This window comes from Lactobacillus ultunensis DSM 16047 (assembly GCF_001436305.1).
In the GTDB taxonomy this organism is placed as follows: Bacteria; Bacillota; Bacilli; order Lactobacillales; family Lactobacillaceae; genus Lactobacillus; species Lactobacillus ultunensis.
Genome location: NZ_AZFO01000006.1, coordinates 1 through 56,642, shown reverse-complemented (window position 1 = coordinate 56,642; position 56,642 = coordinate 1). Strand labels below are relative to the sequence as shown.

Below are 56,642 nucleotides of genomic sequence, written 5' to 3'. Positions count from 1 at the left end.
CTGAAACCAATCTGAATTCTGAAGCACTGCTTAAGTATAAGGATGTGAATCATCTTTATGTTAAATCAATCAAAAGCATTATTATTGCCAAGTTAACAGAGATCTATAACTTGAAGATACCTTATAACTTTGAGTGCAGAAACAAAATCAGAAAGCTGCCTGATCATATTGATGAATTAGATCTCGTACGTATTATTGGTATTACTTTTGACAACGCGATTGAAGAGAGCAAGGCTCTGCTTGCTAAAGATAAAAAAGCTGAGATTCAATCAATGATTTATCTTGATAATTTAGGTGAATTCGAATACGAAATCAGAAATAAAGTTCAAGATAAAAATATCTCAACTAATCAGATTCAAGAGCGTGGTTTTACAACCAAAAAAGATCATAACGGTTTAGGTTTAGCCAATATAAAGGAAATCGAGAACAAGTATCCTGATATGTCTATTTCTTACATGGTTCAGGATGGCTGGTTTGATTTTTATATGGTGATTGAAACTGAGGACGGTGAAGAAGATGACTAATTTTCCCATTATTGTTTGTGATGATGATCAAGATCTGGCAAATCAACTAGCTCAGAACATTAATGTATCTATTCAAAATCTGGCCGATGACAATCCCAGTTATGGCAAGTTGGATGAAAAAGTAACTTTTGTCGCAAATGATTTTGCTCAGACTGTAGGATATATTGTGGCAAATGACATTAAAAATGGTATTTATTTCTTGGATATTGAATTGAGCAGAGAATCTAAGGCGAAGAACGGTGTAGACTTGGCTGAATTCGTGAAGAAGCAAGATGAGAATGCTCAGATTATCTTTGTAACGGCGTACGATAAGTATGCTCCGTTAACGTATCGCCGTCATATCGGTGCGATTGATTACATTAGCAAGTCTTTATCACAGATGGAGACAATACATCGTTTGGAGGAGACGCTACGTAACGCGTTTGATAACTTGTCCAGTGTTGGTCGTTATGGTAAGCACGATTTCACATACAAGATGGGTCGTCGCGGCTTTAAGGTGAGTGAAAACGAAGTAGTTTTCATCGAGAATAGCATTACCCAACATAAGGTGCATATGGTTACCGAACATGGTGAGACTGAATTCAGAGGCGCGCTTAATCAGATTGAAACTAAAGCACCGTTTTTGATTCGGGTATCGCAATCTTACTTGATTAATCCGGAGAGAGTTAGCTCAATTAATCCCCGTACTCAAACGATTACTTTTGATAATGATATGTCGATTATCTATTCCCGTAGGTATAAGAAGATCGTGCAAGAAAAGATTATAGATAAATTTGAAGATATAAGTATTGATTAAACGAATTACCAAATTGGTCCGAAAAGTGACCGATTTGGTATTTTTTATTTTTCGTTAGGAAAATTTAGGTAAAATCTGAAGTAGATAGATATTTAGATAAGAAATGTTGAGGTGTGAAAAATGAAGAATAAAATTTTAACTAAGAGTCAAGTTAGAAACAGAAGTATTGTCGCCGGTATTTTGGCTCTGTTAATAGGACTGGTATGGGACTATTTTCAATACAAAACATTAAGCTTTGGAACAGTAATTTGGAATATAGTTGAAAGTATAGCTTTTGTTATCTTTATGAATATCTTTATGAATAATTATTATAAGAAAAAAAGTGAAAAACAATAATTAATGTTGGTGATTATTATGTTGGAAAAAGCTAAAAGACACTTTGTTGGTGCTGTGATTTTTTCTGTTATTGCACTAATTGTTGCGATTTTTAGTATTGCTGGCAATTGGGCAGTTTGGAAATTATGTGCTGTTGCTGCTATTTTGTCGATCTGGGTAGGTTATACAGGTATCAGATATTTTAGGATGAAAAAGGATGTCAATCTAAAAACTAAAGTTTAATTAGATTAAGGGATGCCGAGGTGTGAAAAATGAAAAACATAATCAAACGGGGTGAAGCCAAGACTTCGAAGCAATGGATAATCTGCATAACTTGGGTTAGTCTGCTAGTAGCCAGCGAACTATATGATTGTTTTGATCGCTATGTGATCAATGTTGATAGTTTTATTTTGCAAACTGTCGTTACATTGCTATTAACGTATGTCTTTGTGTTTGCTTTCTTTTACATTAAAGGAAAGAAAAATCGAAGCTAAGAAATAAAGAATACCGAATTAGTTAAAAAATACTGATTCGGTATTTTTAATCTCTAAAATTATTATCAAAGAATATTTTATTTCTGTATTGCAATTATAAATTATCGTAATACAATAATTTATAAAAAGAAGATGAAAGAGATAACCTACTTTTTGGGAGATAGAAGAATGAGAAAGTTTATTTTGAATTTGTTAACAGTGCTCGCCTGGATTTATCAAATAGTTTGCGTATTAGGTTTAATTATCTTTGTCCCCGTCTTTGTAATGATGTTTTTTATTAAATCTAATCCAGACTTTCGAGAAGGTTTTATGAGTACATTTAACACTCACGGAGCATCATCCATTGATCAAATAATTTTAGTTATGGAAATTACGTTTTTTTTGTTAATAGTAGTAACAATTACTACGTTCCTGATATGTTGCTATGCGCGTTTGATTATCAAGAACATCAAGCGTGAGATCTACTTCGCAGCCGATAACCTGCAACTATTACGTAAATTATTGATCACCGTTGGTGTTTATACAGTATGTTCAGTGATTGAATATGTACTGCTGCTAACTCATCGCACATGTTTTTCAACTTATACGACTAACGATATGATCTACCCAGGCAGCATTACGAATGGCTTGCTTTTCTTAGCTGTTTTCTACGTAGTCTACTTGGTGTTCAAGTACGGAATGAAAATTCAGGAAGATGCAGACTCCATTATTTAGAAAGAAAGATGTAGATGATTGAGGTAACGTTAGATTTCATGCTTTTGAAGCGCAAAATGTCTTCTAAAGAATTAGCGGAAAAGGTGGGTATCACGCCAGCTAATCTCTCAATTCTGAAAACAGGTAAGGCGCATGGTGTCAGATTTGATACGTTAAGTAAAATTTGTGAAGTTTTAGATTGTCAGCCAGGGGACTTGTTGGTTTACAAAGAAGATAAGAAATAAAAATTTCTCGGGAAATGATCGCTAAATAGAAGAATGGAGGGGCGGATCATGGATGATAAGAAATTTGCACGTGATAATAAAAAGATATTTATTGGTATGGGAGTAGGCATCATTATAGGTATTCTAGCCTCAGTGATTCCAGCTCTGATCAAGACTTCAGGTTCACTTCCATTTCTACGAATTCTAATGTTAGTAATTTTAGGTGCACTGATAGGATCAATAATAGGTGGTACAGTTGTCGCTGTTTTAGTTGCTACTGAGGATAAGGATAAAGCCGCTATGAAGAAAAGGCTTATTTACTTATTCATTGCAGTCGTAATTATATTGATTATTTACGGAACACTAACTTATGTAGGATATTCTAAAATTGCATCAATTGTTAGTTGGTTAGGATTAATTATTGCAGCGATATTTATCCAAAAAATTAAGTAGCTACTTAAGCAAAAATGGGTGATAAAAATGATAACTGGTAAACGTATTTTTAACGTAGTATATGTTTTAAATTTGCTCTTTCAAATTATCTTTGTAGGTTATCGATTATTTCAACATCTCCCTATTGAATCTAATTATTTGATAATAGCGTGTTCTAGTATTGTTGCAACAACATTGATATTTTTGATAGTGAATAAATAGAAATAAAATTTACTCCTTACCAAATAAGTCCAAAAATTGACGGAATTGGACGTTTTCGGTTATTGCCGAGTTGGCTCTGATAATATAAAAATTGAAAGATAGTGTAGGAGTTTGCCTGGAGAATGGTCGCTGGATGGAGGACTAAAAATGTTGTACTTAATTTATATTTTGATTGGCGTGTTAATCATTTTAGCAGCTAATTACGCTATCACTGCATTTCTGGCTATTCATGATTGGTTAGAGAATAGGGAAAAAGACCAGTTGAGTTTCGGGGATGCTTTTAAGAAATATTTTGCGAAGAATAATAATATTCCAACTAAATTTTCGGATTTGTTTAATTAGATAGAAAAGTTGAGGGAAAACTCATGTTAAAAATTGAGCACTTGAACAAAAGCTTTGGCTCAACTCAGGTTTTGTTTGATGTCAGCTTCAACGTACCAAATGGACGTATTTTAGGGCTGGTTGGTAAAAACGGGTCAGGTAAGTCGACGATCTTTCATAGTATTTTGAAATTCGTTGATTATGACGGTCAGATTAGTATTGAAGGTCATTCTTTCAGCACAAAGGATTATGACAATATCGGCTATTTGCCTGAAGAGCGAAGCTTAATGCCTAAATTAACGATTGAAGATCAAGTAGTCTTTTTGGCCAGTCTTAAAGGGATGCCAGCCAAAAAGGTAAAAGAAGAGTTGCCTAATTGGTTATCGCGTTTAGCCGTTAAAGGGATTCCGATGGATAAGATTAAGTCTTTATCTAAAGGTAACCAACAAAAGGTACAAATGATCGCAACTTTAATTCATCAACCAAAATTGATTATTTTAGATGAACCTTTTAGTGGACTAGATCCGGTTAATGTTGATCTAATGAAGCAGTTAATTTTAGAAGAAAAAAGATTGGGTGCTACAATAATCTTTTCTGATCATGATATGCGCAACGTGGAAGAACTATGTGATGATGTTGTAATGATTAATGATGGTCATATTGTCTTAAATGGCCCAGTGAATGATATTAAGAATAGTTTTGGCTTAACTCGTGTTTTTGTCAGAACTGATAAAAGCGTTACTGAATTATCATCCTTGCCAGGTGTAAAAGATGTGATTTTGCAAAATAATGGGACTAAGTTGCTTGTTCTTGAGGATGAAAAATATGGTAAGGATATTTTCGATCAACTTTCAGCCGGTCAATATATTCAAACATTTGACCAGGAACCACCAACTTTAGACGAAATATTCAAGATGAAAGCAGGTGTGCGCTATGAATAAGGTCTGGCTTGTAGCAAAGGAAACCTACCGTAGAGAAGTGAAAACTTGGTCATATTTATTTATGATTTTGGCACCATTCCTCTTCATTTTCTTGTCGTTTATAATCGGCATGGCATCAGCTAATAGTGGTGATGATAACTATATTGGGGTAGTTACTTCTAATCCCGCTTTGAAGCAAGCAATTAAAAAATCAGAAGACTTCGATAACTATAAGACTGAAGCTAAGGCTAAAAAAGCATATAAAGATGAGGATATTGATGGTTATGTCTTAATTGAACAAAAGAATAATCAATTATCTGCAACTTACTATAGCGATGAAAAGATGGACAGTGATCTGAAATCAGAACTATTAACGAACTTAAATGCCGCTCAGCAACAATTGAATTTAAGCAAGGCAAAGCTAACGATGAAACAGAGCCAGGCTTTAGCGACGAGGGCACAGTTTAAGCAAAGGGTTGAGCACGTCGATAAGAAGAGCTTTGATAACGATCCTGTTAAGCAGATTTCCTTCTGGGTTTTGCTTATTATTTTGTATATGCTAGTGATTACTTACACACAAGTAACAGCACAAGATATTGCTACCGAGAAGGGTACCAAGATAATGGAAGTAATCTTTTCGAGCATGCCAGGTGGTGATTATTTTACTGGTAAAATTTTAGGTATTTTTGGTGAAATTATTACCCAGGTACTAATTTATGTTGCTGGATTTGTGGCAGTTTATTGCGCAGCCCCATACATTGATGGCTTTAACGATTTATTTGAAAAGTATAAGCCAATGATTGATCAGGCGATTGGCAATTTAGCCTCTTGGGGACTACTATTTACGATAATCGGCTTAGTATTATTCATTATCTTTGCAGCATTCTGTGGAGCTTTAGTTGCTAAAAGCGAGAATGCCAACAAAGCCGTTACACCGTTGAGTACATTGATGATAATCGGATTTCTATTTTCGATTAATATGCAATCAGGTGGCGATACAATATTTGAAAAAGTCTTCTCATATATTCCATTCTTATCATCATTTGTTATGCCAGCTAGAGTGATTATAGGTGACGCGACTAATTTAGAGGCCGCTATTTCTGCTTTGATTGCTTTAATTACTGCAGTAGTGTCCTTTATCTGGATTAGAAAAATTTATCCAAACTTGATTTTGCAAACAGATGATGTAGGTCCATGGCAGAACTTTAAACGCAGTTTGTTGAATTAAAACTGCATTATAGTCTTTCATTCGATAGAATCGAGGGATAAATATGAACAGAAGAAATTTCGTCTTAAATGACAACATTATAATTGCTAATTCATGGATATTAACCGGCATTGTGGTTATCTTTTTCTTCTTAATGCAAAGTGATCACTCCGCAAATGACCTGCTCAGTTTTAACGGCATCGTTTTCTTGATTGCACTAGTCCTGCCATTGGTGAATGCATTGCTTGTAACTTTTGATTCAAAGGTTAGAAGTTTTTATTTGAAAGAGATGAAAAATTCTTTTGGGATTTGTCAGTTTCTATATCTCATTGCAACTATAGGCATCCTTAATGATTACAACAGTTCTGCATCTGTAGTAAAAACATTGTTGGGCATAGCTGCATGGCTTGTACTGGGAATAGTAGTTTACATTTTTGGTAAGAAGCAAGAACAAAAGAAAGCTGGAAACTAAAATGCTGAAATTAAGTTATTTACCATTACTGATCTTTGTCATTGCTATTATTATGTACATCGTTTACTCCAAGCGCTTAGGTAAAGTGATGTTTCTCAATCCAACTGGATATGTGCTAATGTTAACATTTTTCTTAGTCTATTATTGGGCTGGTGGGATAATTGATATTTCTCAAAATTTCACTTGGATTCAAATCATGGTGTCTCTTTGTATTTGTGCTAATGTTCAAGACTTGTACAAAAGTTTGAAAGACTAGGATGAAGGTATGAAAAATACAATTATTTCTATACTGATGATCATCGCTTTAGTACTGGTGTTTTGTCTATTAGTTGCAATTAAGCAGACGTTTAGACATAAAACTCAAGATGGTTATCTGGTGAAGTTTGAGTATGGAAAGTGGCAGCTAAAAGTATATAGCAGTTTTGGCCAAGCATATTGGCGTTATGTAGTGTTCAACATCTTAGATGTGTTTACATTTTTTGAATAGTAAGAAAGGCTGAAGTTTTTTCAGCCTTTTTCTTCGTCATTTTTGCGGATTCTTAGTCAAATAGGGTAAAATGACTAAGAATAATTAAGAATGACCAAGAACGAAGGTGAATTTTTGAAGGAATTTGACTATCAAACTCTCAATAATCTGCAGCTTACCAATACAATAATCAACAAACTGACTACTATCTATCAGTTACGAGGGGAAACCAGTAGTTTTGAAATTGATTACCATGAAGAACTCAAAAAGCTGGTTGCTGTAGCTAAAATTCAAAGTATGGATGCCTCTAACCGAATCGAAGGTATTTACACGTCAGATTCGAGACTTAATAAGATTATGTCTGATAAGGTGGAGCCACGTGATCGGGATGAACGAGAAATCGCTGGTTATTGTGATGTCTTAAGCTTGATCCATGAAAATTATCGCTACATGCCTGTCACCAAGAACACTATCTTAAGCATGCATAATATGTTGTTCAAGTATGCAGGTGATTCGTGGGGCGGACACTTCAAGGATATTAACAGTAAGATTGTAGCCAAATATGCGGATGGTCATGAAGAAGTTAGGTTCAATCCGCCTGAAGCTTTCTTAGTCCCCGATCTGATCGAAGAACTATGTAAACAATATAATGATGCTTTTGCGCGCGGAGAAATTTCTCCATTGGTTTTATCTGCTGCATTCGTTTTTGACTTTGTTTCGATTCACCCATTTCGTGATGGGAACGGTAGAATGTCACGACTCCTGATGTTACTGACGATGTACCGCTCAGGTTTTGAAGTCGGAAAATATATCAGTTTGGAAAAGATTATCGAAGACAGCAAGTCAAGTTACTATGACGTTTTAGCTGCTAGTTCGGTGGGGTGGAATGATAACCAAGATGATTACGCACCGTTCATTAACTATTATTTGGGTGTAGTGGTGAAGGCTTATCGTGAGCTGATTGAAAGAATTGGAATTGTCCATAATCCTAAAAAGCTGAAAGCAGATAAATTGATTCTCAAAACTCTCCAGCAACAATTGAAACCATTATCTCGTTCTGAATTAGTTGAACTCATCCCCCAATATAGCCAAACTACGATTCAACGTAATCTTAAGAAGTTAAAAGATAAAGGTAAAATTGAGTCTATTGGCAAAGGTAAAAATATTAAATATATTCTTCGTCAATAATAATTATTCTTCGTCAAAACAGCCAAAATGACTAAGAATAAATTAAACTGACAAAGAAAAAGATGTCACAAATGAAGATTTGTGGCATCTTTTTTGCATATAAATGAATTTTATTGAACAATAATAAATAAAAATGACATTTTTTGAAGAAAAATGATTGATTTTGAAGAAGAAAGCGAATACAATAATTAGCGAGGTGAAAAACAATGCTGACACAAGAACGCCAAAGCTTAATTGAAGACTACGTTAATCAGCACGAATTGTGCCGCGTTAGCGAGTTATGCGACTTAACCGATACATCTGAATCAACCATTCGTCGTGACTTAATTCAGATGGAGAAGAGCGGCATCCTTAAGCGTGTGCATGGCGGTGCTCAATCAGTAAAACATTTCTCTCGTGATGTTTCCCAGAACGTCCGCTTTAGTATGAATCACGATGTGAAGATCGCAATTGCTAAATATGCGGTGCAGAACTTCGTTCACCAAGGCGACAATATTTTTATCGATGCCGGAACAACGACCTATGAAATGGTTCCATTTTTAGCCGATATTCCGCACGTGAAGATTATTACCAACGGTGTTGAAACTGCATTGTGCAGCCTGAATCACGGAATAAAAACTTTCCTTATCGGTGGCGAGGTCAAAGATGACACGCATGCCGTAATTGGTCAGACTGCTTTGGCACAGATTAAAGCGATGAATTTTTCAGCTAGTTTCGTTGGAGCTAACGGGATTGAAAAGAATGGCAACTTAACTACGCCAGATCCCGAAGAAGCTGCAGTCAAGGCAGCTGAGATTAAGCAAGCTAGACACGCTTACGTGCTAGCTGATCACACCAAGATCGGTGAACGCAACTTTGCCGTTTTTGGCAATACGCAAGACGTTGTTGTGGTAACAGACAAGATTAATTCAAGTCAAAAAGCGGCATTACCTGCCGATATCAATCTAGAGGAGGCAAAATAATGATTTATACGGTAACTGTTAACCCAGCTCTTGACTACGTTCTTCAATTAGAAAAGGTCAACCGCGGTGAAGTTAACAGAACTAACAATGATTCATTTTTAGCAGGAGGTAAAGGAATTAACGTTTCTCAAATCCTTAACCAATTAGATGTTGACAACACTGCCTGGGGCTTTGTTGGTGGCTTCACTGGTAAGGAATTGGTTCGTCAATTGAACCAAAAGAGAATCGTCAGCGATTTCGTTACTATCTCAGATAACACTCGTGTGAACGTTAAGATTCACGCAGAAAAGGAAACTGAAATCAATGCAGCTGGCCCTGCTATTACAGACCAAGAAATCACTGCATTCAAGGACCGTTTGAACGACTTGAAGAAGGGTGACATCGTTGTAATGAGCGGTTCACTTACTCCAAGTTTACCAACTGATTTCTATCAATCACTTCTTCCTACTATTAAGGAAGCAGGTGCAGAATTTGTAGTTGATACTACTGGTCAAGCCCTTCTTGATACTTTGGAATACAAGCCATTGGTTATCAAACCTAACCACCACGAATTGGCAGACCTCTTCGGTGTAACCTTTGATTCAAGCGATGTAATGCTTGAATACGCACAAAAGTTGCTTGATAAGGGTGCTCAAAACGTAATGGTTTCAATGGCTGGTGAAGGTGGCTTCTTACTTACTCAAGACCACGTTTACCATGCTAAGGGTGCCGTTGGTACTGCTGTTAACTCAGTTGGTGCCGGTGACTCAATGATCGCTGGTTTCGTTGGTACTTACTACAAGACCCAAGATCCAAAGGAAGGATTCAGAATTGGTATGGCCTGTGGTGCTGCTACTGCCTTCACTAAGGATATTGCGGTTAAGAGCCAAATCGATGCAGTATTACCACAAATTAAGGTTGAACAAATTTCTTAATTTTATGAGGGGAAAAAGATATGAGAATTAAGGACATTTTAAGCCCTGAATCCATGATTATGGACCTCAAGGCGAAGAACAAAGAAGATGCCATTAAAGAAATGGCTGACCTTGAAGTTGCAACCGATATCGTTAATGACGAAGATGCATTTATCAAGTCCATCTGGGACCGTGAAAATGAATCCACTACTGGTATCGGTGGCGGAATTGCGATGCCTCACGCACGTAACAAGTCCATCAACAAGGCCCGTGTGTTATTTGCTAAGAGTAAAGACGGTATTGACTACAACTCACTTGATGGTCAACCAGTTCACTTATTCTTCATGATTACTGCACCAGCTGGTGCTGATAATACTCACCTTCAAGCTTTAGCTAAACTTTCAGGTTTATTAATTGACCCAGACTTAGTTGAAAAGTTAAAGGCTACTAAGACTCCTGAAGAAGTTATCGATCTTTTCGAAAAGGCCGAAGCTAAGAAGGATGAAGAAGACAAGAAGGCAGCTGAAGCTAAGAAGGCTAAGGAAGCTGCTAAGGCACAAGGCAACGCTGAAGAAGACAACAAGCCTTTGATCGTTGGTGTTACTGCATGTATCAACGGTATTGCCCACACTTACATGGCTCAAGAAGCTTTGATTAAGGAAGGTAAGAAGCGCGGCATCGAAGTAAGAATCGAAACCAACGGTTCAGAAGGTGTTAAGGATAAGTTAACTCCTGATGAAATCAAGCGTGCTAAAGGTGTCATCATTGCTTCTGATAAGAAAGTTGACATGCCACGTTTTGACGGCAAGCCTTTAGTCAACCGTCCAGTTGTTGATGGTATCAACAAGCCAGGCGAATTGATTGATGACATTATGGATAACAAGGCTGACGTTTACCACGCAAGTGCTGCTGATAAGTCAGAAGAAGCTTCAAGCACAGAAAAGCCAGGCGTATGGGCAAGCATCTACAAGAACTTAATGAACGGTATTAGTCATATGCTTCCATTCGTTATTGGTGGTGGTATCCTGATGGCTATTTCCTTCATCGTAGAAAACTACGGTGGTGGTGCTAAATCTCCAGCATTTATCTTCTTGAACAACGCTGGTAACTTGGCCTTTGCCTTCATGGTTCCAGTACTTGCTGCTTACATTGCTGAATCAATCGGTGATTTGCCAGCCTTGATGCCAGGTTTCGTTGGTGGTTACATGGCTTCAATCGTTAACGGTCAATTCCAAGTTAACGTTCAAGCTCACGCAACTTCACCAGCCGGCTTCTTAGGTGGTATTGCTGCAGGTTTCATTGCAGGTTACTTAATGGTTGGTTTGAAGAAAGCATTTGCTAACTTGCCTCACTCAGTTGAAGGTATGAAGCCAATGCTGTTCTACCCAATTTTGGGATTGCTCTTCATTGCAGCAATTATGTTCTACATCATTAACCCAATCTTCAGTGGAATCAACTTCGCAATTACTCACTTCCTGAATGGTATGGGTACTGGTAACTTAGTACTTCTTACTACTATCTTGGCAGGTATGATGTCTATCGATATGGGTGGTCCTTTCAACAAAGCCGCTTATGTCTTCGCTTCAGGTGCTTTTGCTAACGATCCACACTCAGCTACAGCTGCTATCTTAATGGCTGCCGTAATGGTTGGTGGTATGGTTCCTCCATTTGCTACTGCTATTGGTACTGCATTCTTTAAGAATAAGTACACTATGGAAGAATGTCGTGCAGGTATTTCTAACTGGGTATTAGGCTTCTCATTCATTACTGAAGGTGCAATTCCATTTGCAGCTGCTGACCCAGGTCACGTAATTCCTTCATGTATCATTGGTTCAGCTGTCGGTGGTGCTTTAGTTGGTTTGTGGCACGTTGGTGTCCCAGCTCCTCACGGTGGTCTTTGGGTATCACCACTTGCCGGTAACATCGGTGGTCCAAGCCACATCTTGTTCTACTTCTTAGCAACTGTGATTGGCTCAATTGTTGCAGCCTTGATCATGAGTTTCTGGAAGAAGAACGTTAAGGAAGACCCTAACGAATAAAAAATAATAATATTAAATAATTTAAGTTATTGTTTGTTTTTTAACAAATTGTGTAAAAAACGTATTATAATAAAGACATCTTGATGATCTCTACTTAAATCAAGATACTCTGTTATGTTTTGCGCTACCTTCGGGTAGCGTTTTTTTATGCGATAATAAAGTTTATAATTAAAGAAAACGAACATGATAGGTGGAGAGAAAATTGAACGATCAGATTATTCGAATCACGAGAGCTTTAAATCATCCAATTCGAATCCAAATACTTTATTATTTAAATGATCATCATCAAAGCAGCGTCAATAATTTAGTAAAACAATTTGATGTGAGTCAGCCTGCAATTTCGCGTCATTTGAGAATCTTAGAAGAAGCTAAATTAGTAAAAAGTGAGCGAGTTAAGCAAGAAAAATATTATAGTTTAGCCGATAGTCACATTATCAAGATACTAGATGTTTTGAAGCAACACGTTGAAGAAGGATTTTAGTTTGACAAGCTTATAAAAATATGTTTATATAATGATGTAATTCTAGAAAAAAGCATTTAAACAAAGTTCAGCAAGATTTGTTAATTTAAATATTTCTTATACTTTTTAAGTAGGATTGATAGCATCGGGTCTAAGTGACTTCGATGCTATTTGTCTTGTCTAAGTATTGTTGACATAATAATTAAACTGACATATCCTAACTTTAAGTCAGAAGATAGTTGCTGAATTTTCTGATTTAAATGCTTTTTTGTTATGGAGGAAAAATTATATGCCAAAATCTAGAATTACTAAATCGGCTATTTTTGTCGGAGTGATTGGATTGCTTATGCTGTTAGTTTCTGCATGTTCTAATCATCAGAAAGCTGATAATGATAAGCTTTCCATCGTGACAACAACTAATGTATATGCAGATATTGCTAAGAATATTGTAGGTAAATATGGGACAGCGACTGCTATTATCAAAAATAGTGCTACTGATCCGCATGACTTTGAACCTACGACTAATGATGCTAAGAAATTAGCTACCGCCAAGATTATTGTGGCTAATGGCTTAGGATACGATAGCTGGATGAATAAACTGGCTAGTTCTGTTAATAAAAAGCCCGTTTTAGTTGGCGAAGATTTAATGGGATTAAAAAAGGGCGATAATCCACATATTTGGTACAATTTAGATATGCCAACTAAGTATGTTGATTATTTAGTTAAACGTTTGTCGAAGCTTGATCATAAGCATGCAGCTTATTTTAAAGAAAATGGTCAAAAATATTTAGCTAAGGTTAATCAAATTAAGAAATTAGCAAAATCTACTGCTAAGAGCGACAAGCCTGTATTTGTAAGTGAACCTGTTTTTGATTATGCATTGGCAACTGCAGGTTATCAGATTGGTGATCGTGACTTTGAAAAGGCAATTGAAAATGGTACCGACCCTAGTCCTAAGACCATCAATAAGATGAATGATGAAATTAAGGCCAAGAAGATTGCTTTCTTCGTTAATAATACGCAAGCAAGTAGTTCAACTGTGAAGAGTTTTGTAAAGCTAGCTAAAGAGAACAATATTCCAGTATTAAATGTGCGCGAAACTATTCCTAACCACACTACTTACTTAAGTTGGATGAGAGAAAATTATCAAAATTTAGCTAACATTGATAAATAGCAGATAAATACTAATTTAGTAAGCAAAGGGGATGCTAAATTGATTTTAGATGTAAATCATCTTTCAATGAAATTTGATACTAAAACAGTTTTTCAAGACATAAGCTTTAAATTGGAAGAAGGTTCAACAACTGCTCTTCTTGGCCCAAATGGGACTGGGAAAACCACGTTGATTAGAATTCTAATGGGGATGCTGACGCCAACAACAGGAAGCTATCAGTTCGCTTCAGACGTCAAGCTGGGTTATGTGCCACAGTTCAGAAATATTGATTCAGAGTATCCACTTTCAATTCGTGCTTTTATTGAATTAAATGCGCCGCTTTTTAAAACTAAAAAGGTAAAAGATCAGGTTAACCATCAACTAAGTGAAACTCATTTGACGGAAATTCAAAATACGCGGATGGGCGAAGCTTCAGGTGGGCAAAAGCAACGTGCTTATTTAGCTCAAGCTTTGCTTGATCAGCCCAATATGATTATTTTGGATGAAGCAACGGCTAGTTTGGATCCTGTTGCTAAAGAAGAACTAATGGGCTTGATTGAGCACCTGAATAAAGAACATAAAATTACTGTCCTATTTGTTACACATGATATTCCATTAGCTAAGAAGTACATGAATAATTATCTGTACTTGAATAAGGGAACGATCAGACAGGGCAAGATGAAGGACTTTAAGGAGGATTTTGAATAATGTTTCAATATGAATTTATGCGTTATGCCTTCTTAGCAAGTACTTTTATTGCAATTACCTGTGGTGTCGTTGGTGTTTATGTTGTAGCGCGGAGCTATGCATTTTTGGCTCACACCTTGTCAGAAATTGGCTTTGCCGGTGCTGCCTTTGCGGTATTTATCGGTATAGCGCCGTTATGGGGGATGCTACTGTTCACTTTGCTTGGTTCAATTGGCGTTGGTGAGTTATCCATTCATAGTGATCAGAAGGAATCGTCGATTAGTGCTATTTCCGCTTTGTTTATTGGTTTAGGTGTATTATTCCTAGCAATTTCAGGCTCGAATAGTCGTTATGCCACTAATATTCTTTTCGGCAGTATCATCGGTGTTGACAAGCAGGGCGTAGTTCAACTAGTCGTTTTATCAGTCATTGTTTTATTGATGATTTTGCTAGTACAGAGAAATTTGAACTTTGATTCATTCGACCATATCGGTGCTGTTGCGCATGGCGTACATGCAGGATTCGTGGGTATCATCTTTTTGATTGCTTTAGCTATGTCAGTTGCAATTGGTGCTCAGATTGTCGGTTCTCTGTTGGTCTTCATTTTGCTGACATTGCCGTCCTCGACCGCCCGTTATATTGGAAGAACGATTCCAGCAATGATCGGTTGGTCAATTGCCTTTGCCTTAATCGGTGTTTGGGCAGGGCTGTATCTTGGTTTTATTACCAACTGGCCAGTAACTTTCTTCATTGCCACAATCGAAGTAGCAATCTATTTAGTTGCTTATGCTTTTCATGTGATTAAACACCGTTAAAATTAGAGCAAAAAAATTACCAGGCAGATTTGCCTGGTATTTTTAATGCCTTAAATTATTCGAAAATTTCTTCGATATCAATGTCTACTACATAAGCATTTGGTGCGCCACCTTCAGTAGCGATCTTCTTTTGGTAGTCATCATTTTCATGAATATGAGCAGTACCCTTAATGCGGACATTGGTGTGAGTAGGAACGTCTGCAACAACCACAGCTGCCTTAGAACCATTCTTAAGGTTCTCATAAGCATGAGCCTTGGTCTTTTCAAGATATTGCAAGTGACCATTATCAAGCACCTTCATTGATTGCTTAGGGCCGATTTGTGGTTCACCGTTGGCATCAACTGTAGCAAGGTATGCTAGGTGAGTCTTGAAGAATTCGATTTGTTTGTCAGTAAGTTTAGTTGAATCTAATTTTTTCATATGAGTTTCTCCTATATTAATTTGTTGTCTTAAGTATAAAAATAATTTTGACTAAAATAATTGATTTAGATCAAGAAAAGCTAAATTATTTTTTATTTAAGCTATATTTTAGAAATTAATATACAAAAAGTCTATGAAAATGCTTTTAGTGAAAAAAAGAAACCACTCTATTCCGCGGAGTGGTTTCAAAATGATGTGAGAAATTTTACTTTCCATTAATTGTTATATAGTTTGTTAGCCAAACTTGCAAGCAAAAGTTTTAGAATTTCTAATAAATCTGTAAAAATGGTTATCTAATTTTTCTTTTTAATCAAGAAATGATTAAATATTTAATAGATATTTTTTTATGGAGAGATTAGATGTGGATTAAATTTGCAATTGCTTTGGTGCCGATTATTTGGCTAATTATTTCGCTAGGTGTAATGCGCATGCCCGCAGCACGTGCTTGTGTGGTTGGACTAATTTTAACCATTATACTAGCGATTTTCAGCTTTAAATTGCCAGTAATCGATACTATGACTGGAGCTTTAGAAGGAATAATCATGGGAATCTGGCCGATCATGTTTGTGATCGTGGCCGCTCTTTTTGCGTACAATGTAACGAATGAATCCGGTGGGATGAAAACTATTCAGGATATGTTAGCGACAATTTCAACGGATAAGCGAATCATTGTATTGATTATTGCTTGGGGCTTCGGTGGCTTTTTGGAGTCAATTGCAGGTTTTGGTACAGCAGTAGCGATTTCTGCAGGTATTTTGATTGCCTTTGGTTTGAAGCCGATTCAAGCATCCGTAATTAGTTTGATCGCTAATACGACAGCAACGGCTTATGGCGCAATCGGTCTGCCAATTTTGACATTAGCTGAAGTTACGAATTTAGATCAGGTTGCTTTGTCTTTCTTGGTATCAGTGCAGTTGTGCATTTTGGTAATCCTTGTGCCATTTATTTTGGTAATCTTAACCGGTGGCGGAGTTAAGGCTATTAAAGGTGTGGGTTTAATCACATTTATGTCTGGCTTGGCAATGGCGATTCCCCAGGTAATAGCTGCGAGATTTGTTGGTGCAGAATTGCCTGCTATTGCTGGATCTATCTGCTCCATTGCTGTTACGATTTGGCTTACTAGATGGCATGAAGACGAAGAAGAATCCGATGTAGAACGGCCAGCAAATAAGGATTTGCTTAAGGCTTGTTCAACTTTCATTTTGATCTTTATTTTTGTTATCTTGGCTTCTTCATTGGTGCCAGCCGTTAACAATTTATTGAATAAGGCAACAATGAATTTGGTTGTTTACAGTGGTAAAAATCCTAATACGCTCTCAATTAATTTTCTTTCATCTCCTGGTACTTTGATTTTAATTGCTGCTTTAATCGGTGGGGCAATTCAAGTTAGCTTCAAGAAGATGATGCAGATTCTGGTTGAGTCCATTAAGGGCGTAGGTAAGACGACTGTTACAGTTTGTGCCATTGTTGGTTTGGCTAAGGTAATGGTTTATGCTGGTATGACAGAAGCGCTGGCTGCCGCACTGGTTAGTTTGCTCGGCCCAGTATATCCATTATTTGCGCCATTAATTGGTGCTTTGGGTACATTCTTAACTGGTTCGGCTACATCTGCGAACGTTTTATTTGGTAATTTGCAGCTGTCTGCTGCTACGAGTTTGGGCGTGAACAAGTATTGGGTTGTGGCATCAAACATGACTGGTGCGACGGCAGGGATGCTTTCGCCACAGAATATTGCAGTTGCAACTGGTGCGATTAGTCGTGAAGGCGATGAAGGTGAGATTTTGAAAGAAACTGTCAAATGGGGCAGTTTGTACCTGGTAATTTGTTGTGTGTTCTTGTATGGAACAGGATTGATTACTGGAATGATTTAGAAAAACAGAGTAAATGAAAAAACTGATATATTCATTTCTGGTGAATATATCAGCTTTTTTGTTTAATGATCACTATAATGATCTTTACACGAATAGATTATGATACTTTTTCCGTCATAATCATAAATAATTCTATCTTTAGAATCAATTCTACGAGACCATAATCCGGATAAATCATTCTTTAAAAATTCAGGTTTACCCATACCTTCAAATGGGTGACGTTTGATATCTTTAATTAGTTTATTAATTCGTTTTACTTTCTTATTTTGTCCTTGATTTTTCCAAGCGATACTTGTTCACGACCACGCTTTATCTTATCCATTAAATACTCGTTTGATTGAATTGATAAAGTTTCCATCAATGAGTCGTATTCATTTTTGCTTAAAACAACCACATTATTTTTATGATTCTTATTGATAACAATTAATGGTTCACTATTATCATTTACTTGTCTGAAGTAGGTCTTTAGATTTTTTCTAAAATTACTATAATTTACTGCATCCATATAAAGTGACACCTTCTTGTTACCTTTTGTACAAATAATTGTGCTATGATTTCTGATTGTTTCTATTAATTTCTATTTCTCAATCAAACTCTCAAATTCATCCAATCTCTTTTCAAAAGTCTTGAATGCATCTTCCAAGTAGTCTGGCTTTGTCATATCAACGCCAGCATGTTTCATAATCTCAGTTGGGTAGTCGCTTGAGCCAGCCTTCAAGAAGCCAAGATATGCATCCCTCTCAGCCTGACTGCCATGCACAACCTTGTTAGCCAAAGCAGTCGCAGCCGCAAAGCCAGTCGCATATTGATAAACATAGAAGTTGTAGTAGAAGTGTGGAATCCGTGACCATTCCAGCGCAATATCGCCGCCTGGTTCAACGCTGTCACCATAGTAATGTTGGTTGAGCTGACCATACACATCATCCAAGGTCTCAGCAGTCAATGGTTCACCCTTAGCATCAGCTTCATGAATAAATTGTTCAAATACGGCGAATTGGGTTTGACGGAATAGAGTACCCTTAAATGAATCTAGGTAGTAATTCAAAATGAAGGCCCGCGTCTTAGGATCAGTAATATGGTCTAGGAAGTATTCTGTCAAAATATTTTCATTCGTAGTAGAAGCAATTTCTGCCACAAAGATTGGATAGTCACCATAGACATAAGGTTGCGTATTACGAATGTACCAAGAGTGAACAGAGTGGCCAGTCTCATGAACCAAAGTATACAGTGAATCAACGTTGTCTTCCCAGTTAAGCAATTCGTATGGGTCAGTGTCATAGGCACCACCAGAGTAGGCACCAGTGACCTTGTTCTTAGATTCAACTACATCGATCACGCGGTTGTTAAAAATATAGTCGACATGTTTCAAATAGTCTTCACCTAGTGGAGCTAATGCCTTCTTAGCAACTTCTTTTGCTTCTTCAAAGTTGTAGGAAAGGGAAGGTTTGCCAGTCAAAGGTACATACATGTCCCACATTTGTAAATCTTTCAAACCTAAAATTTTCTTGCGCAATGCAACATAACGGTGCAATAAATCAAGGTGAGAGTCGACCTCTTTAATCAATGTATCATAGACTTGCGTAGGTACGTTATTTTCAGCTAAAGCGGCTTCTCTAGCAGAATTGTACTTGTGAACTTGAGCGTTATAGTTATGTTTTTTTACAACGCCGGAAAGAGTAGAAGCAAGTGAGTTTTGGAACTGACCATAAGTGGCATAAAGTGTGTCAAATGCACCTTTTCTGACGTCGCGGTTCTGTGATTGGATAAGCAAGGAGTAAAGACCGTCAGATAGTTGTTCCATGTTGCCATCTTCGTCTTGGACATAGCCGTATTCCATGTCGGAGTTGGTTAAAACATTAAAGGTGTTTTCTGAGACGCTCAATGCATCCCCAGCATCAGCAATTAATTTTTCTTGTTCTGCTGGCAAGGTATGCGGACGCTTGTTGGTGATCGTTTCAAGGTAGTGAGCATAGTCCTTCAGGCGTGGTTCGTCTTGCTTGAATTGTTCAAATTTGGCGGCAGGGATGCTCAAGATTTCTGGACTGATAAAACTAGTTACTGCTTCAAATTGATTAGCCAGTGTTTGTACGCGACTGACGTAACCCAAGTAATGAGAATCGGACGTATCAACATCGCTGGACATAGTAGCGTAGGCATAGATATTTTCAACTTCACGCTTAACGGCCAGAATTTTAGTTAATCCTTCATATAAGTCTTTACCAGATTTAACTAAAGTCCCCTTTAATTGTTCCAGCTTAGCGACCTTTTCTTTGGCATCGGCATAAGCTTTTTCCCAGTCTTCATCTGTCTTAAAAACACGGGTTAAATCCCATTTCAAGTCTTCAGGAACTTCATTTCGTGTTGGAATAGCCATAATTTTTCCTCCATTATTAGTTTTCATTTGATTCCACAATTATTCGATGTAGAATTGTACACAAAAAATAAGTTATTATTAATTATCGGTAATTTTATTTTATCTAGAGTTTAAAAGTGATACAAATAAACTTGTATTAATTTTGAAGGGAAACGATATAAAGATATGGAGCCAAATTCCAAACGCAGAGAAGAATATCGAGCCAAGCACTCCTCGCTCAATCTTCATCATAATCGAGCTTTAGCGGCGGATAAATCTTCATATAAGCCTGGTAATATGTTTGCTCGGTTTATAGGTTTGATTGCATTGGTCGCAGTCTGCTTCGGCGTGGCCTGGGCTGCACACATGTACTTTACAATTCATAGTGCAGTTGATGGCAGAAATGGAGGTGGTCTTGCTACTTCCGCTAAAATTACGAATAGACAACCAATTTCAGTTTTGATTCTTGGGGTAGACCAAGGAATCGAAGGCCGACATGATCGAGGCAACTCAGATACCTTGATTTTAGCAACGGCTAATCCACAAAAAAATACAGCAACTATGACTTCAATTCCACGTGATACGCTGGCTGATATTAAAGGCGATCCTGGTGATAAATACTTTATGTTCCGGGTGAACTCAGCTTACGAAATCGGCGGTAGCAAGTCGAGTGTCAAAACCGTTTCGAGTTTATTAAATGTTCCAATTAACTACTATGTTGAAGTTAATATGAAGGCTTTGCGCAGCTTAGTTAATGCGGTAGGTGGCGTTGATGTTAATGTGCCATTTGACTTTTCATACGACTGGTGTGACTTCCACAAGGGTAAGCAACACTTGAATGGTCGGCATGCGGTAGCCTATGTACGAATGAGAAAAGAGGACCCACGAGGTGACTACGGTCGTCAATTGCGTCAGCGTCAAGTGATCGAAGCGATTGCGCACAAGGCGATGTCAGTTAACACCATCAGTAACTACCGTAAGTTAGTTGATATTTTTAATAAATACGTCAAAACCAATTTAACTTTCAACGATATGCTTAGTTTGGCACTTAACTATCGTGGCTGCATGAGTAATTTAAACAGTGGCTTTCTTCAAGGACACGATGCTTGGATTGATGGTGCTTCAATTCAGGTTGCTTCAACTAAGGAACTGCAAAAGACTTCTAATAAGATTAGAAAGAATTTGAATTTACCAGTTGAAACTTTAGATAATGAAGAAACACGTCAAAATGAACTGAACGATCAGAACAACCATGTTAAATGGGATGATCCAAATGCGTTCACTACTTATCAGATTTACGAACAGAACGCAGATAAGCCAGCAGGTGGATCTAATTCTGGTTATGGTGAAAACAGTAGCTCGTCAACAAGTTCGAGTTCAAGTTCTTCATCAAGCAGCAGTAGTAGCACCTGGAAATTCCATTGGTAAAAAGAAGGTAGGATAATGCTTCACTATTCACCAGAATATATTGATGATGTGTTAGTACGATTTGCATATCACTCTAATGCTATTGAAGGAAATTCTCTTACGAGAGGACAAACCGAATCTGTTATTTTGAATGATACGGTTACTTCAGTTGGCTATAAGGGCGTAAAATTACGAGATGTGTATGAGGCTAGCAACCAAAAGGACGCATTTTATGCCATGCTTGATATGGCAGCCAATAATATGGAATTGAATGTCACTAATATATTAAAGCTTCAGTTTGAGCTAACCAAAAATACGATTGGTACTGCAGGTAAGTTTAAGCAAAATGAAAATATGATTTTAGGGGCGGATTTTCCAACTTCTTCTGTTGCGCAGACTCCAATTGATGTTAGTCAATGGGCTGCTAATACTAACTACCAATTAGAAAATAGTGCTAATGATGATGAATTTATCGAAAATTTAATGGCGGCACATATTGCTTTTGAACGTATTCATCCTTTTGAAGATGGTAATGGGCGAACTGGTCGAGAGTTGATTAATTTTGAATTAGCTAAGCGAGAGTTGCCATTCTTAGTAATAGCTAAAGAAGATAAGGCGCAGTATATTGCTTATGAAGCGGATCAGGATGCAAAGCATCTAGCTGAATACGCCAAGAAGAGAATGGCTGAAGAAAAACAACGCTATGAAGTTTTTGAAAAAAATTATCGGGCACAAAAAGATTTTGAGAAAAAACATCAAGATTAAACAAAATAGCATCCCTAACCAAGTTGGTGGGGATGCTGTTTTTTGTCATCTAGCCTTGTTGTAAAATAAAAATAGAGGTGAAAAAAGATGATAGGAACAATCGCTAACACATTGGCATTACTAGTCGGAACAGCTATTGGCTGTTTGCTCAAAAAAGGACTGAACAAACGCTTTGAAGATGTATTATTCATTGCCATGGGTCTCGCAGCTTTAGGCATTGGTTGGGAAAACGTCACCAACAATATGCCGAAGAGTCATTATCCGGTTTTGTTTATCGTTAGCTTGGCTTTAGGAGGCATTACCGGAACTGCTTTAAATATTACTGGGCACTTCGATCATTTAGTTGATAAGGCAGGTAAATCTAATCTCGGTAAAGGCTTGGCTACCGAGATTCTGCTTTGCTGTATTGGTGCCTTATCCATCGTTGGTCCAGTTATGGCGGCAGTGAAGGGCGACTACACTATGCTTTATACCAACGCCATGATGGACTTCGTTACTTCAATGGTCTTTGGTGCTAGTTTCGGCTGGGGGATGCTGCTAGTTGCACCGGTGCTGTTTTGCTGGCAAGGCAGCATCTATCTAGTCGCTAAGTTCTTATCTGCTAGTTTCTTTACTGGTCCACTAGTAGCAGAGATTTCCATCGTCGGTGGGTTCTTAATTGCCTGCTCAGGTCTGGCATTATTGAAAATTCGTGATGTTAAAACTTTGAACTTCTTACCTTCTTTGTTAGTTCCGATCATCTTTTTTATCATTAAAGATCTGACTGGCTGGTTCTAGTGGGATTGATTTTTCTAAAGATCTTACCAGCCATTTGGTGGTCATGGATCAAGTTCTGTTCAACGCCCATTAATTTAAAACCAGCATGTTCAGCAACTCGGCTACTCTTGCCATTTTCGATGGCCACGATTAAGTCAACGTATTGCAAATTCAACTCATTAAAGGCATATTTGCATAATTCCAGTACGCTGCGCGTAACGATGCCGTGTCCTTGATATTTGCTGGAAAGCCAGTAGCCGATCTCGCCTTTTTTATTTTTGACTAATTTATGAAGATCAATCATCCCAGCAGGTTCACCATTGACTAAAATAGTGAGTACGATCATTCTTTGCTGGATCATGTCTTCTTGGATAGTTTTAATAAACTTAGCTTCATCATCTGCAGACTGCATCTTGTAAGCCCAAGGAAGCCATTTACCCAAATCTTCACGATCATCTGCAATGGCGTGATAAAGTTCAACTGCCTGCCAAGCTTGTGGCATGGCTAGGTTAATATCTAAGTCGTCAATTTTGAAATGAATGAGTGAAAAATAATAGTGTACTTTATCCATAAAAGAGTGCCTTTCTAATTAAATTGTTACAAAAATTATACTTAATCATCCATCTGTTGCAAAGCCTACTAATTTTTGATAAGTTCAATAGCAGTTACCAAGTTTCAATGTAAGAAGGGAAAAATTATGCAGAAAAAAGAGAGTATATTTCCAGTTGTTTATGGCGTGATTTCCGCCATTATTTCTTTTATTGCCGTGATGTTTATTTGTCTACGCAGTTTTAGTCTGAACTTGCAGCTTTCAATCATCCTTGCTGGTGTTTTTGCGATTTTTTTCTTCGGCTTGTCTTACTTTAGAGGGCATGCATCAGTTGAAATTAAGAGAATAGTTTACAAATATAAGCTGACTGATCAAGAAGTGGCCAAGATTACGGGAATGAAGGCAAGCGATTTTCCAATCTACCATAATCATTTGGAATTGATTTTGCCTAAACGTTACTGGCCACGTGTACTTGATGCGCTGCAAAATTATGAAAAAAAGCGCGAATCAGCTGAGGAATAAGAGGGAAAATGAGTTTATTAACTGTAAAAGACTTAAGTCAGAGTTTTATTGATAAAACTTTATACGAAGATGCTAGCTTCGTGTTGAATAAGGAAGACCATATGGGAGTTACTGGTCAAAACGGGGTAGGTAAATCTACTTTGATTAAAATTTTGACCGGCGAAATTATTCCTGATGAAGGCCAAGTTAAGTGGCAAAACAAAGTTGATGTGGGTTATCTGGATCAGTATGCCAAGTTGGCTCCTGGTGTAACCATTCGTGGCTTTTTGCGTACTGCCTTTGATGATCTTTATCAAAAAGAAAAGGAATTGAACGACCTTTACGCAAAATATGCGGAAAATGGTGACGATGCCTTATTGGAAAAAGCCGGCAAGGTTCAGACTTACCTAGAAGAAAATAACTTCTATGATATTGATACCGAGATTGAACAAGTTGCCGCTGGTTTGGGTTTAGCTGATCTGGGCTACGATCACGATGTTTCTAAACTATCAGGTGGTCAACGCTCCAAGATTATTTTGGGTAAATTGCTTTTACAAAACCCTGATGTTTTGGTACTGGACGAACCGACTAACTATCTTGATGTATCGCACATTGATTGGTTAGTAGACTACCTGAATAACTTCTCAGGCGCCTTTATTGTAGTTAGTCACGACTATGACTTTTTAGGTCGGATTACTAACTGTATTATCGATATCGACTTCGGTACGATTACCCGTTATACGGGAACGTTGAAGCAAGCGTTACGGCAAAAAGCGGCTAACCGTGAGACTTACCTCAAGGCCTATGCCAACCAACAGCGTAAGATTGCGAAGACTGAAGCTTACATTCGCAAGAACAAGGCCGGTACGCGTGCTAAGAGTGCGAAGTCACGTGAGAAACAATTGGCTAGAATGGACGTTTTAACTCCACCTAAAAACAATCGTCGTGCTAAATTCGAATTTCCATATGTGGCTACTGCTTCTAACTTGCTATTACAGACGCAGGATTTGGTGATCGGCTATGATCACGCTTTGGTTAAGTCGGCCTTTAATTTCTCCGTTGGCGGGGATGAAAAGGTAGCGATTACCGGTTTTAACGGTATCGGTAAAACCACTTTGCTTAAAACGCTCTTAGGTCAGCTTAAGCCAATTTACGGTTCATATGAGTTGTCCGTAACGGCAAAATTAGCTTACTTCAAGCAGGACTTGGCTTGGCCCAACAGCAATATGACGCCGTTACAATATCTGCAAGAAGAATTTGAGCGAAAGAAGCCGCGTGAATTGCGCCAGGCTTTAGCTAGAATGGGCTTGACCGCGCAACAAGCAATGAGTCCGCTGAAGGAACTCTCTGGTGGGGAACAGGAAAAAGTGAAATTGGCGAAGATGCAATTCGAACCAGCTAACTTGCTTTTCTTGGATGAACCTACTAACCACTTGGATAACGATACGAAGGATGCTTTAAGAAAAGCAATCGTGAACTTCCCAGGTGGGGTAATCGTTGTCAGCCACGAGCGAGATTTCTTCCGTGGCGATTGGGTCGATAAAACCATTGATATTGAAACAATGAATTGAGGCTAACATTATGTCCAATAAGCAAACCGCCCAATTTTATCAAGAAGTTTTGGATATTTGTTTAACTGCAGGTCGTCTTATGATTGAAGGCGGCAGTGAAATGTATCGAGTTGAAGATACGATGCTCCGAATCGCGCGTAACGCTGGGATTGATGATCCGCGTGTTTTTGCGACGCCAACTTGTGTCTTTATGAGTTTGGATGGCGGAGATCTGTCGCAGATGAAGCAGATTCGTGATCGGAATATCAATTTGGAGTTGGTAGATCGAGTTAATGAGTTATCGCGTGAATTTGCGGCTAAAAAGATTGATCTGCCTGAACTACGCGAACGCATTATTAAAGTTGCTAATGCTCCATCCTTTCCTATGTGGCTACAAGTAGTTGGTGCGGGCGTTTTGAGTGCCACCTTAATGGTGCTGTTCATGGATAACTATGATTGGGTTGATTTTCCGGGGGCAGCTTTTGTTGGGGCTGTTGGCTTTTGGGCATACTGCGAGTTTAAAGAATACACTAAAGTCCGCTTTTTATCAGAATTAGTTGCCGCCATGGTGATGGGACTTTTAGCAGTATTTTTAAATTATCTTGATCCCAAAATGATCATTGACCATATTTTGGTAGGGGCCTTGATGACTTTGGTACCAGGACTTGCATTGACCAACGCCTTGCGTGATTTGTTCATGGGTGATTTGTTATCAGGCATCGTTAGAATGTGTGAGGCTACGCTAAGTGCTTTGGCATTAGGCGGTGGCGTCGCCCTAGTTTTGAAGTTCATGGGGGCCTAAAAATGCCATTTTGGTTAGAAATTATCATTAACGTTGCCTTTTCGTATATCGCTTCAGTTGGTTTTGCATTGACGATTAACGTGCCGCACCGAGCTTTAAATTTGTCTGGAGTTAGCGGTATGGTTGGCTGGATGACTTATTGGTTTTGCTTTAGAGCAGGGATGGGACGGATGGTTTCCAACCTGCTGGGGGCATTTTTCATTGGTATTTTGGGTCTGTTCTTTGCACGAATAAAGAAATGTCCGGTAACTGTTTTTAACATTCCAGCGTTGGTACCGTTGGTGCCGGGGATGCCCGCTTATCAGGCTGTTCGCGCACTAGTTGTTGGCAATTATACTCAAGGACAAGAGCTGATTTTACGAGTAGCCATCGTCACTGGTGCCATTGGACTGGGGTTCTTGCTTTCAACAATGTGCACGGAAGCTTTTTACAAATTAAAATATCGCCATTTGCGCAAGCTGAGACTTTACATGCGACGAAAAAAATAGTACAGTACTTAATTGACGAGTCGATTAATGAACGCGAGATGCGTATATTTATGAGATAGAGGACATCCGCCTTAAGTGGCAGGCACGGGAAGTGCTGATGTTGGGCACACTGATGTGAACAGTTTGCATGCCCACATATGCTTTTGCATGTGCCTTGATTAAGAAAGACCAAGCTTTGAATAGAGCTTGGTCTTTTTTTGTATTATTTGATATATAAAGCTTGGCGGCCTTGTTGATCATAACTTTCTTCAAGGTGATGCCAATTGACTGCTTGATTTTTTCTGCCGTAAGGATTGTTTACATAGACAATCCCTTTTTTCTTACTATAGCCGGTGATTACGCAAGCGTGTGAAGATGGCGTTACTCTGACTTTGCCGCTGTTGGTTTCCCATGTCTGCATATTGTTTACGCGACTAAAAGTGGTGGTAGTGATGATCATGACGGGATGACCATCAGAGACTCGCTTAAGCAAGTCCAAAAAAATGCTGCCTGAGATGTTTTGAATATGGTTGGTATATTTCCGTGCGACATTGTAAAGCGGCGCGCTGTAGACGCACCAGCCGGCATTAGCGACAGACATATGCCCGACAAAGCCCTGATTAGGATTGCCACGATATTTGCCATTATCGGTAAAAGAATCAACGTGTTGAATATTTTCGGCTAATTCATTTTTGCTGACTTTGATGCCATAGTAATTCATGAGCATGGACAAACTAGTTACCTCACAGCCGTTTGGTAAATCCGGCAATTGATTTTCCAGGGGTACATTTAGTTTTTGCTCATCTTTCATGGTCATCCAATCAATTTGTTCATCGATTTCGTTTTTGTTTAAAAGGTAAATTGACCCTATAATAAAAATTATTGCTAATGGAATGGGCCAAAATAAATATTTTAAATTAAATTTTCTCGTTTTCATAATGCTTATTCTAACAAAAGCAGGTAGAAAAATAACAATATATTATTCTCAAAAAAAGTGACAAAAAATTTTTTTGTAGTATGTTTGTATGTAGATTAACAAAAAGGATTGTTTATTTTGAAGATTAATTTAAAGGATTTAAACGATAAAATTGAGAATCAAGATTACATTCAAGATCTTGAAACAGTGAAATACGCCGATATCAGTAAATCTAAGAGCAAAATTAAACCATATGCAGAAAAGATGGTGAAGGAAGTTGTAGCAGCTTTCAAGCATAATTCTTTGGTGCAAACCCAACTGGCTGTAACTGGTCAACGTCCAGCTACTTTTGCCTTAGAGACTAATATTATCAACTTGCCTTATGCCAATTATAAGAAGATTGCCAATTTTTTCGAAGAAGGGCAAGAATATGACTTGAACGTTTATTTTGAAACGCGTTCAGAATATGTTAATGTATCAGGTTTTAGAATTGATCAATTAGCTACAGAAGATGAGATTGAAAAAGATAGTGCTGCAATCGTCGATAAGCTGGTTGATGCTATTATTGAAAAGCTAACTACGATTCGCGAATACAAGAAACCTGAAAAGAAAGCTGCGAAGACTACAAAGAAGCCTGCTACTAAGAAAAAGAAAACGACAAGTAAAAAGAAGTAGTTAAGTAAAAAATAAAGCCTGCTGAAAAAATTTCAGCAGACTTTTTCTTTTGAACTATTTAATTTCTTTAAATTTAGTAAGTGAATGATTGTTGGTGTAGAAGAAGAAGTCTTCAAACACAGCACTCTTGATAACGCCTTTTTCAAGGACAGGATTAATTGTGTCAGACGTATCAGGATATTTAGCTGGGAAGGCCTAAGTTCAAGTAGGCTTTGTTCGTGCTGTAGTAAAGATAGTGCTTAGCGTCATCGATCCAGCCAGTATCTTTATACATAGCTTCAATATGCTTTTCTTCAATAGTAACCAACTTACTGAAGAGGTTATCAATCCACTTCTTTAATTTGGACTTTTCTTCTTTACCAAGCTTTTGGAAGCCTAGACGGAACTTATATCCAGGATAAATTCCGCTAAAGGACGTACCACGCAATGCCAATTTTACGATTTCGGCGGTTCTTACCATTTTACCTTCACCGAAAAGAAGGAGTGGTGCGTAGAAATCAGCGTGGTAGAGAGCAGTTTCTAAAACTACATCTGCTGCCTTCTTTTGCAATGCATCCCCACTTTGGTAAATCTTATTTAAAATGTGAATCTTCCTTTGTAAATAATAGTTGTTGTTTGCCCAATCAAAGGTTTCTTGGACATCATCATCAATCCCCAATTCGTGGATGACATAGCTGTAACCTTTATTGGCGATTGATTCCAAATATTGCAGGGCATTCAAAACAGCGGACTCTTCCGGCGTAATTGCGTCTTGCTTGATTTGATCAAGGCCAATTCGCATTTGCAAACCAGAAGCGAGTGCTAATGAGCCAAAGGCACGCAATACTGCGGTTTGCTTTGGCTTATCCAATTTTAAAAATTCTTTTTGGTCTTCTTTTACTGGAACGTGTCGCGGTTCCCATATAATATCGTTTAGCCGCGCCCAAGCGGATCTATCGACTCGGTCTTCCATGTCGTTCCAGTTTATTGCTTCGTAATATTTTTTAGTCATATTTAATCTCTAAAATCACTCAAAAAGCTGATATTTCCACGTAATTCCTTAGGTTTTTGTACCTTCTTAGTGCTCTGACCTGCGGAAAGATCATGGACGATCTTACGAACATTTCTGACATCTTGGTCGGTACCACTGAATTCCAACAAATACAAAATGGGAATTTTCAGCGTTGCTGCGATCTTTTTTGCAGTTTGAGCGAAAAGGTCGTTGAAGTTTCGGTTGCCACAACCAATAATTCCTATAATATTCTTCTTATTGTCTTTATACGTTAAAAAATCAACGACGGAATCCATCATAAAGTCCTGATATGCAGGCACTACAAGAATATAGTGTTCCCCCATATCATACTTAGGGTTAGCATCGCTGATCTGGTGGGCCTTTAACCTGGTTTTATCAATAAAACGCTTGGTTTGCCCAGTGATTGAATAAAATGCTATTGCTACCATATTTTTCCCTAATAAATCTAATGTACCAAGGTATATCTTCTCACCTCAGAGCAAAGTATTCAATATTTAAGCTATTCAAATTTGAAAAAAATTCCCCTATAATTAAAGGCAAGGAGGACGACACACATGTTTAGCTGGAATATTATTGGGATCCTGATTTGGGTTGCCATCATTCTTTATTTAGTCTTTATCGTCCAAAACATCCGTCAACGGCGGATTAAGATGATTATTAAAAAACATAAGCATTTTACCTGGCCAAACTTTTTGGTCAATGTAGTAGAAGTTGTAGTATTACTGGTTGCGGCTGGTTGGATGTTTAATCAAACATTTATGGATAATCCTGATTTGGAAGATGCTAACCGCATAACTTCAAGTGTGAAGTATGAGCCACTGATTATGAGAACGGGTTCGGGAAATTCGAGCTACGTGACGATTGATTCTGCTAAGAAAAAGTATGGGTCACAAACTTATACTTTTTATCGGGCAGGAAGCAAGATTACCACTTCAAGCAATTATGCTTCGATTGCGTATGGCAACACCGCTTTAGACGTGAATGCGGAGAAGATTCCATATGTTAAGAAGGAATTGACGGAGATGGATAAGAAGTATCAGCGTGCTTATGTAGCGATTTATACGGCCGAGTATAAGCAGAATTTGGCGAATGGAATAGGGATGCACGCGGGTCATTTGGCAACGCGGTATTATTTGATTCGTGTTCCGGACCAGAGCTTTATTAAACAGAAGTAATTGAGGTGTTTCATGGGAGTACTGTCCTACAAAGGCTATTACGGCACGATTGAAACCGAAGATGACTTTTTGATTGGTCATGTATTAGGTTTAAAAAATACAATTATTTCTTACGAAGGTGCAACTGTAAAAGAGCTGAAGCGAGACTTTAAAAATGGTATTGATGATTATCTAGACAGTTGCCAGATAGATCATACTGTACCAGAGAAGTAAAAAAGATCAGCGTATGAAAATTACGCTGATCTTTTAATTTAATCTTCTTTTTTTATTTCATGAAGCAAGCTGCCTTCGACGAAAGCGAGGATAAAACTTGCAGTCAAAAAGTCCATTACATTGCCTGATAAAAACGCTGCAAACAGCATGAAGGCAATCGACAGAAGCATTGAACTTATCAGGTAGGTTCTCTTTTCTTTCTCTTTCAACCATTTAAGCAATGCATATAGCATGATCACTACATATGGACCGATAAAGAGTATCATCCCTAGCCAGCCCAATGAGTAAACCTGACTTGTAAAATCACGTTCCAGGTTGAAGATATTCGTCTCTCTAGTGTAGGAGATACCGAAGACCTTATCTAGCTTATTGTTGTTAGTCATAACTACCTGATCCAGCATCGCCTTCTCAACGCGGCGGTTTTCCATTCTAGCAGTTCCCGGCTCGTTCATAATCTTGAGCCAAAACTCCGGGTCGTACTTATATGGATAACTCGTCATCACAAACTTTCTATTCAAAGCGTAGTCTTGATAGTGTTCGCCAATAAAGTTAGTTAAAAACTCTTTACGCTTCTTGCCGCTAGGGTATTTTTTAAGCCCGTCGGCCAATTCTTTTTTAACCTGGGTCAAACTATTGTCTGATTGTTGAGCCAAGTATTTTTCATAGTTGTAGCGTTGAATGGCTGGTCCAAAGGGGATGATTGCCATCGTGCCCGCTTCGATAAGCAAGGCAACGATAATTGCTTTACCATTTTTCTTCACGTCTTTGATGATGAAGAGGTGGAAAACATAAAGCAAAATGCCGACGATGATCCCACCAATTAAACCGATTAGCGCAACTTTGGTACCTAGTTCAATCATGGCTAGCGCCTGTACAACATTTAGCGTGATAGTCTTCCAATTAAAGTGGCTGAACATGAAGTAAAGCATTAGCGGCACTAACATGAACAGTACAGCTGAAACCATATTGGCAAAATTGAAAAAGCCTTTAGATGCCATGTGCGAATAGCCGATATTTGGATTGAAGAACCATTCGAAAATATTAGCGCTAATGAAGCCTGTCTCGTAACTTCTCAGCGAAATAACGAAGAGATTGCTAATGATAATCGTGAATGAAAAAAGTCCGCTAATTCCTTCGATAACGTGCCTAAATTCATTTCTGGTGAAATCCAATTCGTTAGTAAAAAAGATTACGAGCAGTGGCAGCAGCATTCTAATCAGGTAAAAAATTTCACTTACAGTTGAATAGCCGTAATCCGTTGGATTAATGCTGTTAAAGTTTTTTACGTGGATTAAATGCAGAATCGAATAGACGATCAACAATGCTAAGTAAACGATTAGCCATTTTTCTTGGCCTAGTTTTTGCCAATTTTGTTTTTGACTGAAGAACATGCAAAAAATGACAAAAACAGCCAGAATTCTAATGATTGTTGGCAAAGTAAATGGCAATACATCGGCTAGTTTGCCGTTGTAGAACCAATACAAGTCCAAGAATGGCTGAATGAGAATGAACCAAAATAAAACGGTTCGTGTTTTTTCCTTCATTTTTTCTCCCTTAATAAGTGATATCCCTATAATTTTAGGCAAAAAAAGACCCTGCGTAAACATTGCGCGGGGTTCTTTTCATAAATATTACTTCTTGCTCTTAGAAGATTTCTTATCGTCCTTCTTCTTGGCAATCTTTTCAACCTTAACCTCATTAGTTGAAGCGGTCTTGCTGTTCTTAGCGGCACGAGCTACCTTTAAGTGCTTGAAGTTAACTACGATCTTGTTGTTCAAATCATTAACTGCAGTTTCATCGACTGGATCGTAAGAGGTAATTGCTAAAAGAGCAGAATTTTCATAAATTTTTTCAACCTTGCCTTGGAATGGTTTCTTAAGTTCTTCTTCTGACTTAGCGCCAACGATTGCGCCAACTTTTACATCTGCTTTTTTCATGCTCTTTATTATCCTTTCCAAATAAAAAGTATTCTTCTTTTATGACAAAGGAATGGTAATATATAAAAGCAACATTTTCAAGTGGGGGACTTTCTTTTGAAAAAAATAATTATAATCGCAGGACCAAGTGGTGCCGGCAAGACGACTATTTCTGATTATTTAAGTGAAAAATACGGCATTCCACGTGTCCTGACGCATACGACACGGCCGATGCGTACTGGTGAGAAACAGAATGTTTCGTATCATTTTGAAACAGATGAAACATTTGCCCAGCTGCACTTTTTCGAACATATCAGATATGGCTCTTATCAATATGGCTCAAGTCGTGAAGCATTAAACCTCGCTTGGAAAAAACATGATCTCGTGTCGCTGATTGTTGATATTAAGGGTGTTTACACTTATATTAAGCAACTTGGCGATAAAGTTTATTTTTTGTATGTTACGACATCGACTAAGGAAGAATTGAAGGAGCGCCTGCTTAAACGAGGGGATGATCCTGAAAAGATCAAGGAACGTCTCAGCGGTAGTGAATTAAACTTGCTACCGGAAGATTTGAAACAGTACGCTCATGTAATTGTTAACGATGATTTAGCGAAAACAAAACAGGCGCTCGATGCCTTAATGGCGCGATTTCAGGCCAAAAAATATAGATTGCTTTAAAATTTACAAATTTTCTTAACGTAATGGTAGTTTTTTTGAAACATTCATGTAACATTTCGAATGTATTATATAAATCGTCAGCTGATCCGAGAGGTCAGTTTTAATAAAAGAAATTAAATTTTAAAAACAACAATCAACAATCATTTTTAAGGAGAAAATTAATTTTGAGTTTTAGACGTACTTTAGTTAAGTCAACAACAGTTTTATCAGTACTTTTTGCAGGTCTTGCGACTACTACCGTATCTACAGCGACAGCAGTTCATGCTGATGACATTAACACTACAACTGTTAATGCTGAAAATTCGACTTCAAATATTGAAACTAATAAACCATCAGATTCTTCAATTGAAAAGGTTTCGACAGTAACTAAGAAGCGCAATGAAGTTGTTAAGCTTGCTAAAAAACAAATCGGCAAGCCTTACGTTTGGGGTGCAACTGGTCCCTCAGGTTTTGATTGCTCAGGTTTGACTTCATACGTTTTCAAGCACGCTATTCACAAGACTTTACCAAGAACCACTTATGGTCAAATTACTTTAGGTAAGTCAGTATCTGTTTCAACTAAGAAGCTTAAGAAAGGTGACTTGTTATTCTGGGGGAACCATCACGTAGGTATTTACGTTGGTAACGGCAAGTTTGTTCATGCACCAGCTCCTGGTCAAAGTGTTAAGACTCAAAGTTTAGCTTCATTTTACCCATCATCAGCTAAGCGTATTATTGACTAATTAATTTCTCAAAAAAATAAAAGGAAAGAGTTGAGCAAAAAGCTCAGCTCTTTTTTGTGTAGAAATAAGATTATTCTTACAAAGATTATTGTCATAGCAATTATTGTTATGACAATAATCTTTACGATAATAATACTTAAAACTATAATTATTAATAAGGATGGTGAGGGACTATGTTTGTAGGACGTGAACACGAACTCAATAGTTTAAATCAACATTATGAATCAAATAATTATGAATGTGCGATTATTTATGGCCGACGTAGAATTGGTAAGACAGAATTAATCTCTGAATTTGTGAAAGATAAACCCACAATCTTTTATACTGCTACACAGGAAAATGAAGAGGCAAATCTCACACGTATGAGCAAGGCAGTATTGTGTTTTGAAAACCCTAATTCTTTGGGAAATGCAAGCTTTTCTAGTTTTAATGACTTGCTTGAAGAAATTGGAAAAATCGCGCAAGAAAAAAGAATAGTTTGGGTAATCGATGAATATCCATATCTGGCTGAATCTTATCCTGGTTTTAGCTCTTTATTACAAAAATTTATCGATCGCAATTTCTTACATAGCAAGTTATTCTTAATTCTCTGTGGTTCCTCTATGTCTTTTATGGAAAAGCAAGTGCTTGGATATCAAAGTCCATTGTATGGCAGACGAACCATGCAGTTGAAGATTGAATCGTTCAATTTTCATGAAGCTCAAAAAATGTTACCCCAAGTTGATAAACAAGCTGCCTTCGCTCTTTATGCAATTTCTGGCGGAATTCCCCAATATTTGAGCTATTTCTCTCGTGCTAAGAGTGTAAAGGAAGCAATTATTGATAACTTTTTAATGAAAGATGGCCGGCTTTTTGAAGAACCTAATAACTTAATAAAGCAAGAATTGCGTGATCCCGCTAATTATAATTCGATCATTGCGGCAATCGCTCAAGGTCATTCACGTTTAAATGAAATTGCTACAGCAACGCAAATTAAAGCTACATCGTTGCGCAGTTTTTTGAGCAATTTAAGTGAATTAGAGATTATTGATCGGGTCGTACCAGTTACAGAAGATCCTAATAAAAGCAAAAAATCTGTTTATCGTATTAGAGACGGAATGTACAGATTCTGGTATCGTTTCGTTCCATCGAGATTGACTTTAATTGAAAGAGGAATGGTAGACGTTGCTTGGCAGGGAATAGAGTCTAAGTTGAGTAACTTTCTAGGTGCTGATTTTAAAAAACTATCACAAGATTATTTGTGGGAACATTATAATCCTGAAAAAACGCCGTTCACTAAACTGGGCAATTGGTGGGGAACGGATTCTAGAACACGTAAGCAAGTTGAGCTAGATGTACTGGCTTTCTCCACTGATGATACAAGCTTTGCCATATTTGGCGAATGCAAATGGCTCAATGAACCTATTAGTAAACAAATACTAGAAAAGCTGATTTTCAATAGTAATATTTTCAATTATCCTAAAAAATACTATTATCTTTTCTCTAAAACCGGTTTTACAGATGAGTGTCACAAATTAGCTCAAGAAGTAGGCTGTCAACTAATCACTTTTAAAGAGATGTAAGCAAGTTTATGTTTTTATTAAACTGGTATTACTTCTGTAACACTACTGTAATATAAACTAACTATCATAAAAATTGTTAATGTATTAAAGAACTTTTAAGATTTAGTGATTAATAAAGGTTCTGTTACCCAACCTAATAATTTAAAGATATAGATGTAGGGGAATTTGATGAATATTAAGAATAATTTTGTAAAAGTTGCTGCAGCTGCTACTTTAACTCTGACTAGTGTAGCTGCAGTAAATACTGTCAAACCGGATTTAACTAATGCTGCCGTTCAAGCTGCTACTACTAGGGTTAAGATTAATTATGTTCCAGGTTATGGTGTAAACATCTGGACTAATTACAATCATGGTCATTTCACTGGTCAACGTGTACAACATGGTACTACTTGGAATGTCCTTGATCGAAAGACAGATAAAAAGGGCTATATATGGTACAAAATAGGGACACATAAATGGATTAAAGCTAACTACACTGTAAGTGTTGATAAGAATATACCGATGCAAACAAAGATTACTAGGAAAAAGAAGACATTAATTGCTTTAAGTACTACCGCTAAGAAGAGGAAAGCTAAAGCCAAGAAGAGCAAGGTTGCTAAAATTAGAAAAGCTAAGCAAATTGTCAATGCAACGCGTAAAAAGACAACTACAGCTGCTCCAAAGAAGTTAACTTCAACGCAAGCTTCTAGCAAGGCAGCAGCTGTCGTAGCTTTGGCTAAACAAATGGTAGGTAAAGGTTATGTTTGGGGCGCAACTGGTCCCGATACATTCGATTGTTCAGGCTTAGTGCAATATGTATATCAACATGCTGCAGGTACCAATTTACCACGTACCACTTATGATCAAGTGAAGGTTGGTCAAGAGGTACCAATGGATCAAGTGCAAGCCGGTGATCTGTTATTCTGGGGTTCTGCAACTACTCCATATCACGTAGGTATTTACGTTGGCAATAACCAATATGTCAATGCAGCTACGCCAGAACAAGGCACTATTATTCAAACAATGACAAGTTATTATTATCCCACAATTGCTAAAAGAATTTTATAATTATAAAAACTCAAAAGACCAGGTACATTCGTACCTGGCCTTTTTGCGTACGTAAGACTATTTCTTCATTAATTTTTGAATTTCTTTATCAGTAAAAGTATTAGGATGTTTTTTCTTGATTTGATCAAAAATGAAAGTATCAGATAGACCACCATCACGCATCATTTCAATTGAATTTTTAAGCTCTTGCTTAATACTTTGCTTAATGCCCTCGCGTTTGCTATCTTGCAGCTCTGCTTCAAGCTTCATTTTGTCATCCCTCTTAACTTTACTTCAACTTACCTTTTTGCCTAAAGAATCTAAACGTGTATGTATAATGCTTGCCAATCTGCACGCGATACTTGTGCGTGTTGACCAGCTTAGTCTTCTTGCTAGGACGGTAAGTAATCGTCGTCGTATAACCTTCACCGTAGAACATCGTGCCAAAATTCTTCACTTGAATAGCACGGTAGAGCCGCTTCTTCTTAAGAGATAAATCCGTGATATAGATCTTCGGCTTGCCCGAAATACGGTCAGTTGTAGAGTATGACCACGGCGTATTCCTGCCGACTAGCTCATATGGAAAAAGACGGTTAGCAGGGTACACAATGCGGTTCTTCACAGGAGCCCGCAAAATATCGTCCGCGAACAAACCATTCTCCACAGAATACAAAATATTGTTGATTCTGCCGTATGCGGCACCGATCCCCATACGAGTAGCCCGTGTCGATAAAATCAAAGCCCTGTGGCCAATATTGCCCTTACCGGCAATATTGTTGTCTTCCCGAAGCAAATCGGTCACGATATCGCCAGCAGTAGCGCTGCCGTCTTCTAGAAAGTTAAGATTGCCCAATGTTGAGCTCTCGGCGATATCCCAGTCGGCATCGCTGATGTAATCGGGCTTCACATAGTTCAACAAACCATGTGCTTGTAAATTAGGCGCTGCATTCACAGAAGCAAGAGCTGCCGCCCCAATCTGTGCATTAACGTTATCTGACTCATTGTTTGCTTCTTCGGGCAAACCAACTAATGAACGGTAATAGTTGATATAATTTATCGAAGCAGGGATGTAGGACGGATTAAGCACACCTGCAGAGAAGGGAACATTGAAGTTAGGTCTTCTTAAATAAATGTTGCTTTCATTATATTTAACCTGACTTAATTCCCGGTAGTCCCGCTGAAACTTGCGCACAATCCTTGCTTCAGATTTGCTATAGCGAGCAGCTTGGACCGGTGCACCTGCACTCAGACCAACTGCTAGAGCTGTTACTGCTAATAACAGCATTTTTTTAACTTTCATTTTCTTTCCTTATTACTAGACCAAATATTGTTTAAAGCGTCCTTGGTCGTCAGGCGCAATATTTGCTTCAATGTGTACGCCATCGTCTTGGTAGTCTTCACTCAAAACCTGGGCATTTTCATGCAAGTATGCCAGTTCCTTGCCGCTGCCGAGTGGCAATACTAGTTCAAGTTTCTCGTAATTAGCGAAGACGCGTTTAGTGATTAAATCGGCCAGCATCTTAATCGACTTTGGATCAATAGCGGAATAGAGGATATCACTACCTTCGATTTGCGGATAGTTGCGATCGGTCTTGTCGGCCTTGTTGTCGGCCGTAATCATCGGGATGCCCTTAACGTCGATCTCGTCTAAAACGTTCTGCGTCGTGCGAATCATCTGAACCATGTTCGGGTCGGAAGCATCAACAACGTTGATCAAGAGGTCGGCATCTTTAGTTTCTTGCAAAGTTGCCTTGAAGGATTCAACCAAATTGTGGGGCAACTTAGAGATGAAACCAACGGTGTCGGACAAGATGAAACTGAAGTTGTCCTTCAAATCGATCCGCCGCACGCTTGTGTCCAAAGTAGCGAAGAGCATGTTCTTGACGAAAACTTCCTTGTCACGGTTCTCCGCACCGAATTCTTTTAGCAGGCCATTCATCGTAGTCGATTTGCCAGCGTTGGTGTAGCCGACTAAAGCAACCTTAGGGATGCGGCTCTGATTACGACGAGCTGACTTGATCTCTTCTTGACTAGCAACAGCCTTTAATTCTTTCTTGATGGCTGAAATTTGCTTGCCGATTGTCCGCCGGTTCAATTCCAGTTTACTTTCACCGGCACCACGGTTGGCGTAGCCACCACCACGCTGCTGGTCCAAGTTGTTCTCGGAGGGATGCAAGCGAGGCAATTCATATTGCAAGCGTGCAAGTTGTACTTGGAGTTTAGCTTGCTTGGTACGAGCACGACTGGCAAAAATTTCTAGAATTAATTCAGTTCGATCGACTACACGCAGCTTAGTTAATTTCTCTAAGTTACGAATTTGTACTGGCGTTAATTCATCATTTAAAACCAACACCTTTGCTTTCAAACCGCGAGCCATCGTCTTGATTTCGTTAATCTTACCTAAGCCGAAATAAGTGCCGGCCACAATCGATTCCGCATTTTGATAACTCTGCCCAACAACTTCCATGTTGTCTGCCTCAGTTAAGTTAGCGAGCTCTGTCATGTAGTAATCGAAGTTGGGGTCGTTTAAGTTCACACCGGCAATATATGCCTTAGTTTTTTTCGGTTGATTATCAATCATGTAAACACCTCGTTATTAGTTTATTGCTTAATTATATTGTATTACAGTTGGATATAATAAGGAAAAAGTCAGGTGTGTTAAAAGATTTAATGCGAAAGAAATTGATGTCCAAGTCATAAATGCATAAAAATTAAATGAAAAAACTGTTACAAGCCTAGTAAAAACATAGGAAACGAGTATATAATAAAAAAGTTGTAGAAAACATTAAGGGGATCAATATGGCAGAGAAAAAATCAAATAACAATGAAATACATCGCCATCATCACCGCCGTCACCATCATCGTAGGTTTTGGCGCGGCTTTTGGATTGTGATTGGTGTAGTTGTAGTCATTGGACTTTTTGCTTGTGGCCTGATTTACAAGAATTTGCGTGATACAACGCAAAACATGTATACTCCAGTTGCCAAGCAAACAAAGAGTAATCGAGGTCGTAATCTCGATAATTTATTAGCGCAAAAGAAACCAATTAATATTCTTTTGCTAGGTACCGATACTGGTGCTATGGGAAGACACTGGAAGGGTCGGACAGATACCATGATGATGATGGCTATTAATCCTAAGACTAATAGCACATCAATTGTATCTATTCCACGTGATTCGAACGCGATCTTCCCTGACTTCCCACAATATGGCGTAACCAAGATTAACTCAGCTTATACATTAGGGGGGGTTGGTGAAACCATTAAAACATTGGATAAATATTACAGTGTGCCAATTGATGGCTACATCATGATTAATATGGGTGGTCTGAAGAAAGCAATTGACCAAGTAGGTGGGGTTGATGTAACTTCACCATTAACATTTGATAATATGGGTTATCACTTCGAAGAAGGCAAGACTTATCACATGAATGGTAAAAAGGCTTTAGCATTTGCTCAGCTTCGTCACGGAGACCCACAGCAAGATTATGGTCGTCAAGATCGTGATCGTCGTGTTGTAATGGGATTACTTAAAAAATCTGTCTCACCGACGACATTATTAAATACCAAATTCTTAAATTCAATTTCAAGTGAAATGCAAACCGATTTGACTATGAATCAGATGTATAAGATTGGGATGGATTATCGTAAAGCTACTGACAATGTTTCTCAAGATCATGCTCAGGGTGTAAGTAAGCAAACTAATAACCCCAAGTTTGGTATTATGGAAATTGAAGTTATAAGTAAGGGTGAGAGACAGAGAGTATCTGATAAGTTGAGGGATGCTCTTAACTTGCCTAAGGTAAAAGTGGCTGCTAATAATTCTAGTTATGTAATGAATCATTAATAAAGGAAAGATAGATGGAACAAGAACAAAAACAAACTGATAATACAATTGATCTTACTCAATTGCTTCAGATATGTCGTAGACATATCTGGGCATTAATTCTGTGGAGTATTGGCCTTGCGGTTATCGGCTGGGGTCTTGCTGAATTTGTAGTTACACCTAAGTATTCTTCAAGTGCACAAATCTTGGTTAATCAAAAGAGTCGTAATAACGATCCAAATGCGGCTTATGTAACTCAACAAGCCAATATGCAAATGGTTACAACTTATAAAGATATTGTAACTAGTCATAAAATTTTAGAGGAAGCTTCTAATCGTTTAGCTAATCCAACTGTAGTAGTTAAGAAGGCGAAAAAAGCTGTCTATAGAATTGATGAAAACGGTAGACGTAGATTAGTGAGAAGAGCTCAACCGGCTGTAATTGAACGTTCTGGCAAATCATATGTAGTATCTGCTAAACAATTAGCTAAGAATATTTCAGTTAATACGCAACAGCAATCACAAGTTTTCTCAATCTCCGCTGAATCTAATACACCTGCAAAAGCTAGAGCTGAAGTTAATGCTGTAGCCGAAACTTTTAGTAAGGAAATTCCTAATATTATGAGTGTAAACAATGTCACTATTGTTGCTCGTGGTACTATGGGAACTCAATCTTCACCTAATGTTAAATTATATACTTTAGCTGGTTTTGTTATTGGATTAGTATTAAGTTTTGCTGTGATTATTATTCGTGAAATGACTAATACTACAGTTCGTGATGATAATTACCTTACTCAAGAGTTAGGTTTAACTGATTTAGGACAAGTAGCTCATTTCCACTTGTCATCCTCATTTAGTATTAATAAGAATAAACCTAATAAACGTGAACGTCTTACAAGACATCGAGTATAGCTAAAGGAGATATTATGTCACTTTTTAGAAGAAAACGTGGTACTAATGAAACAATTGAAAAGGGTGCCAAGTTAATTACTGTAGCTAAGCCCAAGGGCCCAGTGTCAGAACAATTCCGTACCATTCGTACGAATATTAACTTCATGGCTGTTGATCATGATATTAAGTCTGTTGCTTTTACTTCTGCTAATATTAGTGAAGGAAAATCAACTATAGCAGCGAATGTAGCTATTACATATGCACAAGCAGGTCGTAAAACTTTGTTAATTGATGGTGACTTACGCAGACCAACTGTACATACTACTTTTAATCTAAGTAATCATGTTGGTCTCAGTACAGTTATTTCATCTAGTGCCAAAGAAGTTGATCTTGATAAGGTTATTCAAGATAGTGGAGTGAAAAATTTATCTGTTTTAACAGCGGGTCCTATGCCACCTAATCCTTCTGAACTTATTAGTTCCAAGCGTATGCATGACTTTATTGATTTAACTGAAGAACATTATGATCTTGTAATTATTGACTTAGCTCCTGTTCTTGAGGTATCTGATACTCAATCATTAGCTCGTCATTTAGATGGGATTATTTTAGTTGTTCGTCAAGGGCATACTCAAAAGTTAGCGATTAAGCGTTCAGTTGAAATGCTTAGATTTGCCAAAGCCAGAATTTTGGGCTACATTATGAATGATATTAGTTCTGATAATGCAGGTTATGGCTATGGTTATGGTTATGGTTATGGCTATGGTTATGGTTATGGTTATGGTTATGGTTATGGTTATGGTTATGGCTACGGCGAAGAAAAGAAGAAGAAAAGTTGGTTTTCTAGGTTAAAGAAATAATGATATTAGTTGATATTCACTGTCATATTTTACCTGGGGTCGATGATGGATCTAAAGATTGGCAGACTTCAATTAAACTAGCAAGAGATGCGGTTAAAGATGGGGTAACGCATGCGGTTTGTACTCCTCATATGCTTAATGGTAAATATGTTAATCACAAAAAAGATGTGATTCGGTTAACCGAAAACTTTCAAGATATGTTGAATGATGCTAAGATACCATTGACAGTGTTTCCTGGACAGGAAGTGAGAATTTCTGGCGATCTACCAAAGGCATTGGATGAGGATGATATACTTTTCTTAGATGAAGCTGGACAATATATGCTTTTGGAATTTCCAAGTGATGATGTTCCAACTTATACGCAGGATATGGTCTTTAGTATTATGCAACGTGGAATTACACCAGTTGTTGTTCATCCTGAACGTAATAGTCGAATATTAAAAAAACCAACGATCTTACAAGATTTGATTGAACAAGGTTGCTTAGTACAGATTACTGCTAGTTCATATGTTGGTACTTTTGGTAAAAATATCGAAGAGATGAGTCGCCGTTTTATTGAAGCTGGACAATGTGCTTGTTTTGCCTCAGATGCTCATGATTTACCTAAGCGACAGTATGAATATAGCGAGGCACTGAAGAAACTAAGTAATGAATTTGGTAAAGAATTTGCTGAACAGTATCGAAACAATGCGCGAGCAATTGTAAATGGTGATGATGTCCAACTTAATTGGCGTCCGCTTAAGAAGAAAACAAAGTTTTGGTTCTTTTAATTAAACGTACAAATATGAAAAATGCCTACATAGAAATAAAATAGGTATTATAATATAAGGATAAAGTTCGTAAGAGGGTAAGAGGAATAAATGATGGCGATGGAAAAACTTAAAGTTAATCCGAGAAAGGTCAATAATAGACCTTTTTATCATACAATTAAAAGATTGTTTGATATTATTGCAAGTGCAATTGGGTTAATTCTTCTATCGCCATTATTTTTGTTTTTAATCATTAAGATTAGGCATGAAGATGGAGGGCCGGCATTTTATTCCCAAGAACGTATTGGCAAAGATGAGAGACCATTTAAGATGTGGAAATTTCGTTCCATGGTTGTAAATGCAGATAAGATGATTGATCAACTTGAGGATCAAAATGAAATTGATGGTGCGATGTTTAAGATCAAGGATGATCCGCGAATCACTAAAATTGGACATACAATTCGGAAGTATAGTCTTGATGAATTACCTCAACTTTATAATGTATTAATTGGTGATATGTCGCTAGTTGGTCCACGTCCACCTCTACCTTCTGAAGTAGAAGAATATACTGATTATGATAAACAGCGGCTTGAAGTGATGCCGGGATGCACAGGTCTGTGGCAAGTGACACGTAGAAGTCAAGCTGACTTTGATGAAATGGTCTGGCTTGACATTATGTATATTAATCATTCTGGCCTGTGGGAAGACTTTAAGTTAATTATTAAGACGATACTAGTTATGATTCATCCTAATGGAGCTTATTAGAAGTTATGAAAAAGTTACTTGTAGTTGCGAAGTCACTTGGTGGTGGTGGCTCAGAAGTTGCACTTATAGAATTTCTTAATCGTTTGGACGAAAAAAAATATAATATAACTTTGCTTTTGCTGGATAAAGATACAGAATATAGCTATCGCTTAAAGAAAAAAATAAAAATTGAATATATTAAATTTGACAATAAATTTTATCATTCATTAGCCTCTATGTATGCTTTACCTGGTAAAGCCATTAAGAAAATAGGCCTTAATAAATACTTTCCAATTTATGATGTAATAGCTAAACATAGTAGAATGCCCTTTTTGCCGCATTATGATGTAGCGATTGACTTTTATGGATATGGTGCATTTACAACAGCCTTTTTAGCTTTGAATGTTAATGCAGATAAAAAGGCATTTTGGTTGCATGATGAACAAATGCCCTGGATAGTAAATGTAGAGAGATATTTTAGCAATTATAGTAAGATATTTGGGGTATCGAAGGCAATAAAAAAAACATTTGATAGTTTATATCCTCATTATAGGGAAAAGTCTGATGTTTTTTATAATGTTATAGATATTAAAAATATTTTAAAAAAGTCCATAGAGTTTTATCCTAAGGAATTTAAAAATAATATATTTAATATCGTAACAGTTGGAAGGCTAACTGAGCAAAAAGGATATGATCTTTCAGTCAAAGCTGCTAAACGATTAAAAGATGAAGGAATTCATTTTAAATGGTTTGCTATTGGTGAGGGTAAAGATAGACGTAAGTTAGAGAGATTGATTCACAAACTCAATTTAAACAATAACTTTATTTTATTAGGAAGGCGAGATAATCCATATCCATATATTAAGAATTGTAATTTGTTTGTCTTGCCATCGCGTCATGAAGGTTATAGTGTTGCCCTAGTAGAAGCAAGAATTTTGAAAAAATGTATTGTGACATCTGATTTCCCTGCAAATGTAGAACAAATTGATAATGGTAAAACAGGATTAATATCTAAACTTAACGATAAAGATTTAGAGAATTGTATTAAGAAACTATATTTAGATTCCAAATTGAGAGATAAATTAGAGAAGAATGTCACAAAAGAAAACATTAATTTTGATGGCCAAATAAATAAGATAAGCAATATCTAAAGGAGAGGGAAGCTATGAAAGTATGCTTGGTAGGTTCAAGTGGTGGACATTTAACGCATTTATATATGTTAAAACATTTCTGGCAGAATAAAGATCGGTTTTGGGTAACTTTCGACAAGGAAGATGCTCGAAGTAAATTAAAAGGTGAAAGGATGTACGGATGTTATTATCCTACTAACCGTAACCTGAAAAATCTGATTAGAAATACTTTGTTGGCTATTAAAGTGCTCCGTAAAGAAAAACCTGATTTAATCATTTCAAGTGGTGCTGCGGTAGCAGTTCCATTTTTTTATATCGGTAAATTAATGGGAGCAAAAACGATTTATATTGAAGTGTTTGATCGTTATGACAAACCAACGTTAACTGGTAAGTTAGTATATCCTATTACTGATCGTTTTATTGTCGAATGGGAAGAAATGAAAAAGGTTTATCCTAAAGCAATTAATTTGGGAAGTATTTTTTAGTTAGGTGATTTTATGATATTTGTGACTGTCGGTACTCATGAGCAACCGTTTAATCGATTAATTAAAAAAGTTGATGAATTGGTCGCTAATGGCGATATTAAAGAAAAGGTTATTATTCAGACTGGATTTAGTACCTATGTACCTCAAAATTGTGAAGCTCATAAAATGATGTCATTTGATGAAATGCAGGGAGCTTTAAAAAAAGCGAGGATTGTAATTACACATGGAGGTCCATCTAGTTTTATTGAAGCTTTGCAATTTGGAAAGGTTCCTATTGTAGTACCGAGGCAAGAAAAATTTCATGAGCATGTTAATAATCATCAAGTTGAGTTCACAAAGTTAATTGCGAAGCAGATGAATAATATAATTCCTGTTTATCAAATAACTCAATTAAAAGAAACTATTGAAAATTATAATAGAATTATAACTACTAAAAAAACTGGAGAAAGTAGTAACAATGGTAAGTTTATCAGGAAATTTGAAATTATAGTTGATGATTTAATGCACGGTCATTAGTATTACAGGATTATGTATAATGAAACGAATAAAGCAAATAAAAAAAATAAAACAAGATTTTGGCATTTATTTTCTGCTTGTGTCAATATTAACTACTTTATTTAACAAGAGTTCAAATAAAGTAGGACATAAATTACATCATTATAAATATAAATTAGTAACAAGATATCTCCAAGACAATTATCAAGATGTGATAAAAAAATATAGTAATAAAAAGGGTGCTAATTCAAATCGTTTAATTTCTGAAAGTAATTATGTGTGGATATGTTGGTGGCAGGGGATTGATCAGGCTCCAGAAATTGTTAAGGCATGTATTAATCGAATAAAAAAAATATATTGTGATAAGAACGTTGTAGTTATTAATAAGAATAATTATGACAAATACGTTGATATTCCTAACGAAGTACTTAACAAGGTTAATAGAAAAATATTTAGTTTAACGTTTTTGTCCGATATTTTGAGATTTAGTTTGCTTGCCAAATATGGCGGAATATGGATTGATTCTACAGTTTATGTTGAGAAAAGGATGTATGATTATGAAAAGTCTCACTTTTTTACAATTAAACATGGAAAATATTCTGACTGGCATGTTTGTCAAGGAAAATGGACTGGTTTTCTAATGGCAAGTGGAAAAGGTAACCCGGGGATACAATTGATAAAAGATATATTAATTCGTTATGCGATGGAAGAAAATACTTTAATGGCATATTTGTTAGTAGATTCTGCAATCACAGTAGCATATAATAATGTGATTGAGTTTCATACGGAGGTTGATGAAGTATTGCCAAATAATCAAGAGGTTTTTTCTATGGAAAAAGAGTTAAATTCTACCTTACCTAATTATCAAGTTCCGTCCGTTTTTAATAAATTATCTTATAAGTACGTATATAAGAAAAAAATTGATGGGAAAAAAACAGTATATGAACGAATTTTAGAAAATCAGGTTTAATAGTATAATATGTTTGATAATCAAGACGTTATAGTTATGATGTCTACTTATAATGGAGAAAAATACTTAAAAGAACAAGTAAATAGTATATTAAATCAAAAAGAAGTAAGTGTACATTTAATTGTACGAGATGATGGTTCGACTGATAATACATTAAAAATTTTAAATGAATATCAAAAAGAAGGAAAATTAGAGTATTATAAAGGAAGAAATTTGGGACCGGCTAAAAGTTTTCTTGACATAATTAACTCTAAATCCTTGAGTGAGATTCAAGCCAATTACTTTGCTTTTAGTGATCAAGATGATATATGGAAAAGTGATAAACTTATTAGGGCAATTAATATAATTTCTACTTCTGATGAACCTTACTTGTATTGTGCTGACTTTCAACGAATTGATCAAGATGGAAGATATTTAAAAAACAATTTTCATTTTACAACTTCCACTTTTAATCAATCAGTAGTATGTAGTTATTGTACGGGGTGTACTATGGTTTTCAATTACTCCCTATTAGAGAAAATAAGAATTGGAAAACCAGATTATCTTTTAATGCATGATGATTGGATTCATAAGGTATGCCTTGCCATTGGTGGAAAGGTCTTTTTTGATAGGGAATATCGAGCTGTATTGTATCGACAGCATGAGGGGAATGTAGTAGGATCTAGAGCAGGTTTGACACAAAAAATTAAAAATTTGTATAAGAGATCCCATGATCAAAAAGATTGTATGTATAAAGAATATGCGGAAATAATGGAAATATACAAACAAATAATTCCGAAACCGCAATTAGATGTTATTAACCAAATATTGGAATATAAAAAAAAGAATGTTGTTAGTAGATTAAAATGGTGTTTACAAAAGAAATTTAGGATTCATCCTATTAAATTAGCTAAAGAATTTGTATTAGGAATTCTTTTTAAATTTTATTAGAATCTGAGGAATCTATGGAATCAATTTTATATTTAATGAAACTGGATTGGTATTGGATTAAACAGCGACCACAGTTTATTGCTGAGGGATTATCAAAGTACTATGATGTCAATGTGATATATAAGTATTCTTTTAAAAGGTCCAAATTACAACACAATAAGACTACATCTAATGTAAAATTACATCCTCTTGTAACGATACCCAATAAATTAAATAAATATTTTTTGTTTAAAAAAATTAGTGATTTTATTTTTACACAAAAAATAAAATCACTAATTAAAAGAAAGAAACCCAAAGCAATTTATTTTACTACTCCATTATCAATTGATTTTTTACCTAAAGATTATAATGGAAAGATTATTTATGACTGCATGGATGATAATTTAAATTTAGATAATGATCCTACAATAAAAGAATTGGAGAATGATTTAATAAAAAAAGCTGATGATGTTTTAGTTACAAGCGTTAATTTACAAAATATTTTAATAAAAAGATATGGATATGAAATAAGAAAAAAGCTACATCTAGTTAGAAATGGCTTTTCGGGTAAAATTCTGAAGGTCCCTTTTAAAATATATTCAGATAAGAAGATTGAGTTAGCTTATATAGGTTCTGTTGCTAGATGGTTTGATTTTGATCTTTTAAAGAAAAGTCTAAAACGTTTTCCAAATTTAGAATATACTATTATAGGTCCTGTCGATGATGATATAAAAATATTAGATCCTAGAATACATTTTTTAGGTACTGTAGAACATGAACGTCTTTATGAAAATATTAAGAATGCACGGGCTTTAATTATGCCCTTTAAGTTAAATAAAATTATTGAATCAGTGGATCCTGTGAAATTATATGAATATATCAATTTTAATAAAGATATAATTACAATTAAGTATCCAGAAGTAGAACGTTTTAATAATTTTGTATATTTCTATAAAGACGAAGAAGAATTTTTCACTCAAATAAGAAGAATAGTCAATACTAAATCTTTAAAGTTTTCACAAACAGAAAGAAGAAATTTTTTGTTACAGAATAATTGGGATAAAAGAGCGGAGCAAATATATCAGATTATAGAAGGAAAGTATATCTAAATAATGAAAATAAGCTGTTTAAAAGTATATAAATTAATAGTTCTATTAGTGGTAATACTTAATTTAGGAATTCTAAATATAAACTATAATAAATCTATTACGTGGTTGTATCTATCTTCTATTATTTCGATAGCTACTTTTTTTGTCTTTTTGTTAAATAAACATCATATAAAAATGAATAGCGAGTATGTATTGTATTTAACTTTGATAATTGTACTTTTTTTTATCCAGCTTTTTAGATGTATACAACAATTTATGCCTGAATTATCTGTAAAAGAAGCTGTTCAAAGATATAATGGTGTATTTTTGCTGTTATTAACTTATCCAATATTAGAAGTATTAAAAAAAGATAAACGAGATTTTTTAAAACAAGTAGTAATTATAGGATATATCTATTTGTTTTTTAGAATAGTAGTGTGGTTTATGTTTAATTTTAAAGGAATAAACATAGCACCAGGATATTTTTCAGGGCAGTCTGGAACTGCATGGACTAGACAACTGGGGAATTTGAATTTATCAAGACTATCAGGTACTTTTTTAGATAATTTGTTAATAGTTTATTCGACAGTTAAAGTCTTAAATAGTGATCTTAAAAAAGATAAAATATTGTATGGCTTGTTTTTAGTGCTTTGGTTTATGTATACAACAATTGTTTACCAATCTAGAATGCAAGCTGTTATAGGTATATTCACTGTCTTATTTTTAATCTACGTTAAAAATAAATTCTCAAAAAATAAAGTTTTAAATTACTTGTTACTGTTGTTATTATTATTTGCCATCATAATGTCTTATTATGATAATATTGTAGGACTTCTTCAGTCGTTCTCGACAACTGATTCAATGTATGGTGGCTCGACCGCCGCTCGGTTAAATGGAATAGAGTATTTTTATGGATTATGGAGAAATTCTAATGTCTTATTAGGAACAGGATTTTTACCTGATCAAATAAAACTTACGTATTATACTTTTTATGTGGTAGACTATGGCTTTTTTATGAATTTAGTTGAGTTTGGAATAATAGGATCTTTTATATATTTATTTCCATTTATCAAAGGCTTAATTGTCGGAGTAAAAGTAATAAGAAACAAATTAATAACTGATAATATGATTTTTTGCCAGATTGGGTTAACTTTTTATATGACATTAGGCATGGTTCTCTATAATTATTACTGGATGGATTACATAACAATAATGCCGTTTTTTATTTCTTTAGTATTATATTCTGCTAATACATTGAGGGGTTAGAATGCTGAAATCAATTAAGAATAAGCTTAAAAGTAAAACTGTGAATAATGGAATATGGATGTACCTATTGCAATTGTTTAATACGGTAATTCCATTAGTAACCCTTCCATATGTAACGAGAATTTTGGGAACTTCTAAATATGGTGTTTTTTCTGCTTCATTTAATTTAGTTAGTTATCTACAGGTTATAGTAGAGTATGGATTTGCAATGTCGGCTACTAGAGAGATTGCAATCAAAAGAAATAAAAAAAATATCAATAAGCTATTTTCTACAATTTTATATGCTAGATTGCTATTACTTGCAGCTTGTATCATTTTTTCGATTATATATTTATATTTTTGGCATCCTGATTTTATTCAAATTTTAAGTTATTGGATGCTTATGATTATGCTGCTTGCTACAACAATTCAAGAAAATTGGTTATTTCAAGGCCTTGAAGATATGAAATATATTGCTATAACTAATATAATAGCTAGAACAATAACAATGATTTTGATTTTTTGTTATGTAAAAGGAATAGATGATTTATTAATATATTGTTATTTGTATGCAATAGCTCCTTTAATTAGTAACCTTTTGGGATTGGGAATAGCCAAGCGAAAATACAATATTAGCTTTGTAAAGGTTAACTACACTGAAATATTTTCTGAATTAAAAAATGGATGGTATATTTTTACTACTCAGTTTACTTCAAAGGTGTTTGGAGCAATTGGAGTAACTTTCCTAACTTTTTTTGATACTTCATCTACTGTTGGGATTTTTTCCGCCATACAAAAAATTCCTAATACATTAATTTTGATGTGGAATCCGATTAGTACTATTTTATTTCCAGTTGTAAGTAAAAAAATGAAAATTTCCTTTTTACAGGGAAAAAAGTTTGTTCTTAAAGTGAGAAAACGATTGTTAGTACTATTTTTAATTCCTACAATAATATTTTCACTTTTTTCATATCAAATAGTTAAAATAGCGTTTGGAATTAATTACGCTACTAAGTCATATTGGTTGATTCCTTTGTTATTATGGCTCTTTGTATCAATAGATAATAACTTTTGGGGAGTTCAAATATTATTAGGTAGCGGTCATGATAAACAGTATAGTTTATGTTTTATGATAAGTGTTGTTGCTACGATAATATTTAACTTAATTTTTATTAAAATTTGGGGCGGTAGTGGAGCTGCGTGGGCTCCACTTGCTTCAGAATTATTGTTAGATATTTTATTGATACGATCTGTAAAGAAAATTGAAGTTGTAAATGATTAGTATCTCTAATTCTAGATACAGTGAAACGTAAAAAACGTGACTTAGACCCAGAAAATCACCTGAATTACTTGCTTTAGAAATTACCAAATAAAAGATTTTTAAACTCAACAACACTTGACGCTTACGTACTATTTATAAGGAGAAAAGGGTTCTTTGTCAAGCACCCTAAAGTATAAAGGTAGATAGAAACATGACGATGTTTTTATCTGCCTTTTTTCTTATATTTAGATTGAGGGTGAGGTCGACAACAGGATGGAATATTAAATTCGATTGTCAAACGGGCCCATAAATATTTATTTTCAATTAAACTAGATTAAGGGTGAGGATCTTAGAGATCGTATAATCGAGAAATGGAGCTGAAAATAAATATTTACCTCAATTGATTAAAATGAGGTGATTAAGTGAATATTATTGGAATTGATGTTAGTCAAGGTGAAAGTCATGCAACTTTGATAACAGAAGAAGCGGAAAAAATAGTTTTTAAATTTAAACATAATAAGAGTGGCTTTCAAATATTAAATTCGTATATTAAGTCCAATACGATAATAATATTTGAAACTACAGGTGTTTATTCAGCCCAGCTTACTACTTATCTAAAAAGTAAGAAGGTTAAGTTTTATGAATTAAATCCTTTAGAAGCAAAATTAAGAATGGCCTCTTTGAGAAGAAATAAAACTGATAGGAACGATTCATTTAAATTGGCCTTATTAGGTGCAACACAATTAACAGAAATAAAGAAACATTGTAATAAACGATCTACTTCGCCCTATGAATCTTTACGGATTTTATCCTTGAGATATAAGCAATTAATTAAATGTAGAACCAGAATACTCAATTTTCTTCGCTCCAGTTTAGAGCTTACTTTTCCAGAGTTAAAATTTTCAAAAATGCTTATGCGGTTTTAGCTCTTCAAATATTTAGGATGTATTGTCATCCTGATTTTTTGGTAGGGCTAACTCTTAAAGAAATGACCGATAGAGTTTACCAATCTGTAAGTAGACGAATACACAAAGATGTAATTCAAAATTATTGTGCTCAAGTTTGGTTGGCAGCTAAAAATTCTTATCCTGCCGTTCCAGCAGATTCTTTAGAAATTGAAGTTATTTCAGAATATTGTAATGAGGTAGAAAATTATAATAAAGAAATAACGTATATTCAAAACAGATTAATTAAGATAGCTGTTTCCCTGAATAATTTTAAAATTATTTCTAGTATTCCAGGAGCTGGGCAATTAAATAGTGCTCTATTACTCGGTTTTACTGGTGATCTTGCTCGCTTTGATAATTATAAGCAGCTCAATGCTTTTTTGGGGTTAGATCTAAATAGATATATATCAGTCTGGTAAATATCTTAAAGGCGATACGATCAATCGTAGAGGTAATAGTCAAGGTAGAGCCGTTGAAACAGATATGATTCGAAGCATGTTACGAAATCAGGGCAAAATTAAAAATCATTTAATTGATTATTATTACAAACTAAAAAAGCCACCTTTCAATAAGCATGACAAGGTAGCTTTAATAGCATGTGCTAATCATTTGAATCGCACTATTATAAATTTGGTCCACACACATCAATTTTATAATTATTCTAAGGCAATTCAGTAATAAAATATTTAGCACTCAATAAGTGAAAAACTGCCAAAAGACTAGTCTTTTGGGGTTATGTTTAGTATACTCTTTTTTCTCTATAATAATGATTGACATTCTATAAGAAATCCTGTTGATAAGGAGTAGAATCAAGGTAAGCGTCAAATAACTGAGTGTATTGAAAAGCGCTCACTTGTGTGCAGTCATAGGTTATCAAAAAAGGCCATCTCTTTAGATGACCTTTTTTGAATTGCCTTATTTACAGATCTTTTGGATTCTTTCTTGCTATAGCAAATAAGCCTCAAGTGTCGTTGAGTTTAAAAATTCCTCATTTGGCAGCTTCTGAAGCAAGTAATTTAAATATTTTTCTGGATCTAATCCATGTCTTTTGGCTGTTTCGATCAGACTTAAAATGGCGCCACTAGTCTGCGCACCGGTAAAGCTCTGAGAGAAAAGCCAGTTTTTGCGCCCCATTACGAGCGACTTGACGGCTCGTTCGGCTTTATTGTTAGACAGTTCTAGACGGCCATCAAGCAGCACATGTTCAAAGGTTTCTTGATGTTTCAAAGCATAGTTGATGGCACGACCCAATTTAGAACCAGGCAATACCGAAACTTCCTGCTCTCTACACCAAGTGAAGAATTCTTTCATCAGTGGCTTGAGCCGTTCTTGACGAACTCGATAGCGTTCTTCATTAGTTAGCTTTTCCCATTCTTTCTCTAAGCGGAACATTTGCGTGCAACGTTGCCAGCCTTGTTTAGCACAAGACTTGTCTGAAGCATTTTGTGGCACGGCTTCAAAGAACTTCCTTCTGACATGAGCCCAGCAGCCAACCAAAGTGGCGTTAGGCAATTGTTGGTAAGCTTGCCACATATCGCAATGCAAGTAACCATTGTACTTACCTAAAAAATCAAGTGCCACTTGCCCGCTGCGGTGCGGATCATGATGATACAGCGTGATTCCCTGTTTATCATGTTTGCTAGATAAGAAAACCCAATAGTAGGTTTTGGCTGTTTCACTTTCCAGCACGGTATAGTAGGTTTCCTCGGCATGCAAGACAGGTTGAGTTAGCAGCTTGCTTTTAAGCAAGTCATACATTGGCTTGAAGTAGTACTCGGTACATTTCAAGCCCCAATTGTTCAAGTGCTGTCTTGAAATTTCAAGTCCCATTTTCCGCCAATAGCTTTCTTGGCGGTAATCCGGCACTTTCATTTCATACTTTTGGTATAAAGCATGAGCGACTAAAGAAGCTGAACCCAAGCTGTGATTCAAAGGGGCTTTAGGTACTTCGGCTTTAATGATTTTATCACTAAGATTTCTTTGGCTACAATATTGGCACTTGTAAGCATGCTGGATATGGTCGAGCCGTTTAATCTGTGCTGGAATAAACAATAATTCCTGCCGAATTGTATATGAGCCGATTTCAGTCAGTTTGTGATGACAGTCAGGACAGCTGCGATCAGTCAATTCATGATGAACCTCTTCAGCCGGGAAAGCGGCCAGTAATTTAGCCCGCTGTCTTTTATGAGTATGTCTTTGATAAGTAACAGTTTTAATGTCGTCGGGGATAGTCTCCATCGTCATCTGCTTGCGGTTCTTCTTCATCAAACAGACTTGTTTGACCATTCGGAGGCATCTGCTCTGATGACTTGCCGTAACGCTTTTGCGTTAAATAAGCTATTTGTTCACGGAGGAGCTTAATCTCATCAGTTAGGTTTTGAATGGTGGCTGCTTGTTGAGCAATAATCTTTTCTAAAGTTTCTTCTGACATGGTTTTGCTTCCTCCCAAATTTGTTAGTTAAAATTATGCTAAAAAAGCGCACAATGTCAAGCATCAGTAGAAATTGCGCGCTTTCGTGTGGAGTGATTGCAAAGCCTTTCATCAACCAGTCGACTTGCTGGGAAGTCAAAGCTTGAACCTCATTTTGATTTTGCGGCCAGTTCATTGTGCCGTTTTCAAAACGTTTATAAAGCAGCCAATAACCTTGACCGTCCCAATAAAGTGCTTTGAAGCGATCTTTGCGTCCGCCGCAAAAGAGGAAGACTCTGCCACTAAAAGGATCAAGCTCAAATTGTTCTTTAACCAAGGTTGCTAGTCCATCAATACCTTTGCGCAGATCAGTTTTGCCACAAACGATATAGACCCGACCTAAGTCACTTAAATTGATCATGGCAAGATCTTCTCAAGCAGCTTATTCATTACTTCGGGATCTAAACTGCTATAGAAGTTCAGTTCCAGATCGTTCTTTTTCAAACTGAGCAATAGATTATTACGTGATGGCCGATTCATCTTTGGCCTTGCCGGGTGATTAAGCGCCACAATTGGCTGTCGTTTTTCGAGCATATGATTACCTCCATTAATTGATGAGTTAATCATAGCCGAAAGAGGAGCCAGGGGCGATACACTTGGTTATTTGACGCTTACTTTTGCATCAGGTTATATGAGTTCTCCAAGGCAGGATTGGCACTGATGCCTTCCATGACTACTTGGGCTTGTGTCAAGCAGTCTTTGTAATGCCAGTTGTAGCGAGGATGAACCTTTTCCAAGTCATCGTACTTCTTCAAGTATAATTTCCAAGGAGATTTGAGTAGCTGATATTGTCTGGATCTTTTATCAAAGGTCTTCATTACCTGAACTCTTAGCGAGTTGAAAGAGCGCGTAAGCATTTGGATCATGTGAAAGCGATCGATGACAATTTGAGCATTAGGAAAACAAGCTCTGACAATGTCCTGATAGTAAAAGTTGAGATCCATCGTGACCGTTTTGACGTTGGCTCTGGCTTGAGGTGAAAAACGACCAAAATACTTAAGCAGGGTCTTTTTATAGCGGGTTCTAAGAATCTGAACGACTTGATGATTGTCGCCATCCAAGCAGATAAAGTGCAGCTGTCGGTCGACCCCTTTGAACTCATCAAAAGCTAAATGAGCCGGCAGATATTCGTAGCTGTCAATAAAACGGTGCGAGCAGTTGCCCAGCACTCTTTGGACGGTATTGACCGAAACATTGTTTTCTCTGGCAATGCTGGTCATTGAGCGGTCTTCTGTTAGTGCGCTTAAGATTTTCAGTTTAGAGGCATTGGAGATACAGCAGTATTTGTCAGTTAGCCGAGACTGAGCCATTGAGCATTTATTGCAGGCTCGGCACAATACTCTTTGCTTAAATAGCCTGATAATTACCGGTCTGTTGGTATTGGCAGTTCAGTTTTCAAGCGTTCGTTGTGAATCAAACTGACAGAGCCACAGTACGGACAAGCAGGCTGGATCAGCACTGCTTGATGCCATATTCAAGGCGATAAAAATAATTTTCGAAAATTATGTTAGGGTCTTCAATATCAAGGGAAAATTTAATAGAATTATTGTAAGTGGACATAGTAATACCTTCGTTTATACATAAAATATTTGGTGGAACGGATTTTTCATTGTATGGGGACCATGTCCTCTTTTTTGATACAATAAAAAAACTGTTAACAGCTTATCATATAGGTAAGTCATCAACAGGAAAAATTATAAAGCTAATAAAAGCGGAATTGCCGCTTTTCCGTTTATTCAAAATCTTTTGGCTTAGCTACTTCATCTTTATGGAAGTAGTAATAAACATCATCCATGATACGATCGCTGGCATGACCATCACCATATGGGTTTTTAGCATTAGCCATTTTATCGTAAGCTGATTTATCTTCTAATAACTTGAGCATCTCATCATGAACCTTATCTACTTGAGTGCCAACCAACTTTAAGGTACCGGCCTTAACGCCTTCTGGTC

Annotated in this window: 67 protein-coding genes and 3 pseudogenes (1 of these 70 running past the window's edge); 51 read left to right on the top strand and 19 right to left on the bottom strand. The window is 36.5% G+C overall.

All coding sequences use genetic code 11. The features are described 5' to 3' along the window. The 22 genes from FC57_RS11215 to FC57_RS03040 all read left to right on the top strand — a co-directional run. Positions 1-524, top strand: the 3' end of a protein-coding gene (locus tag FC57_RS11215; protein WP_007126043.1) for a GHKL domain-containing protein. The gene continues 775 nt to the left of window position 1, outside the view; 524 of the gene's 1,299 nt are visible here — the last part of the coding sequence; its start codon lies beyond the left edge, outside the window; it ends in the stop codon at positions 522-524. Then, positions 517-1,320 carry a LytR/AlgR family response regulator transcription factor gene (locus FC57_RS03140; RefSeq protein ID WP_007126044.1) on the top strand — a complete coding sequence of 268 codons (804 nt, stop codon included), beginning with the start codon at positions 517-519 and terminating at the stop codon, positions 1,318-1,320. The genes FC57_RS11215 and FC57_RS03140 overlap by 8 nt, the downstream gene beginning before the upstream one ends. Positions 1,321-1,440: 120 nt before the next feature. Continuing rightward, positions 1,441-1,656 (top strand): hypothetical protein, encoded by a 216-nt coding sequence (locus FC57_RS03135; protein WP_007126045.1) that lies wholly within the window; start codon positions 1,441-1,443, stop codon positions 1,654-1,656. Between the two features lie 18 nt (positions 1,657-1,674). Continuing rightward, positions 1,675-1,878, top strand: a complete 204-nt coding sequence (locus FC57_RS03130) for a hypothetical protein (protein WP_040529646.1) — start codon at positions 1,675-1,677, stop codon at positions 1,876-1,878. Between the two features lie 29 nt (positions 1,879-1,907). Continuing rightward, complete coding sequence (locus FC57_RS03125; protein ID WP_007126047.1) at positions 1,908-2,129, top strand: hypothetical protein; 222 nt, start codon at positions 1,908-1,910, stop codon at positions 2,127-2,129. Between the two features lie 168 nt (positions 2,130-2,297). Continuing rightward, positions 2,298-2,843 (top strand): DUF2975 domain-containing protein, encoded by a 546-nt coding sequence (locus tag FC57_RS03120; protein WP_040529544.1) that lies wholly within the window; start codon positions 2,298-2,300, stop codon positions 2,841-2,843. A 14-nt stretch (positions 2,844-2,857) separates the two neighbouring features. After that, entirely contained in the window at positions 2,858-3,067 is a 210-nt protein-coding gene (locus tag FC57_RS03115; protein ID WP_007126049.1) for a helix-turn-helix domain-containing protein, read from the top strand. A gap of 48 nt (positions 3,068-3,115) precedes the next feature. After that, on the top strand, positions 3,116-3,499 hold the full coding sequence (locus FC57_RS03110) for a hypothetical protein (protein WP_040529546.1): 384 nt from the start codon (positions 3,116-3,118) through the stop codon (positions 3,497-3,499). A 348-nt stretch (positions 3,500-3,847) separates the two neighbouring features. Next, positions 3,848-4,042: a hypothetical protein gene (locus tag FC57_RS03105; protein ID WP_040529548.1), complete on the top strand. Its 195-nt coding sequence runs from the start codon at positions 3,848-3,850 to the stop codon at positions 4,040-4,042. A gap of 23 nt (positions 4,043-4,065) precedes the next feature. Continuing rightward, positions 4,066-4,962 carry an ABC transporter ATP-binding protein gene (locus FC57_RS03100; RefSeq protein WP_007126052.1) on the top strand — a complete coding sequence of 299 codons (897 nt, stop codon included), beginning with the start codon at positions 4,066-4,068 and terminating at the stop codon, positions 4,960-4,962. Next, positions 4,955-6,169 (top strand): ABC transporter permease, encoded by a 1,215-nt coding sequence (locus tag FC57_RS03095; RefSeq protein ID WP_007126053.1) that lies wholly within the window; start codon positions 4,955-4,957, stop codon positions 6,167-6,169. The genes FC57_RS03100 and FC57_RS03095 overlap by 8 nt, the downstream gene beginning before the upstream one ends. Before the next feature lie 43 nt (positions 6,170-6,212). Beyond that, positions 6,213-6,620, top strand: a complete 408-nt coding sequence (locus tag FC57_RS03090; RefSeq protein ID WP_007126054.1) for a hypothetical protein — start codon at positions 6,213-6,215, stop codon at positions 6,618-6,620. 1 nt (position 6,621) lies between these two features. Further along, complete coding sequence (locus FC57_RS03085; protein ID WP_007126055.1) at positions 6,622-6,876, top strand: hypothetical protein; 255 nt, start codon at positions 6,622-6,624, stop codon at positions 6,874-6,876. A 9-nt stretch (positions 6,877-6,885) separates the two neighbouring features. After that, positions 6,886-7,107, top strand: coding sequence for a hypothetical protein (locus tag FC57_RS03080; RefSeq protein ID WP_007126056.1), 222 nt, complete (start codon positions 6,886-6,888; stop codon positions 7,105-7,107). A 90-nt stretch (positions 7,108-7,197) separates the two neighbouring features. Then, a complete protein-coding gene (locus tag FC57_RS03075) occupies positions 7,198-8,274 on the top strand; it encodes a Fic family protein (RefSeq protein WP_007126057.1) in 1,077 nt (358 codons plus the stop codon). Positions 8,275-8,480: 206 nt separating this feature from the next. Continuing rightward, positions 8,481-9,236: a DeoR/GlpR family DNA-binding transcription regulator gene (locus tag FC57_RS03070; protein ID WP_007126058.1), complete on the top strand. Its 756-nt coding sequence runs from the start codon at positions 8,481-8,483 to the stop codon at positions 9,234-9,236. Further along, on the top strand, positions 9,236-10,150 hold the full coding sequence (pfkB, locus tag FC57_RS03065; protein ID WP_007126059.1) for a 1-phosphofructokinase: 915 nt from the start codon (positions 9,236-9,238) through the stop codon (positions 10,148-10,150). Before FC57_RS03070 ends, pfkB begins: the two co-directional genes overlap by 1 nt. A gap of 20 nt (positions 10,151-10,170) precedes the next feature. After that, positions 10,171-12,168: a PTS fructose transporter subunit IIABC gene (locus FC57_RS03060; protein ID WP_007126060.1), complete on the top strand. Its 1,998-nt coding sequence runs from the start codon at positions 10,171-10,173 to the stop codon at positions 12,166-12,168. A gap of 202 nt (positions 12,169-12,370) precedes the next feature. Next, entirely contained in the window at positions 12,371-12,649 is a 279-nt protein-coding gene (locus FC57_RS03055; protein WP_040529549.1) for an ArsR/SmtB family transcription factor, read from the top strand. A 268-nt stretch (positions 12,650-12,917) separates the two neighbouring features. Further along, positions 12,918-13,802 carry a metal ABC transporter solute-binding protein, Zn/Mn family gene (locus FC57_RS03050; RefSeq protein ID WP_007126062.1) on the top strand — a complete coding sequence of 295 codons (885 nt, stop codon included), beginning with the start codon at positions 12,918-12,920 and terminating at the stop codon, positions 13,800-13,802. Between the two features lie 39 nt (positions 13,803-13,841). After that, positions 13,842-14,489: a metal ABC transporter ATP-binding protein gene (locus FC57_RS03045; protein ID WP_040529551.1), complete on the top strand. Its 648-nt coding sequence runs from the start codon at positions 13,842-13,844 to the stop codon at positions 14,487-14,489. Then, the gene (locus FC57_RS03040) at positions 14,489-15,283 is read left to right on the top strand and encodes a metal ABC transporter permease (protein WP_007126064.1); all 795 of its coding nucleotides are present in this window, start codon (positions 14,489-14,491) and stop codon (positions 15,281-15,283) included. Before FC57_RS03045 ends, FC57_RS03040 begins: the two co-directional genes overlap by 1 nt. A gap of 55 nt (positions 15,284-15,338) precedes the next feature. Here FC57_RS03040 and FC57_RS03035 read toward each other — a convergent pair whose 3' ends face one another. Continuing rightward, positions 15,339-15,704, bottom strand: coding sequence for a pyridoxamine 5'-phosphate oxidase family protein (locus FC57_RS03035; RefSeq protein WP_007126065.1), 366 nt, complete (start codon positions 15,702-15,704; stop codon positions 15,339-15,341). A gap of 359 nt (positions 15,705-16,063) precedes the next feature. Here FC57_RS03035 and FC57_RS03030 point away from each other — a divergent pair, with 359 nt between their 5' ends. Beyond that, positions 16,064-17,575, top strand: coding sequence for an L-lactate permease (locus tag FC57_RS03030; protein WP_007126066.1), 1,512 nt, complete (start codon positions 16,064-16,066; stop codon positions 17,573-17,575). A 62-nt stretch (positions 17,576-17,637) separates the two neighbouring features. Here FC57_RS03030 and FC57_RS10595 read toward each other — a convergent pair whose 3' ends face one another. The 3 genes from FC57_RS10595 to pepF all read right to left on the bottom strand — a co-directional run bounded on the left by FC57_RS10595 (position 17,638) and on the right by pepF (position 19,949). Further along, positions 17,638-17,865 (bottom strand): Txe/YoeB family addiction module toxin, encoded by a 228-nt coding sequence (locus FC57_RS10595; protein WP_081445816.1) that lies wholly within the window; start codon positions 17,863-17,865, stop codon positions 17,638-17,640. Then, positions 17,829-18,080 (bottom strand): type II toxin-antitoxin system Phd/YefM family antitoxin, encoded by a 252-nt coding sequence (locus FC57_RS03025; RefSeq protein ID WP_007126068.1) that lies wholly within the window; start codon positions 18,078-18,080, stop codon positions 17,829-17,831. The genes FC57_RS10595 and FC57_RS03025 overlap by 37 nt, the downstream gene beginning before the upstream one ends. Before the next feature lie 72 nt (positions 18,081-18,152). Continuing rightward, complete coding sequence (pepF, locus tag FC57_RS03020; protein WP_040529552.1) at positions 18,153-19,949, bottom strand: oligoendopeptidase F; 1,797 nt, start codon at positions 19,947-19,949, stop codon at positions 18,153-18,155. 165 nt (positions 19,950-20,114) lie between these two features. On the opposite strand from pepF, the gene FC57_RS03015 reads away from it, so the two are divergent. The 3 genes from FC57_RS03015 (at position 20,115) to FC57_RS03005 (ending at position 22,877) form a co-directional block, all read left to right on the top strand. Further along, a complete protein-coding gene (locus FC57_RS03015) occupies positions 20,115-21,356 on the top strand; it encodes an LCP family glycopolymer transferase (protein WP_007126070.1) in 1,242 nt (413 codons plus the stop codon). 15 nt (positions 21,357-21,371) lie between these two features. Next, positions 21,372-22,100, top strand: a complete 729-nt coding sequence (locus FC57_RS03010) for a Fic family protein (protein WP_007126071.1) — start codon at positions 21,372-21,374, stop codon at positions 22,098-22,100. A gap of 87 nt (positions 22,101-22,187) precedes the next feature. Continuing rightward, a complete protein-coding gene (locus FC57_RS03005) occupies positions 22,188-22,877 on the top strand; it encodes a DUF554 domain-containing protein (RefSeq protein WP_007126072.1) in 690 nt (229 codons plus the stop codon). On the opposite strand, the gene FC57_RS03000 is transcribed toward FC57_RS03005, so the two are convergent. Next, complete coding sequence (locus FC57_RS03000) at positions 22,852-23,427, bottom strand: GNAT family N-acetyltransferase (protein ID WP_007126073.1); 576 nt, start codon at positions 23,425-23,427, stop codon at positions 22,852-22,854. The genes FC57_RS03005 and FC57_RS03000 overlap by 26 nt on opposite strands. A gap of 126 nt (positions 23,428-23,553) precedes the next feature. Here FC57_RS03000 and FC57_RS02995 point away from each other — a divergent pair, with 126 nt between their 5' ends. The 4 genes from FC57_RS02995 to FC57_RS02980 are packed head-to-tail and all read left to right on the top strand — an operon-like array spanning position 23,554 to position 26,747. Beyond that, the gene (locus tag FC57_RS02995; protein WP_040529558.1) at positions 23,554-23,928 is read left to right on the top strand and encodes a 6TM ABC transporter family protein; all 375 of its coding nucleotides are present in this window, start codon (positions 23,554-23,556) and stop codon (positions 23,926-23,928) included. A gap of 8 nt (positions 23,929-23,936) precedes the next feature. After that, positions 23,937-25,478 carry an ABC-F family ATP-binding cassette domain-containing protein gene (locus FC57_RS02990; protein WP_007126075.1) on the top strand — a complete coding sequence of 514 codons (1,542 nt, stop codon included), beginning with the start codon at positions 23,937-23,939 and terminating at the stop codon, positions 25,476-25,478. 10 nt (positions 25,479-25,488) lie between these two features. Then, positions 25,489-26,259 carry a threonine/serine exporter family protein gene (locus FC57_RS02985; protein ID WP_007126076.1) on the top strand — a complete coding sequence of 257 codons (771 nt, stop codon included), beginning with the start codon at positions 25,489-25,491 and terminating at the stop codon, positions 26,257-26,259. 2 nt (positions 26,260-26,261) lie between these two features. Then, positions 26,262-26,747 carry a threonine/serine exporter family protein gene (locus FC57_RS02980; protein WP_007126077.1) on the top strand — a complete coding sequence of 162 codons (486 nt, stop codon included), beginning with the start codon at positions 26,262-26,264 and terminating at the stop codon, positions 26,745-26,747. A gap of 202 nt (positions 26,748-26,949) precedes the next feature. Here FC57_RS02980 and FC57_RS02975 read toward each other — a convergent pair whose 3' ends face one another. Beyond that, positions 26,950-27,663 carry a C39 family peptidase gene (locus FC57_RS02975; RefSeq protein ID WP_007126078.1) on the bottom strand — a complete coding sequence of 238 codons (714 nt, stop codon included), beginning with the start codon at positions 27,661-27,663 and terminating at the stop codon, positions 26,950-26,952. Between the two features lie 117 nt (positions 27,664-27,780). Here FC57_RS02975 and FC57_RS02970 point away from each other — a divergent pair, with 117 nt between their 5' ends. Next, positions 27,781-28,317 carry a hypothetical protein gene (locus tag FC57_RS02970; protein ID WP_007126079.1) on the top strand — a complete coding sequence of 179 codons (537 nt, stop codon included), beginning with the start codon at positions 27,781-27,783 and terminating at the stop codon, positions 28,315-28,317. A gap of 54 nt (positions 28,318-28,371) precedes the next feature. Here the strand turns inward: FC57_RS02970 and FC57_RS02965 are convergent. After that, a pseudogene (locus tag FC57_RS02965) lies at positions 28,372-29,308 on the bottom strand (ribonucleotide-diphosphate reductase subunit beta). 2 nt (positions 29,309-29,310) lie between these two features. Next, on the bottom strand, positions 29,311-29,757 hold the full coding sequence (gene nrdI / locus FC57_RS02960; RefSeq protein ID WP_007126081.1) for a class Ib ribonucleoside-diphosphate reductase assembly flavoprotein NrdI: 447 nt from the start codon (positions 29,755-29,757) through the stop codon (positions 29,311-29,313). Between the two features lie 126 nt (positions 29,758-29,883). Between nrdI and FC57_RS02955 the strand changes: the two genes are divergently transcribed. Further along, positions 29,884-30,504 carry an LVIS_2131 family protein gene (locus tag FC57_RS02955; protein ID WP_007126083.1) on the top strand — a complete coding sequence of 207 codons (621 nt, stop codon included), beginning with the start codon at positions 29,884-29,886 and terminating at the stop codon, positions 30,502-30,504. A gap of 12 nt (positions 30,505-30,516) precedes the next feature. Beyond that, entirely contained in the window at positions 30,517-30,717 is a 201-nt protein-coding gene (locus tag FC57_RS02950; protein WP_007126084.1) for a hypothetical protein, read from the top strand. 38 nt (positions 30,718-30,755) lie between these two features. Here FC57_RS02950 and FC57_RS02945 read toward each other — a convergent pair whose 3' ends face one another. Both FC57_RS02945 and FC57_RS02940 read right to left on the bottom strand, forming a co-directional pair. Next, on the bottom strand, positions 30,756-32,261 hold the full coding sequence (locus FC57_RS02945) for an O-antigen ligase family protein (protein ID WP_040529560.1): 1,506 nt from the start codon (positions 32,259-32,261) through the stop codon (positions 30,756-30,758). An 87-nt stretch (positions 32,262-32,348) separates the two neighbouring features. Beyond that, positions 32,349-32,654, bottom strand: coding sequence for a DUF2187 family protein (locus FC57_RS02940; RefSeq protein ID WP_007126086.1), 306 nt, complete (start codon positions 32,652-32,654; stop codon positions 32,349-32,351). Between the two features lie 96 nt (positions 32,655-32,750). Here FC57_RS02940 and FC57_RS02935 point away from each other — a divergent pair, with 96 nt between their 5' ends. From FC57_RS02935 to FC57_RS02920, 4 genes are all read left to right on the top strand, one after another. After that, entirely contained in the window at positions 32,751-33,314 is a 564-nt protein-coding gene (locus FC57_RS02935) for a guanylate kinase (RefSeq protein ID WP_040529562.1), read from the top strand. A 164-nt stretch (positions 33,315-33,478) separates the two neighbouring features. Further along, positions 33,479-34,036 (top strand): C40 family peptidase, encoded by a 558-nt coding sequence (locus FC57_RS02930; RefSeq protein WP_007126088.1) that lies wholly within the window; start codon positions 33,479-33,481, stop codon positions 34,034-34,036. Positions 34,037-34,209: 173 nt separating this feature from the next. Further along, positions 34,210-35,598, top strand: a complete 1,389-nt coding sequence (locus FC57_RS02925) for an ATP-binding protein (protein ID WP_007126089.1) — start codon at positions 34,210-34,212, stop codon at positions 35,596-35,598. Between the two features lie 168 nt (positions 35,599-35,766). After that, complete coding sequence (locus FC57_RS02920; protein ID WP_007126090.1) at positions 35,767-36,645, top strand: C40 family peptidase; 879 nt, start codon at positions 35,767-35,769, stop codon at positions 36,643-36,645. Positions 36,646-36,702: 57 nt separating this feature from the next. Here FC57_RS02920 and FC57_RS02915 read toward each other — a convergent pair whose 3' ends face one another. Genes FC57_RS02915 through hflX form a run of 3 tightly spaced genes read right to left on the bottom strand, consistent with a single transcriptional unit; the run spans position 36,703 to position 39,205 of the window. Further along, positions 36,703-36,894, bottom strand: a complete 192-nt coding sequence (locus tag FC57_RS02915; protein ID WP_007126091.1) for a hypothetical protein — start codon at positions 36,892-36,894, stop codon at positions 36,703-36,705. A gap of 19 nt (positions 36,895-36,913) precedes the next feature. Beyond that, a complete protein-coding gene (locus FC57_RS02910; protein WP_007126092.1) occupies positions 36,914-37,924 on the bottom strand; it encodes a CAP domain-containing protein in 1,011 nt (336 codons plus the stop codon). A 15-nt stretch (positions 37,925-37,939) separates the two neighbouring features. Next, positions 37,940-39,205, bottom strand: coding sequence for a GTPase HflX (hflX, locus tag FC57_RS02905; RefSeq protein WP_007126093.1), 1,266 nt, complete (start codon positions 39,203-39,205; stop codon positions 37,940-37,942). Positions 39,206-39,423: 218 nt separating this feature from the next. On the opposite strand from hflX, the gene FC57_RS02900 reads away from it, so the two are divergent. The 14 genes and pseudogenes from FC57_RS02900 to FC57_RS11530 all read left to right on the top strand — a co-directional run bounded on the left by FC57_RS02900 (position 39,424) and on the right by FC57_RS11530 (position 52,897). Further along, positions 39,424-40,470 (top strand): LCP family protein, encoded by a 1,047-nt coding sequence (locus FC57_RS02900; RefSeq protein ID WP_007126094.1) that lies wholly within the window; start codon positions 39,424-39,426, stop codon positions 40,468-40,470. 14 nt (positions 40,471-40,484) lie between these two features. Then, the gene (locus FC57_RS02895; RefSeq protein ID WP_007126095.1) at positions 40,485-41,360 is read left to right on the top strand and encodes a YveK family protein; all 876 of its coding nucleotides are present in this window, start codon (positions 40,485-40,487) and stop codon (positions 41,358-41,360) included. Between the two features lie 14 nt (positions 41,361-41,374). Further along, positions 41,375-42,196 (top strand): CpsD/CapB family tyrosine-protein kinase, encoded by an 822-nt coding sequence (locus FC57_RS02890; RefSeq protein ID WP_007126096.1) that lies wholly within the window; start codon positions 41,375-41,377, stop codon positions 42,194-42,196. Next, complete coding sequence (locus tag FC57_RS02885; protein WP_007126097.1) at positions 42,196-42,966, top strand: tyrosine-protein phosphatase; 771 nt, start codon at positions 42,196-42,198, stop codon at positions 42,964-42,966. The genes FC57_RS02890 and FC57_RS02885 overlap by 1 nt, the downstream gene beginning before the upstream one ends. Positions 42,967-43,059: 93 nt before the next feature. Next, positions 43,060-43,710, top strand: coding sequence for a sugar transferase (locus FC57_RS02880; protein ID WP_040529565.1), 651 nt, complete (start codon positions 43,060-43,062; stop codon positions 43,708-43,710). Positions 43,711-43,715: 5 nt separating this feature from the next. Further along, on the top strand, positions 43,716-44,840 hold the full coding sequence (locus FC57_RS02875; RefSeq protein WP_007126099.1) for a glycosyltransferase: 1,125 nt from the start codon (positions 43,716-43,718) through the stop codon (positions 44,838-44,840). 14 nt (positions 44,841-44,854) lie between these two features. Next, entirely contained in the window at positions 44,855-45,304 is a 450-nt protein-coding gene (gene pssD, locus FC57_RS02870) for a PssD/Cps14F family polysaccharide biosynthesis glycosyltransferase (RefSeq protein WP_040529568.1), read from the top strand. 12 nt (positions 45,305-45,316) lie between these two features. Next, complete coding sequence (locus tag FC57_RS02865) at positions 45,317-45,820, top strand: glycosyltransferase (RefSeq protein ID WP_007126101.1); 504 nt, start codon at positions 45,317-45,319, stop codon at positions 45,818-45,820. A 19-nt stretch (positions 45,821-45,839) separates the two neighbouring features. Further along, positions 45,840-46,769: a glycosyl transferase gene (locus tag FC57_RS02860; RefSeq protein ID WP_007126102.1), complete on the top strand. Its 930-nt coding sequence runs from the start codon at positions 45,840-45,842 to the stop codon at positions 46,767-46,769. 36 nt (positions 46,770-46,805) lie between these two features. After that, positions 46,806-47,699: a glycosyltransferase gene (locus FC57_RS02855; protein ID WP_187364793.1), complete on the top strand. Its 894-nt coding sequence runs from the start codon at positions 46,806-46,808 to the stop codon at positions 47,697-47,699. Between the two features lie 14 nt (positions 47,700-47,713). Next, positions 47,714-48,787: a glycosyltransferase family protein gene (locus FC57_RS02850; RefSeq protein WP_007126104.1), complete on the top strand. Its 1,074-nt coding sequence runs from the start codon at positions 47,714-47,716 to the stop codon at positions 48,785-48,787. Between the two features lie 255 nt (positions 48,788-49,042). Further along, positions 49,043-50,032 (top strand): hypothetical protein, encoded by a 990-nt coding sequence (locus tag FC57_RS02845; protein ID WP_148449516.1) that lies wholly within the window; start codon positions 49,043-49,045, stop codon positions 50,030-50,032. Position 50,033: 1 nt separating this feature from the next. Continuing rightward, positions 50,034-51,293, top strand: a complete 1,260-nt coding sequence (locus FC57_RS02840) for a flippase (RefSeq protein WP_007126106.1) — start codon at positions 50,034-50,036, stop codon at positions 51,291-51,293. Positions 51,294-51,694: 401 nt separating this feature from the next. Further along, positions 51,695-52,897 (top strand): annotated as a pseudogene (locus tag FC57_RS11530) (IS110 family RNA-guided transposase). A gap of 267 nt (positions 52,898-53,164) precedes the next feature. Here FC57_RS11530 and tnpC read toward each other — a convergent pair. From tnpC to FC57_RS02805, 6 genes and pseudogenes are all read right to left on the bottom strand, one after another. Then, on the bottom strand, positions 53,165-54,484 hold the full coding sequence (gene tnpC, locus FC57_RS02825; protein WP_275477053.1) for an IS66 family transposase: 1,320 nt from the start codon (positions 54,482-54,484) through the stop codon (positions 53,165-53,167). Then, positions 54,432-54,650 (bottom strand): IS66 family transposase, encoded by a 219-nt coding sequence (locus FC57_RS02820; RefSeq protein ID WP_040529574.1) that lies wholly within the window; start codon positions 54,648-54,650, stop codon positions 54,432-54,434. The genes tnpC and FC57_RS02820 overlap by 53 nt, the downstream gene beginning before the upstream one ends. Continuing rightward, positions 54,586-55,050: an IS66 family insertion sequence element accessory protein TnpB gene (gene tnpB, locus FC57_RS02815; RefSeq protein ID WP_007126111.1), complete on the bottom strand. Its 465-nt coding sequence runs from the start codon at positions 55,048-55,050 to the stop codon at positions 54,586-54,588. Before tnpB ends, FC57_RS02820 begins: the two co-directional genes overlap by 65 nt. Continuing rightward, a complete protein-coding gene (locus tag FC57_RS11085; RefSeq protein ID WP_169302924.1) occupies positions 55,047-55,223 on the bottom strand; it encodes a hypothetical protein in 177 nt (58 codons plus the stop codon). The genes tnpB and FC57_RS11085 overlap by 4 nt, the downstream gene beginning before the upstream one ends. 83 nt (positions 55,224-55,306) lie before the next feature. Continuing rightward, positions 55,307-56,249: pseudogene (locus FC57_RS02810) on the bottom strand (ISL3 family transposase); the annotation flags it as partial. 172 nt (positions 56,250-56,421) lie between these two features. Beyond that, positions 56,422-56,642 (bottom strand): UDP-N-acetylglucosamine 2-epimerase (locus FC57_RS02805; RefSeq protein WP_201781914.1); only part of this gene is annotated, 221 nt, incomplete at its 5' end.

Coding starts and splice junctions, on each gene's coding strand:
- FC57_RS03140 (WP_007126044.1), top strand. CDS start 517: ATGACTAATTTTCCCATTATTGTTTGTGATGATGATCAAGATCTGGCA.
- FC57_RS03135 (WP_007126045.1), top strand. CDS start 1,441: ATGAAGAATAAAATTTTAACTAAGAGTCAAGTTAGAAACAGAAGTATT.
- FC57_RS03130 (WP_040529646.1), top strand. CDS start 1,675: ATGTTGGAAAAAGCTAAAAGACACTTTGTTGGTGCTGTGATTTTTTCT.
- FC57_RS03125 (WP_007126047.1), top strand. CDS start 1,908: ATGAAAAACATAATCAAACGGGGTGAAGCCAAGACTTCGAAGCAATGG.
- FC57_RS03120 (WP_040529544.1), top strand. CDS start 2,298: ATGAGAAAGTTTATTTTGAATTTGTTAACAGTGCTCGCCTGGATTTAT.
- FC57_RS03115 (WP_007126049.1), top strand. CDS start 2,858: ATGATTGAGGTAACGTTAGATTTCATGCTTTTGAAGCGCAAAATGTCT.
- FC57_RS03110 (WP_040529546.1), top strand. CDS start 3,116: ATGGATGATAAGAAATTTGCACGTGATAATAAAAAGATATTTATTGGT.
- FC57_RS03105 (WP_040529548.1), top strand. CDS start 3,848: ATGTTGTACTTAATTTATATTTTGATTGGCGTGTTAATCATTTTAGCA.
- FC57_RS03100 (WP_007126052.1), top strand. CDS start 4,066: ATGTTAAAAATTGAGCACTTGAACAAAAGCTTTGGCTCAACTCAGGTT.
- FC57_RS03095 (WP_007126053.1), top strand. CDS start 4,955: ATGAATAAGGTCTGGCTTGTAGCAAAGGAAACCTACCGTAGAGAAGTG.
- FC57_RS03090 (WP_007126054.1), top strand. CDS start 6,213: ATGAACAGAAGAAATTTCGTCTTAAATGACAACATTATAATTGCTAAT.
- FC57_RS03085 (WP_007126055.1), top strand. CDS start 6,622: ATGCTGAAATTAAGTTATTTACCATTACTGATCTTTGTCATTGCTATT.
- FC57_RS03080 (WP_007126056.1), top strand. CDS start 6,886: ATGAAAAATACAATTATTTCTATACTGATGATCATCGCTTTAGTACTG.
- FC57_RS03075 (WP_007126057.1), top strand. CDS start 7,198: ATGACCAAGAACGAAGGTGAATTTTTGAAGGAATTTGACTATCAAACT.
- FC57_RS03070 (WP_007126058.1), top strand. CDS start 8,481: ATGCTGACACAAGAACGCCAAAGCTTAATTGAAGACTACGTTAATCAG.
- pfkB (WP_007126059.1), top strand. CDS start 9,236: ATGATTTATACGGTAACTGTTAACCCAGCTCTTGACTACGTTCTTCAA.
- FC57_RS03060 (WP_007126060.1), top strand. CDS start 10,171: ATGAGAATTAAGGACATTTTAAGCCCTGAATCCATGATTATGGACCTC.
- FC57_RS03050 (WP_007126062.1), top strand. CDS start 12,918: ATGCCAAAATCTAGAATTACTAAATCGGCTATTTTTGTCGGAGTGATT.
- FC57_RS03040 (WP_007126064.1), top strand. CDS start 14,489: ATGTTTCAATATGAATTTATGCGTTATGCCTTCTTAGCAAGTACTTTT.
- FC57_RS03035 (WP_007126065.1), bottom strand. CDS start 15,704: ATGAAAAAATTAGATTCAACTAAACTTACTGACAAACAAATCGAATTC.
- FC57_RS03030 (WP_007126066.1), top strand. CDS start 16,064: ATGTGGATTAAATTTGCAATTGCTTTGGTGCCGATTATTTGGCTAATT.
- FC57_RS03025 (WP_007126068.1), bottom strand. CDS start 18,080: ATGGATGCAGTAAATTATAGTAATTTTAGAAAAAATCTAAAGACCTAC.
- pepF (WP_040529552.1), bottom strand. CDS start 19,949: ATGGCTATTCCAACACGAAATGAAGTTCCTGAAGACTTGAAATGGGAT.
- FC57_RS03015 (WP_007126070.1), top strand. CDS start 20,115: ATGGAGCCAAATTCCAAACGCAGAGAAGAATATCGAGCCAAGCACTCC.
- FC57_RS03010 (WP_007126071.1), top strand. CDS start 21,372: ATGCTTCACTATTCACCAGAATATATTGATGATGTGTTAGTACGATTT.
- FC57_RS03005 (WP_007126072.1), top strand. CDS start 22,188: ATGATAGGAACAATCGCTAACACATTGGCATTACTAGTCGGAACAGCT.
- FC57_RS03000 (WP_007126073.1), bottom strand. CDS start 23,427: ATGGATAAAGTACACTATTATTTTTCACTCATTCATTTCAAAATTGAC.
- FC57_RS02995 (WP_040529558.1), top strand. CDS start 23,554: ATGCAGAAAAAAGAGAGTATATTTCCAGTTGTTTATGGCGTGATTTCC.
- FC57_RS02990 (WP_007126075.1), top strand. CDS start 23,937: ATGAGTTTATTAACTGTAAAAGACTTAAGTCAGAGTTTTATTGATAAA.
- FC57_RS02985 (WP_007126076.1), top strand. CDS start 25,489: ATGTCCAATAAGCAAACCGCCCAATTTTATCAAGAAGTTTTGGATATT.
- FC57_RS02980 (WP_007126077.1), top strand. CDS start 26,262: ATGCCATTTTGGTTAGAAATTATCATTAACGTTGCCTTTTCGTATATC.
- FC57_RS02975 (WP_007126078.1), bottom strand. CDS start 27,663: ATGAAAACGAGAAAATTTAATTTAAAATATTTATTTTGGCCCATTCCA.
- nrdI (WP_007126081.1), bottom strand. CDS start 29,757: ATGGTAGCAATAGCATTTTATTCAATCACTGGGCAAACCAAGCGTTTT.
- FC57_RS02955 (WP_007126083.1), top strand. CDS start 29,884: ATGTTTAGCTGGAATATTATTGGGATCCTGATTTGGGTTGCCATCATT.
- FC57_RS02950 (WP_007126084.1), top strand. CDS start 30,517: ATGGGAGTACTGTCCTACAAAGGCTATTACGGCACGATTGAAACCGAA.
- FC57_RS02945 (WP_040529560.1), bottom strand. CDS start 32,261: ATGAAGGAAAAAACACGAACCGTTTTATTTTGGTTCATTCTCATTCAG.
- FC57_RS02940 (WP_007126086.1), bottom strand. CDS start 32,654: ATGAAAAAAGCAGATGTAAAAGTTGGCGCAATCGTTGGCGCTAAGTCA.
- FC57_RS02925 (WP_007126089.1), top strand. CDS start 34,210: ATGTTTGTAGGACGTGAACACGAACTCAATAGTTTAAATCAACATTAT.
- FC57_RS02920 (WP_007126090.1), top strand. CDS start 35,767: ATGAATATTAAGAATAATTTTGTAAAAGTTGCTGCAGCTGCTACTTTA.
- FC57_RS02915 (WP_007126091.1), bottom strand. CDS start 36,894: ATGAAGCTTGAAGCAGAGCTGCAAGATAGCAAACGCGAGGGCATTAAG.
- FC57_RS02910 (WP_007126092.1), bottom strand. CDS start 37,924: ATGAAAGTTAAAAAAATGCTGTTATTAGCAGTAACAGCTCTAGCAGTT.
- hflX (WP_007126093.1), bottom strand. CDS start 39,205: ATGATTGATAATCAACCGAAAAAAACTAAGGCATATATTGCCGGTGTG.
- FC57_RS02900 (WP_007126094.1), top strand. CDS start 39,424: ATGGCAGAGAAAAAATCAAATAACAATGAAATACATCGCCATCATCAC.
- FC57_RS02895 (WP_007126095.1), top strand. CDS start 40,485: ATGGAACAAGAACAAAAACAAACTGATAATACAATTGATCTTACTCAA.
- FC57_RS02890 (WP_007126096.1), top strand. CDS start 41,375: ATGTCACTTTTTAGAAGAAAACGTGGTACTAATGAAACAATTGAAAAG.
- FC57_RS02885 (WP_007126097.1), top strand. CDS start 42,196: ATGATATTAGTTGATATTCACTGTCATATTTTACCTGGGGTCGATGAT.
- FC57_RS02880 (WP_040529565.1), top strand. CDS start 43,060: ATGGCGATGGAAAAACTTAAAGTTAATCCGAGAAAGGTCAATAATAGA.
- FC57_RS02875 (WP_007126099.1), top strand. CDS start 43,716: ATGAAAAAGTTACTTGTAGTTGCGAAGTCACTTGGTGGTGGTGGCTCA.
- pssD (WP_040529568.1), top strand. CDS start 44,855: ATGAAAGTATGCTTGGTAGGTTCAAGTGGTGGACATTTAACGCATTTA.
- FC57_RS02865 (WP_007126101.1), top strand. CDS start 45,317: ATGATATTTGTGACTGTCGGTACTCATGAGCAACCGTTTAATCGATTA.
- FC57_RS02860 (WP_007126102.1), top strand. CDS start 45,840: ATGAAACGAATAAAGCAAATAAAAAAAATAAAACAAGATTTTGGCATT.
- FC57_RS02855 (WP_187364793.1), top strand. CDS start 46,806: ATGATGTCTACTTATAATGGAGAAAAATACTTAAAAGAACAAGTAAAT.
- FC57_RS02850 (WP_007126104.1), top strand. CDS start 47,714: ATGGAATCAATTTTATATTTAATGAAACTGGATTGGTATTGGATTAAA.
- FC57_RS02845 (WP_148449516.1), top strand. CDS start 49,043: ATGCCTGAATTATCTGTAAAAGAAGCTGTTCAAAGATATAATGGTGTA.
- FC57_RS02840 (WP_007126106.1), top strand. CDS start 50,034: ATGCTGAAATCAATTAAGAATAAGCTTAAAAGTAAAACTGTGAATAAT.
- tnpC (WP_275477053.1), bottom strand. CDS start 54,484: ATGAAGAAGAACCGCAAGCAGATGACGATGGAGACTATCCCCGACGAC.
- FC57_RS02820 (WP_040529574.1), bottom strand. CDS start 54,650: ATGTCAGAAGAAACTTTAGAAAAGATTATTGCTCAACAAGCAGCCACC.
- tnpB (WP_007126111.1), bottom strand. CDS start 55,050: ATGATCAATTTAAGTGACTTAGGTCGGGTCTATATCGTTTGTGGCAAA.
- FC57_RS11085 (WP_169302924.1), bottom strand. CDS start 55,223: ATGCTCGAAAAACGACAGCCAATTGTGGCGCTTAATCACCCGGCAAGG.